The following is a 57671-nucleotide window of genomic DNA, read 5'->3' on the forward strand; positions in this document are numbered from 1 at the left end:
GCTGGAAATGGTAAACTCGAAAGGAATCTTGAGGCATGTCTTCCAGTTATAGCTCCTCATATTGATGAGTTCCTCATTCTACAAACGAAGGAAAAAGGCGATGCATCTCGATTTTGCTCGGAATATGGTGAAGACATGGATGTAGTTTTCGTATTAGGAGGAGATGGAACTGTACATGAGTGTGTAAACGGCCTTTCACCGCTGGAGAAGCGGCCATTATTTGGGATTTTACCTGGAGGGACTTGCAATGACTTCTCCAGAACATTGAATATTCCTCAAAATGTTCGTCAAGCCGCAGAAGCAATAGTAAATGGCAAGGTTCGTTCAATTGATATCGGGCAGGCCAATAACGATTATTTTTCTAATTTTTGGGGAGTTGGACTTATTTCTGAAGCTTCAAGCAATATTGATGAGCAGGAAAAAAACAGATTCGGAAAGATAGGGTATTTATTAAGTGCGGTAAGGACGATTGGTGATAGTGCCCCCTTTCCCTATAAACTTGAACATGATGGGCATTTAATTGAAGGGAAAGCAATTATGATTTTGGTCTTGAATGGATGTTTTATCGGTACTAATTTATTGCCGTTTCCCATGGTTAGTCCAGACGATGGGCTCTTTGGCGTTGCCATCTTGGAAAACGCAAACCTTGGTGCATTGTTGGAAATAATAGCGATGAAACGTTCATGGACAGAAAATCTGAGCTCGGAAGCTGGAGTGACATATGTGCAGGCCAGTACCCTGACTATTGAATCCAAGAGGCCACTTGATGTGGATATGGATGGAGAGAACTATAGCCAAACACCTACTCGAATTAAAGTCCTTGACCATCATTTATCGGTATTAATTCCCAATTAGAGGGAGATTAATTATAAAGGGTAAGGATTATGTGTTTTTTTTGTTTCAATCACTCCTTATTTCTGCATTTGTTTCCAAAATAAGATAATATATAGAATGATATATCATTTTTTGCAGGAGGAACACATATGGTGTACCAGGTCAGATTGTTAAAGGGCATTTTAGAGCCTAATCGGAGTCGTTATCAGCTGCAAAATGCAGAGGCAGTCACACGACTTGGTTGGAAATTACTATTTTTATATCTTCTTAGTCTTTTAGTATTTGCTATTGAGGGGTATTTTGGCATTGGATCAGAATCATTTTCCAAAGAAATCACGAAGATGGGTGTTAATGAATTTGAAGCAGGAAAGTTGCTGATATTGAGCGGCAATATAATAGCAGGCATAATCCACCCTTCCATATACATATTTTTATCAGCTCTATTCTTTTGGATCGTTACGGATATTCCGTACATAAAAATAGTCATCGTTCAAATGATCATTTTTGGTTTGCAATTGGTGGAAAAAATATTATTGATTCCTCTATTCGTATTAATGGATATAGGCAACGATGCCAATCCTTTTTCTTTAGGAATCATCAGTCAGTATTTTCTCAGAAGTGATTACTTTATTCACTTTTTCAGCGAAATCACCATTTTTCAATTTCTTATTATTGCCCTGCAATATTTTTATTTAAAGGAATTTTCAGAACGAAATAATTATTTGATCTTTTTAATGATTGTTCTATTCTATCTGGCCACTTGGTTTGTTAAAGCCTTTTTAGCATATATCCAAGTGGGCGTATTTGTATAAGGCGGGGTGAAAAGAATGAGCGGGAAATGGAAAATAGCAGCGGTCTCTATTGCGTCGACTGTTTTGATAACCGTTAACTTATACCTTATTGAAAAAAAGGAAAGCAAAGTGGAACGAACTGTTTTCGTGGAAAACTGGACAATGGTAAAAAAAGATACAATTACGGATACCATTCAAACGAATGGTGTAATTAAACCTTTGGAAGAGTATGATATCTATTTCGATACCAAGAAGAATGATTTTAAGAAATTCCTTGTAAAAGAAGGCGATGCGGTAACGGCTGGCTCCTCGTTGTTTGAGTATACGGCAACCGAACTTGATGCGCTTAAAGCGAATGTAGAATCGGAGAAAGCTGCCGCTGAGGGAGAAATTGTAGGGATTGACCAATACTTAGGGAAGTTGAGGTCTTATCAAGGGACATTGACCCGTGATCCCGATAAAGCGGTCATTGATGAATCGGTGGAAAGAAACTTGAATATCGATATAACAACAAGCTCTTCAGACCTTATTAAAAGTAACATTGAGCAAGAAATGTACAAGCAGGAACTCGAAAAAAACAGTTTGAATGAAAAAGTTAAAATGCTTGATGCTAAATTAAGGTCTATTGAGGAGCAGTCCAGCGCGATTGTAACGACCAGTGAAGCTTATGGTGTAGTTAAGAATATCAATAAAAACCTGAATAATCCCATTATATCCATTATTTCGACAAATATGGCAATTGAAGGTGATTTCTCCGAAGAGGAGATGAAAAAGGCTGAAGTGGGCATGACTATAAAAGCAAGTTCTTCTGACTCAAAAAAGACTTTGAAAGGGAAGATTGGCCGTATCCATTCCTATCCAGCAGAAGAGCCGTCCATAAAAAAAGATAACAGATTTCCATTTCAGGCTTTAATCGAACCTGAAGGTGAAGAAACCGAACCTTTGTTGGTGGGATCCAAAGTCAATCTTACTGTAATAACCAATGAGAAAGCGGGTGTACCCTCCATTCCTATAGAGGCAGTCCATTACAAAGAACAGCCGCATGTCTACAAGTTGACTAAAAAAGGCTTTGTGGATAAACATTACATCACAAAAGGACTTAAAGCAGAAGGAAAGCAAGAACTCATAAAGGGACCATCCGTAGGTGACGTCATCCTATTAGAACCGAATAGGGTAGTGAAGAACCATTCTTATTTTATTACTCCAATTCAATTTGAAAAAGTGAAAACTAATACTTATAAGAAATTCAGCTCTAGGGAAAAAGTAAGATATCTGTTACTTGGCATTTTGGAAAAATAACCGCTTCTTTCATCAGGAGAGAGGATGTCAAATTAGTTGCTATTTCTATATCCATATAACTTATATGTATAAAAATTAGGCAATGAAATTATAGGTACAATATTCATTAATACAGAATATTCAGACATATTTTGAGGTTTATTTCAAGAATGATTGCGAATAAATATTTACAGATTAACGTTTTTAGTATAATATTTTATTATAAGTTAACTCGCTTAATCTTATTCCAAGAACGGGGGACCCATTTTTGTGGATTTTATCCGCTAGGGGTGAATTCAGAAATGAAAGGGCTTTGTGTTTCCAATTCCTAACCCGACAGCTAACCTCGTCAGCGTCTTTAAGGGAACATGTGTGAATATTCACGCCAATAAGAAATCGACACATGAAGTGTCTTTTTTTTCGGCGTAAAGACAGAGTTTTTCAAAAAAAGAAAAATTACTTTCTTTTATTAGTATCTTGTTTCCCTTACCGAGACAAAAATGTTTTTGCATCAAAGACTTTATGGAAGGTGAGGAAAGTAAATGAAGAAATTCAAATTAAGTTTAGCTAGCCAAATTTTCATTGGTTTAATTTTAGGGATTATCGTTGGTGCCATTTTTTATGGTAATGAGACGGCCCAAAACTTTTTACAGCCATTCGGAGACATTTTCCTACGAATGATTAAAATGATTGTAGTGCCGATCATCGTTTCAAGCCTTATCGTTGCTGTTGCAGGTGTAGGCGATTTAAAATCAGTAGGTAAACTTGGCGCTAAATCAATATCATACTTTGTTGTGGTAACTATGATTGCGATTGCTGTTGGTTTAATTTCAGCGAATATCATCCAGCCTGGTGTTGGTGTAAATATGGACAAGCTAGAACAAACTGATATTTCTACCTATGTCGATACAGCCGAAACTAAGCAACATGAATCGTTCGTAGATACAATCGTTCACATTGTGCCATCCAATCCGGTTAAAGCTATGGTAGAAGGCGATATGCTAGCGATCATTTTCTTCTCCGTGTTGTTTGGACTTAGTATTGCGGCTATCGGTGAAAAAGGTAAACCAGTATTCCGTTTCTTCCAAGGTACAGCTGAAGGAATGTTTTACCTAACGAATATGGTCATGAAATTCGCTCCAATCGGGGTATTTGCACTAATCGGTGTGACCATCTCCAAGTTCGGTCTGGAATCTTTAATTCCGTTAGGAAAGTTAGCGCTTTCTGTATATGGAACAATGATTTTCTTTGTAGTTGTCATTCTGGGTCTTATTGCGAAATTTGTAGGATTCAATATCTTTAAATTGATTAAACTTCTAAAAGAAGAATTGATTCTTGCGTTCTCTACAGCAAGTTCAGAAGCTGTTCTTCCGAAAATCATGGAAAAAATGGAGAAAGCGGGATGTCCGAAACATATTGCTACATTTGTTATTCCGACTGGATACTCTTTTAACCTTGATGGCTCTACATTATACCAAGCGTTAGCAGCTATCTTCATCGCTCAAATGTACGGAATTGATTTAAGTATGTATGAGCAAATTACGCTGATGCTAGTGTTAATGATCACCTCTAAGGGGATTGCGGGCGTACCAGGTGTATCTTTCGTAGTTCTTTTAGCGACTTTAGGAACAGTTGGTATTCCTATTGAAGGTCTAGCATTTATTGCTGGTATCGACCGTATTCTTGATATGGGACGTACAGTAGTAAACGTTATTGGTAATTCACTTGCAGCAATCGTCATCTCTAAATGGGAAGGTCAATTCAACCCGCCTTCCGATAAAGAACTAGAGCAAGTTTCTTAATACAAAAAATCCAGAGTGATATGTCACTCTGGATTTTTTTTGAATTTTAAAAAATGTACCTTATTTTTGAACGATCCAGAAGCGGCAATCAGAAGAGAAAACGTTTACATCATCACTTTCATGGAATAATTCACTTCTGTAAAAGGTCTCGATGACTGTAAACCCTGCTTCTTCAAGACCATCAAGTACTTCAAGTTGTGTTGGAATATGGAGGTAAGTATCTTTTTGAGGTGTCTTTCCGAATGTGAAAATATCCCCAAACTCATAAAGCCTCTCATCTTGTTTACCTTCACACCAAATAATTTCCTCTTGTTCCCAGAAATTCATATAATATTCGTTTTTATCACGGTCGTGTGTTGTGAAAATGAAAATGCCTTCTGGTTTTAAAATACGATTTATTTCATTTAAAGCTAATGTACGATTTTTTCGCTGGGGAATTTTCATTAAACCATTAAAAGCGAAGATTGCTTTATCGAATGATGAATTGTTGAAAGGGAGTTTCGTTGCATCGCCAAGGATAAAGGGTATATCCAGGTTATATTCGTACGATATTTTTTCGGCTTCATGAAGCATGGCAGGTGTTATATCGATTCCCGTTATACTTTGAAATCCTTTTTTATACAGTGCAAATGTGGTTCTTCCAGTTCCGTAGCCAATATCAAGGATTGTATCATCCTGATATAAATATTTTTCGAATGCATATTTTTCTGATTGCCAAAGATCAAAATTTTTTGTTGCATCAGCATAAAGTGAAGCGGCCTCAAGTAAAGAATTAATGATAAAACGTTTTTCAATTTTATCCATCGTCAATTCCTCCAAATTTTAATTTATTTCTATAATATAGATATTTGATATTGTCGAACTCGTTCCTTGACCTTATAGGTGAATATAGAGACGGGTTTCACATTATTTAGACGATGCTGATGATGATTAATATTCTCGGTTATATAACTTACGTGAAACCCCAAAAGTTTGATAAAATAACATTATTGATTGAGAGCTCGGAGGGGATCAGGTTATGAAGAGTGATAACAATGATATCTTATATATGCATATGCAGGCTTCTGAACGGTTTGTCCTTTTTAATGGACTCAATTTCCGCGAATTTGTTTATTCGCTGCCATATACCATGGATTCCATCTTATTATTGAAACATCAATTCGATGGAGGGGAATACAATTTGAATGTCCTGCTTGAGAGCGCTTCATCTGAGGATATTGCGAAGCTCGTTAAAGAAAATGTCCGGGCATATGGAGATTTCTGTTGGATTGATTTTGAAGAAGCCGAAGGGCTGGATGAATTGGATGGCAGGGAAATAGCGGAACTTTTATATTTAGGGCATGCAAAAACTCATCTGCAACCTCCATTTTTCCGTAAATTGAATAATCAATTTGTGTACCTTGCCCAGGATGATGGCTGGTTCAATAAAATTTATTTTCGTTCTCTTTCGACATATTATATGATGTTAGGAAGCCTGATTCCGTTAAAGCTGGAGCCATTAAAAGTGGAGAGGTCGTGGCTTGGAATCAGAAAGAAAAGAGAACTGACGGCCATCCCTCCAGAAATGATTTCTTCTTTGGCTCATATTCTGGCAGAGGGGCTCATTTTTTCCTTTCGGCATGTTAAGTACTCAAGAACGAAGATTGAGATACCGGCATGGGTCGTAGGGGATTATTTAAATATGGATGAGATGCATGATGACTTTTCGGATAGAAATATTAAGGAGCCGGATGTCTTTATTACATTCAATCGAAAAGAAAAAGTATGGGAAAGCATTATAAAAAATAAATAATTATCCTGATTATCCTAACTTCCGGATTCGTGGATTGGATTATTAAAATCCTGGAATATTTTAGGTTTAAGACTTACTATCTCATGCATAAAAGATTAGAGAGGACGACGCACCGAAGTGGTTGGCCTATAATCATTGGAAAAGCACCAATGATGGAAGTTTCGCTTTACCCCGCATTAACAGGCTGTAAGGGAACGGATGGCAAATGTAATGAAAAAGAAATGTGGTGGGCCAACAGCCTGTAAATGCCCGATTGCGACGCACAGGATGTGCTAGCACAGGTGTTGCCACAGGACGTGGCGAATTTAACCTGTGTTCCGCTTGTGGTAATAATTGGAAAATCATCAATGATGGAAGTTTCGCTTTACCCCGCATTAACAGGCTGTAAGGGAACGGATGGCAAATGTAATGAAAAAGAAATGTGGTGGGCCAACAGCCTGTAAATGCCCGATTGGCTCAACTAACCATCATTGGAAAAGCATCAATGATGGAAGTTTCGCTTTATCCGTTTTAGTGTAAAATGATACAATGAACATGGTTAAAAGAATATTGGAGGGTAATACTCATGAAAACTAAACTTGGTTTGCTTTATGGTGGAAAATCTGCGGAGCATGAAGTTTCTATGCAGACGGCTTTAGCAGTCATTAAAGCTCTCGATTTAGCAAAGTTTGATATATATCCGATTTACATAACAAAAGAGGGTTCATGGATTAATGGACCGAAGTTGACAGGACCTGCTGAGAGTGTGGAGGCTTTGACTTTTTCACCGGAAAAATCGAGCTCGCCTCTTGCCTTACAAGCGCATTCAACTGATGAAAATAGTGAATCAACAGGGTATGACGTAATTTTCCCATTGCTTCACGGACCAAATGGAGAAGATGGAACCGTGCAAGGGATGCTGGAACTATTGAATCTTCCTTATGTGGGTAATGGCGTTTTAGCCTCATCAGCTGGAATGGATAAGGTTATCATGAAAAATATTTTTGCCCAGGCGGGACTACCTCAAGTTAAATATACTTGGTTCATTCGTTCTGAATGGGAGAAAAATACTGAAAGCGCCATTAAAAAGGTAGCGGATGAATTAGGGTACCCATGCTTTGTCAAACCCGCTAACTTAGGCTCGAGTGTCGGTATCAGCAAATGTAATGATGCTGATGAATTGGAAAAGGCGGTAGTGGAAGCTTTTCAATTCGATAGGAAGATCATCATTGAAGAAGGGGTAATAGCTCGTGAACTCGAGTTTGGCATCCTTGGTAATGATGACCCGTCTTGTTCAGTGGCAGGGGAAATCATCCCTAAGAAAGATTTTGCCTTCTATGATTATTCAGCAAAATACGTTGACGGTAATTCCGCGATGGTCATCCCAGCGGAGATAAAGGAAAGCGAGTATGCAGCTTTATCCGAAATGGCCATTACAGCCTTTAAGTCATTGGATTGCTCTGGATTGGTTCGAGCTGATTTCTTCTTGACGGAAGAGGGCCAAATCTATATTAATGAAGTGAATACAATGCCTGGGTTCACTCCATTCAGCATGTTTCCGTTATTGTGGAAACACACAGGTGTCGACTATCCAACATTAATTGAAAAACTCGTGAAACTTGCCTTGGAACGTCATCAAGAAAAACAACAAATTAAATATACAGTTTGACCATGCAGGTAATGTATCAGTAAACTTCACAATCCTTCAAAAATTGATTTGATGGATCCAATCAGCAGGAGCCGGTGCGATTTACACTGGTTTCTGCTTCGTTTGGTTAATGGAAGAAGAGAGCGGTTACCGGTTCGATGAATGTAGGAGGAGCAAAATGATAAAGAGAACGTTAAAACAAGTACATGAAATGGCAAATGGATTGAATGATATCACTCCATTCCAGACCATAGGGATCAATGGGGTTACCATCGATTCAAGAACGGTTAAGGAAGGTTGTTTGTTCATTCCTCTTAAGGGTGGGCAGGTTGACGGCCATCAGTATGTCAAGCAAGCTTTAGCGCAAGGAGCCTCGGCTTCTTTTTGGCAAAGGGATGTTCCGAATCCTCCTAATGATTTACCGATAGTCATTGTTGAAAATACCGAAAAAGCACTTCAGCAATTAGCGCGTGCTTACCGTGAGCAATTGAATATAAAAGTCATTGGGATAACAGGCAGTAACGGTAAGACGACTACGAAAGATATGACGGCTGCATTGCTGGCAACTACCTATAAAGTTCATAAAACCAATGGTAACTTCAATAATCATCTAGGTTTACCACTAACGGTGCTTTCTATGGAAGAGGATACTGAAGCCGCTGTTTTGGAAATGGGAATGAGCAGCCGCGGTGAAATCGAGTTCTTATCCAAAATGGCAAAGCCAGATGTAGCGATCATTACCAATATCGGTGAATCACATTTATTGGATTTAGGATCACGCGAGGAAATAGCGAATGCGAAGCTGGAAATTGTTGAAGGTTTGGCGGAAGATGGGACGCTCATATATCATGGTGATGAACCATTGCTTCGCAGTCGAATCAAAAAGGATTTTCCTGATTTAAACGTAATATCTTTTGGACGTACAGAACAAAATGATTTATTTCCGCAGACCATTAACCAAGGATCAGACAGTACGACGTTTACAATCGCATCTGATGAAAAGGAAATCGACTATGAGATACCTGTTTTAGGCCAACATAATGTTCTTAATGCATTGGCAGCCATCTTGGTGGCTAAAGAATTCCATGTAGATGATTCGGCGATCCGTAAAGGTCTGTCAACCATTCAGTTAACTAATATGAGGATGGAATTGGTCGAGGGTGCAAAAGGGCAGAAAATCATCAATGATGCGTATAATGCCAGTCCAACTTCAGTTAAGGCCGCTATAGAGCTGATTGAGGGATTATCTGGTTTTGAGAAAAAGATACTTGTACTGGGAGATATGTTGGAGTTAGGACCACAGGAAAAAGACTTTCATTTGAAAATAGGTGAATTGATTTCAAGTGAGCGGATTGATAAGATCTTCACGTATGGTCCTTTGGCCGAGTTTATTGCCAAGGGAGCGAGCAAGGCTTTTTCATCAGAGAAAGTTCGTCCTTTTCAAGATAAGCAGAAGCTTATTGAGGAACTTAAATCGTCAACACAGGTAAATGATATCATTCTCGTTAAAGCTTCTAGGGGCATGAAGCTGGAGGAAGTCGTTCAAGCCTTGCAAAAATAAAAAAGAGTAGAAAAGCCGTTTCTTTTTTAAACGGCTTCAGTAGAAAAGGGGTTCGGAATTAAATTCAGAACCCCTTTTGGAATTCCCTTTGAAATTCTGGCCCGAGGTTAAGGAATTTGGGCTCTACAACTACTATGCATTTTTGGACCTTGTCATGTCCAATTGGCCATCTTCTTGCACCAGTTGGTTTAAAGTAATCATTTCAAGCTAATCTCGCTGAATGGAATTATCCGAGACTCCTACGGGATAAGCGTGCCCAAGGGAGCCCCTGCAGGAGTAAAGGCGCCGAGGGTGCCCCCTGAACCGCCCGCGGAATGCGAGTGCCTGGAGAACGGTCAAAATTTAAAACCTAAAAAGGAATGCAGACAAACTCAATTATTGTCGAGTCAGTCTATAGTCTGAGGCCGTTTCTTTGAAACGGCCTTTTTTATCGTATTTAAAAAAGTGTCCCGGCAATAATGCAGATATCATCGTTAATAACTGAATGCCTCATCCTTGAAACCAAAAGTTCCTTAAGAAGGTCATGTGTATCGAGATGGACATTTTCGATGAAGTCCCTCTCAATATTGTCAGATCTGTCAATGGCAGAAGGTACCGGCGTTTTAGAGAGTCCATCTGTATAGATGATGAAACGGCTTCCTGGTTCATAATGAAATACTATTTTTTTAATGGGCATTTCAGGAATTAGTCCTATTGGGTTAGACCCTTCATTTAAATTGAGGAGTTGATTGGTGCATGGGGAATACAAAAAGGCTGAAGGAAGCCCGCAGTTCACATATTCGATGAGTCTATCCTTTGTATTCACGTATGCAATGAAGGCTGTATAACAAACATGGTTTTTATTTTCCCTTTTAACTCCTTGAAATAGATCCTGCATATGTTTGTTCAGTTCCTCCGTTATAAAAATGGGGTCTTTTACACGTTTAATAAGCTCAGGCATCAAAGTGCGTATGGACATGTTAATAAGTGCTGTATGAATGCCCTTTCCCCATACATCGATCATTATGAAGCCGTATGTCCTGTCATCAACTTCCGTCCAGTAAAATAAATCCCCCGACAGCTCACTGGAAGGCTGGGAAAGACCTTTGACCTCTATATCTTCTTTATTGATCGATAAAGGTAAACCTGAAAGTTGAAAGTCCTTTGCAATTCGCAGGCTCCTTGCTGATTTCTGGTTAATCTTTTCAAGCTCATGCCCCTTCATTTTCGCTGAAAACAGTTGCATGCTGATGTTTTGGAGTGATTTTAATTTAATCCTGACTTCTACTGAATCGGCAGGGACTGCCATGGTTTCATAAAAGGTCCTTTTTGGCAACGTCGGAGGGGGCCTCATTCCTATAGTACGTTTGTAAATAAATAAGATAGGGATATCATGAGATTCAGCTAAGGCGAACAACGAGGTTTGCTGCCAAGAATCTTTTGATATGTGTAAAGGTAAAATAAATAATGATTGCATTAAGTCCGTTGAATCCTGGAACAGATGACTTTGATTGAGTGGATCCTCCAAAAAGGTGACTTTCTTGTTCAGTGACTCTAACATCAGACCAAAATCTTTACATAAAGGAACATCTATTGTGTATATATTCATATAACCCCCATTAATTTATTGATAGGTCAATCATACTGCATTTAGACTAATTTACTATAATTTTCGGGTGAATTAATGGAAATTTCGAACTTTAGATGATCTTATATACCTGGAAATGTAAAGGGGATTGGTAGTAAGCCCTATCTTTTTCAATGGGAGTAAACGTGGAAGGTACCCAATTTTTTTGAATAAAACCTCCTACAATAGGATTGTTGAAACTATTTCATTAAAACACATATCATGTATATAAATGGATGTTCGTTTTGTAAAATCATTTAATATTTCCGCTCCAATTTTAAGAATCCATTTACTTATAAATGGATATAGTAACTACGGTAATCCTAGAATCAGACGATGTAGCATCTCTAAAGGAAAAATAAAAATCAATCGGAACATTTTAACCCTTTATTAAATGGCACATTGAATGAACATGCTATATTCTTTCTCAAACGTATCAAGGCAGCCATTTCCATGTAGGAATATACCAATTTTCCTATTTTTAAAACGATCTAAAGTTTTTAGTAACCATGAATGGGGCGATATCCTTTATTGCAATAACAGTTTGAAAATGGTAATATGATGTATGAGTTTAAATGTCTTATCATTGATGATTATTTAAATTAATCAGGTTGAGGCAACAAAATTGTATGTTCTTACATGTTTCATGAGTTCATTCTTGAGATTATTTTAGATTAAATAGGCCGCGCGTCTGGTCATATATAAAAGCTGCATCTCTTGGCGGCTTTAGTAGCTATTAGGGAATCAAGCCGCATATTAGCGCTTTTCCACTTCTGCAAATCCTCAACGCACCGGGCCTGTTTTGTATAAGAATCTTGGCTCTCGTCAAGTTTTGTTCATACAGTCTTTTTAAGTCTGATGAATAATAGGTGCAGCAGCCCTCACCTGAATAAAACGGTGAAACACCCGTTTATGCTACTTTTAATTTTCCATATTGAATTTAATTTTGGTTACATGTACTTTTAAAAAGATGAGCGTATGTTAATGATAAGTTTACACGTGCGCGAAGTTAAAAATGCCAGTGAATGTTCGTGCTGGTATATTTCCTTTTTAAAAAATCATATTGAGTTCATTTGAACTAAAAGGCAGACATACTTTTAGGTGATAATGATAAACTTTTTCATAAGAGATAAAGTAGAACATCCGTCATGATGATGAGGATTTGAACAAAAACATCTGTGCATGATTCATGAATGCACGTGTAAATTTACGAAATAAAAAGGAGTACGAAAACATTGACATTGTTTAGCGAATTAGGATTAGATAGAACGTCTATGAAATCAATAGAAAAAATGGGTTTTGAAGAAGCGAGCCCGATTCAATCCCAAACGATACCACTAGCACTTGAAGGTAAAGATATCATTGGTCAAGCGCAAACAGGAACAGGTAAAACGGCAGCATTCGGTATCCCATTGATGGAAAACATCGATATTAATAACGAAAACGTGCAAGGGATTGTTATTGCACCTACACGTGAGCTTGCCATTCAAGTTTCTGAAGAACTTTTCAAACTTGGTTACGGAAAACGCGCTCGTGTATTAGCGGTTTATGGTGGACAAGATATTGACCGTCAAATCCGTGCTTTAAAGAAAAAACCACATATTATCGTTGGTACACCTGGTCGTCTTTTAGATCATATCAAACGTAAAAATATTAAATTAGGCGGAGTTCACACTGTAGTTCTTGATGAAGCAGATGAAATGCTTAACATGGGATTCATTGAGGATATCGAATTGATCCTTTCAACGGTTCCTGACGAAAGGCAAACATTGCTTTTCTCAGCTACAATGCCTGATCCAATCCGTAAAATTGCTGAAAGATTCATGCGTGAACCCGTTCTTGTGCGTGTAAAAGCGAAAGAAATGACTGTGGATCGCATCGAACAATATTACTTGGAGTTAAAAGAAAGTGAAAAGTTCGATACACTGGCACGTCTTTTCGATATTCAAACACCGGATCTTGCCATCGTCTTCGGACGTACGAAACGCCGTGTGGATGAATTGGCTTCTGCATTGAATATCCGCGGTTATATGGCTGAAGGCATTCATGGTGACCTTAGCCAGGCAAAACGTCTATCCGTTTTGAAAAAATTCAAAGAAGGAAGCATCGATGTACTTGTCGCTACTGATGTGGCTGCACGTGGACTTGATATTTCCGGCGTAACTCACGTATACAACTTTGATATCCCTCAAGATCCGGAAAGCTACGTTCACCGTATTGGACGTACAGGACGTGCGGGTAAACACGGTATTGCCATTACGTTTGTAACACCAAGGGAAAGAGGCCAACTGCATGCGGTTGAACATACAACGAAAAAACGTATGGAGAAACTTAAGACTCCAACGTTGACTGAAGCGTTGGAAGGTCAACAAAAAGCAGTAACGGAAAAAATCCTTAATACAATCGAGAATGATGATTTATCATTATACCTTGGTCAAGCGGAAGAATTACTACAAAAACATAGCGCGGCGGATTTAGTGGCAGCTATGCTTAAATCAATGACAAAAGAACCGGATCAAACGCCAATCAAGTTAACGGAAGAATCTCCATCTCCAATGCGTCGTAATCGCGGAGGAAGCAGTTCTTCTAGTAACAGACAGCGCAATGGCCGCAGTTCTTCAGGCAGAAAAGATTACGGTAGCGGGGCAAGTAAACGCCCAAGCACGAACCGTAAATCGAATGGTTACGGAAACCGTAGCACGAGCCAAAAAAGAGAAAAATCAAATAAGATTTAATTGAATTGGAAATGCCGCTCAATTGAGCGGCATTTTTTTATGTGCATCTCCATATTCCGTGGTATCCAAATGAGTTGCGGTTTTTGGATGAACTGTTCAAAGACTTGTTTGAAAAGTGGTTAAATCCCAGCATTTAATTATAGTATAATGGATGAAAGTGAAGGATGGATGATGAAGATTCATTCAAAAATACCTTGACGGAAGAGGAGAAACCATGGAACCCGAAAATCGCATATCGAATAGGGCCTTGACCGTATGGAAAATCAGTGGTCTTATAAGCTGTTCAATAACTTGGATTATATGCATCGCCGTACTCGTGCTTACAATCATTTTTGATTGGACATATTGGATATTTGGAGCATTGATCATAATTTCGATAATCCAATCCTATCTGTCCATTTTTCTCATTCCTTCGGTGAAATGGAAGAGATGGCGTTACGAAGTAAAGGATACGGAAATTGATATCCAAAGTGGTATTTTTGTCATTAAAAGAACACTCATACCGATGATTAGGGTTCAGCATGTTGAAACGAAGCAAGGACCATTATTAAGAAAATATGATTTAGCCTCCATTGAAATTTCCACTGCCGCGACCCTTCACGTCATACCTGCCCTGAACCTTGAAGAGGCAGATGAACTGCGGCACTATATTTCCAGAATGGCGAGTGTGGAGGAAGAAGATGTCTGAACCTAAAAGGCTTCACCCCATAGCTGTATTGCTTAACATTATTAAATCAATCAAGGAGTTAGTTATCCCTTTTTTATTAGTAATCGTTATTCCTGGGAAGAATGAAGGGATTCCTGGCTGGATTCAGCCGCTAGTCATTTCCGTTATTATACTTTTTCTGATAGTTATTGCATTCCTACAATGGTTTCGTTTTACATATCGCATAGAAGAGGGCGAATTCAGAATTGAATCCGGAGTATTCGTAAGGAAGAAACGGTATATAAAGTTTGATCGAATCCATAGCATTGATATATCAGAGGGTATCATCCAGAGGATATTCAGGCTAGTGAAGGTGAATATTGAAACTGCAGGCGGATCTCAGGCTGATGCTGTATTATCAGCCATAAGAAAAAGTGATGCCCAGCGAATCAATTCTTTTATAAGCGAGGAAAAAAACAAAAATACGAATAACCCTCTTGATGAGGATGAAGATGAAGTGGCTGGTTATGAAGATGCAGCAAAATCGGCTTCCGTTTTTAAACAGACACTGCCGCAATTATTCGTTATGGCTGCCACTTCGGGGGCGGTTGGTGTCTTTTTATCTGGAGGAATCGCTTTTATTTCACAGTTTGATGAAATGATTCCTTTTGAGCGGATATTTAAGGATTATGAAGATTTCATTGGAATGGGAACCATTATTCTGTCCGCGCTTGCCCTTGTGGCCTTGTTGGTGGTTTATGTACTGGCTACATTAAGTATGGTAATTAAATATGCTTCTTTTACTGTGATAAAAACGGATGATGAAATCGTTATTTCCAGAGGACTTCTCGAGAAAAGACAGCTGACAATCCCTATCCATAAAATACAAGGTATCCGGATCATGGAGAATTTCGTTCGAAAGCCATTGGGATTGGCGACGGTTTATCTTGAATATGCAGGAGGTAGCATGGAAGATAAAGAAAGTCTATCCATCATGTTATTCCCTTTGATCAAGAAGGGGCATTTACCTGAAAAAATCCTGGAGATTTTACCTGTTTATCAAACAACCACTGAGATGAAGCCACTCCCTAAGTATGCGCTTTCCCGGTATGTGTTTCGCAAGGTTCTATACATCATCCCGATAATCGGAGCTATGGTATGGTTTGTCAGACCTTGGGGTTTACTTTCCTTTTTGATTGTACCGTTGGCGATCTTTTGGGGTTACATGCAATATAGAGATGCAGGGTGGAGTATCGAAGGGAATTTGTTGCTATTGAGCAGCCGCTTTTTCTCAAAGCAAACATTGATCATGCAGAGAAGCAGAATTCAATCAATCACGTATAAAAAAAGTTGGTTTCAGAATCGAAAAGAATTAGCTACGATTTCAGCATCGATTAAATCTGGAGTTACTTCCAGGGTCGGTATGGTTGTGGATGTAGAAGAAAAGGATTGCCTAATAATTAAATCATGGTATTTGCCAAAAAAAGCAGTCGACTCCAATGATTGAAAGTAAAGAGTCGGCTGTTTGTCCTACCATTTTTTTCTCAAGTATAATGGAGCTGTTAAAACGCCGGTTGCAAGACCGGCCAAATGACCGACAACGTTAATCTGTGGTTGGATGAATGTCATGATAATGGCAATTCCGGTCAGTGTATATACTGTATTTCTTTCGTTATTTGTAAAATTTGTTTTATTAAACAGTACAAGGTAAAGGAAGAAACCGAGTAAACCAAAAATTGCACCGCTGGCACCTACGTGGTTATATGTCAGTGGTTTAATCAGGAAGGTTGCGATGTTAGCAAGGATACCGGTTGATAAAAAGAAGATTGAAAATTTTATGGATCCAAGGAATTTCTCCAGGAATGGACCAAAGATGGCAAGTGAGAACCCATTGAACAGTAAATGTGTAAACGTGCTATGTAGAAAGATGGGGGTGATCAAACGCCACCATTGTCCATCGGCGATGTATAAGTTTACACCTGTGCCGTAATAAAAGAGTACATTGCCGGGAAATATGGGGAAAAGGATGAGAACGAAAACAATCATCATAATGAGTATGAGCACAGTCACAGCTCGATATGAATTTGCGTATTCGCGGAAGCCTTCTGTTCTTGTAAACATAAATTCCTCCTTATTATTTTTATAATTAGATACAATATTATCATTTTCAGGTAAAAGAGTCCTCCTAATGATATGCAACTTATTACTTTAATAGAAGAGGTGTCAAGGTGATTAAAGGTATAGGCGTGGACATTACTGAGTTGGATAGAATGGAAACACTGATTAATCGGCAACCCCGTTTAAAGGAACGTATATTGACAGAAAAGGAAATCTCGATTTTCGAAAAGTTAAATGGAAGAAGGAAAGTCGAGTATTTTGCTGGACGTTTTGCAGCAAAGGAAGCTTTTTCCAAAGCGTATGGTACAGGGATCGGTAAGCACCTATCCTTTTTGGATATCGAAATCACATCGGATGAAAAAGGAAAGCCAGTGATTTCAAAGCCGTTTTCTGAAGGGGTCCATCTTTCGATTAGCCACAGCAGGGATTTTGCTGTGGCTCAGGTCGTAATTGAAAGGGTGAATTGAGTTTTGTCCAATCGGGTCATAAACCTTAAGGTTGTCTCATATACATTTAGTGCTATAGGGAGACAAGGCCCGGTAAAAGGTACATGGCAGAGTAGGTGCTCTCGAAAAGTTTTTAGCCCGGATCGAACTGGTCCGTGGCTGAAATACCGAGGAAACTAAGACATCAGTCGAGCCAATGTCCGGATCCTGCCTTTTCCTCTCCCTTTTACGTTCAAATGACAAAAAGGGGTTGAAAAGATGAAGAAGATGTTAATGCTTTTTGCAGGGATCATGCTCTTGCTTGCTCTTTCTGCTTGCGGCCAAAAATCACAGGGTGACGTAGTGAGTGAATTGAATGAGAAGCTTGGCGAAATGAAAGGATATAAAGCTAACGCGAAGATGACATTAAAGATGGGGACGGAACCTCAAGTGTATAATGTGGAGATTTGGCATAAGGACCCTTCTTTTTACCGCGTAAATCTTAAAAATGAAGAGAAGGATCAAAGCCAGATGATTTTAAAAAATGATGATGGTGTGTATGTTTTGACGCCTGCTTTGAATAAAAGCTTTAAATTTCAAAGTGAGTGGCCGGAGAACAGCAGTCAGGCTTATTTGTTCGAGTCGTTGGTGAAAGACATTACGGAAGATAAAAGTGCGACATTTAAAGAAACGGATAAACATTATGTCTTTGAAACGAAAACGCGCTACCAAAACAATAAAATGTTGCCATTTCAAGAGATTACTATAAACAAAAAGAATTTATCTCCAGTCAGTGTAAAAGTCATGGACCCCGATAAGACCGCATTAGTCCTTGTTGAATTTTCAAAAGTGAAATTCGATACGACTTTTGATAAAGATTCATTCGATATGAAGAAAAATATGACAAGTGCACAACTTGAAGCACCTGTTATGGCAGAAGTCCAAAATGAAGGGTTTGCGGTGAAATACCCAGAAAATATCGGTGATATGAACTTAACGGAAGAAAAAGAAATTGCAACGGAAAAGGGAGAACGTGTCGTTTTGACCTATGAGGGTACAAAAAGTTTTACATTGGTTCAGGAAAAAGCTGAGGTAGTCCAAACTTCCGTTTCGACGAATGTAAATGGAGAGCCGGTTGATTTGGGTTATACAGTCGGCGCCATGACAGGAAATACGATTGCATGGACTTTTGAAGGTGTGGATTATATGCTTGCATCAAAGGACTTGGAACAGGAAGAGATGATAGAAGTCGCCCGTTCCGTTGGGGGAGATCCAGTCAAATAGGATTACATAACAAGCTGATTTTTCCCGTCTCCTCATGAAGGCTTCTTCTGGGAAGGATAGGCGGGGAAGCAGCTTGTTGACATTTTAGATCCTTCCATTTGGTATGGGTTGGCAAGCTGGAAAATTAGATTCAAGGTGAAAAAGCACTTTATCTTTCTATCAGTTGGTTATAGAATGGTCCTATAATGAAACGAAAACTTCGCTACTGGGAAGAATCTTACTGTGAGTGCAGGAAAGAAGGAAATGGGCTTGGAAACGAAAATATTTCATCGAGATACGTGGGCAGAAGTAAATTTGGATAATATTTTTGAAAATATCTCTTCATTGAAAAAAAGACTGGGAAATGGCGTTAGTCTTTTCGCTGTCGTTAAAGCGAATGCTTATGGCCACGGGGACTATGAAGTGGCTAAAACGGCACTTGAAGCGGGGGCTGATTTTTTAAGTGTCGCTTTTTTGGATGAGGCACTTGCTTTACGGAAAAAGGGAATATTGGCTCCAATTCTTGTACTTGGGGCATCGAGGCCTGAAAGTGCAGCGCTTGCTGCCGAGTATGGGATTTCCGTGACGGTTTTCGATGTAGCGTGGTTAGAGAAGGCAAAGGATTTATTGAAACCGGGACAAGTTCTGCAAGTTCATGTGAAAGTGGATAGCGGCATGGGGAGAATTGGCATTCGTGATGAAGGTCAACTCCTGAAAGTGGAAAGTTTGCTTAAGCAGGAGGCGTGTTTCAACTTCCAAGGGATATTCACACATTTCGCGACGGCAGATGAATTGAAGACCGACTTTTATGAAAAGCAGCTTGCTTCATTTAAAGGGATGCTTTCCGCATTGGTTAGAAAGCCAGAATATATTCATGCAGCCAATAGTGCAGCTTCTTTAAGGTTCACCGATCCGGAATGGAATGCAATAAGAATGGGGATTTCCATGTATGGTTTGAGCCCTTCCATGGAAATGCAGCCGATATTGCCATTTCCCTTAAGACAGGCTATATCTTTAAGAACGAAGATGGTCGCGGTTAAACAGCTTGCTAAGGGTGAAAGCGTTAGTTATGGGGCAACTTATACGGCTGAAGGTGATGAATGGATTGGGACTTTGCCAATCGGTTATGCTGACGGCTGGATCCGTAAACTGCAAGGTCAGGAAGTTCTTGTGGATGGAAGCAGAGTGCCGATTGTCGGCAGGATTTGCATGGATCAATGCATGATCAAGCTACCTGGACCATTCCCTGTAGGAACAGAGGTCACACTCATCGGGAATGATGGTGATGAATCGATTACTGTTGATGAGATAGCGGCAAAGCTGGAAACGATCAATTATGAGGTAACATGTATGATAGGTGCAAGAGTGCCCCGCATATATATAAAAGATAATCAGTTGAAACATGTACGTAACTTCATCTTGGAATGACAGGATTGTAAATAAATCCTAAGATTGTGAATAAGATTTCCTTTATTATGCTGATAATAGGATTGAGAATAGAATATACTCTTTGCAGATAGGCATTTTAATGGTAATATTGAAAAGGATATATAATAAAGGTGTGTAGTGATGGTGGAGGTGTATGTTTGTGTCTGAATCCAGCGCAACAAGAGAGATATTAATTCGATTACCTCAAAATTTTTTAACAGAGTTAGATGGGTATGCGAGTGAAGAAAATGTAAATCGCAGTGAATTTATTTATCGTGCCACAAAAATGTATCTTCGCGAACGTAAAAAGAAAGAGTTTCGTGAATCGATGAAACGCGGTTATATTGAAATGGCGGCCATTAATTTAACGATTGCTTCTGAAGCCTTCCAGGCTGAATTCGAGGCTGGTCATTGCGTTGAACGATTAGTTAGCGGAGGCTGAGCCATTGATTGTTGTTAAGCGTGGTGACGTATACTTCGCAGACCTTTCCCCGGTAGTCGGTTCAGAGCAGGGTGGAACCCGTCCGGTACTAATTTTACAAAACGATATTGGTAATCGCTTTAGTCCGACTGTGATCGTGGCAGCCATTACAGCTCAAATTCAAAAAGCGAAATTGCCTACGCATGTTGAGATTAATGCAAAAAAGTACGGATTCGAGCGGGATTCCGTCATTTTATTAGAACAGATCCGGACAATTGATAAGCAGCGATTAACTGATAAAATTACGCATCTTGACGAACCAATGATGCAAAAGGTCAATGAAGCTTTGCAAATTAGTTTAGGCCTCATTGAGTTTTAGAGAAAAATTTTCCCGTTAAACCGGGCGTTATTATAATACAAATCATTCTTGATGTTTTTAGATGGCACGATTCCTGCAACGGTGGGAATCGTGTTTTTTTTGTCGAAATAACATGCCCGAAATTAAGTAATACAGAGGATGACTCTTCTTGCATATTATTATGAATGTACTTAATCTTACAGCAGGATATATAAAAAATTTGACGAATAAAATCAGTATATAATTAGAAATTGGATAGAATCCTCCTAACTTTTCTTTGAAATGATGTTTTCCTTACCTGAATTTTGGGTATGTAGTTATGTTGTAAATACTTAAATAAAAGCAAAAGTGTAAGGGAAAACCCAATGGAAAACTAGATGGGAAAAACATTACAGTTAGTTAACATCCTTGTGACGAGGACAGGGGAACATAGCAATTGTGTTAGAATGGGAGGATATTATGAATCAATTGGTTTACGATTTTATTAAGCAAAATCAAGATTACATCCTGACTGAGTGGATGGGCATCATGAAGGAAAGTACAGACGAAAGATTAATTAAAGTCGTCTCCGATCGAATGTTCACGCAAACGAGCAGTGAATTTATAGATATGATCATCACGAATGTTGATAGTAAAAACAAGGAATTCACATTGAAGCTTTCAGATTTTGCCGAGAAAGTCGTCCAATTGGGATGGCCTCTCACTTTCGTCAATGAAGGTCTTCATAAATTCACGTTAATTGTCATTAATGGTATGGTGGCCAAGGGTCTGGTGACCCCTGATAATCAAGTCAATCTTGTTAACCATTTGGATAAATGGGCAACTCCAATAAATAATGAAATAGTCAATATTTATACCCAAACTTGGGAAAGAACTGTTACTATGCAAAAAATAGCCTTGCAAGAACTTTCGGCTCCGCTCATTCCTGTATTGGAAGGCATTACGGTTATGCCACTGATTGGTACAATTGATACAGAACGTGCCAAACAGATAATGGAGAACCTGTTGACTGGCGTTGTTAAGCATAGATCTGAAGTTGTCCTTATCGATATAACGGGTGTGCCTGTCGTGGATACCATGGTTGCTCATCATATCATTCAGGCAGCGGAAGCAGTCCGATTAGTGGGTGCAAAATGTATACTCTGCGGCATTCGCCCTGAAATAGCTCAAACCATCGTTAACCTAGGCATTAATTTAAATGAAGTGATTACAAAAAATACATTGAAAAAAGGGATAGAAGTTGCGTTGGAATTAACGAGCCGTAAGATCGTAAAGGTGGAGGGATAAGTATGAGGATTCCGATATTAAAGCTTTATGACTGCTTGTTAGTCTCTATACAGTGGGAGTTGGATGATGTGACTGCCCTTCAATTTCAAGAGGATTTATTGCATAAGATTCATGAAACAAGCGCGAATGGCGTAGTTATAGATATTACCTCAATAGATTTTATAGATTCCTTTATCGCAAAGGTATTAGGCGATGTCTTTAGCATGTCTAAGCTTATGGGGGCCAAGGTTGTAATTACGGGGATCCAGCCTGCTGTTGCAATAACATTAATTGAACTGGGAATTAGTCTCGATGATGTTCTGACAGCATTAGATCTAGAGAAAGGCCTGGAGAAATTACAACAGGAATTGGGGGATTAAAGAATGGAGTTCCAATCCTGCGTAAAAATCATAAATGAATGGGACATCGTAGCTGCAAGGCAGCTCGGAAGAAATGTCGCTAAAGAGTTGGGGTTCGGCACTGTAGACCAGGCGAGAATCACAACGGCTATAAGCGAATTGGCCCGAAATATATACCTATATGCTGGACAAGGCAGTGTTAGCATAGAGAAGCCAAATAAAAATGGGAAGTCAGGATTGAAAATCATTGCAGAGGACAAAGGGCCGGGAATTGAGGATATCCGGAGAGTCATGGAAGATGGATATACCACCTCAGGGGGACTGGGGGCAGGCCTTCCGGGAGTCAAACGTTTAATGGATGACTTCGATATTGAATCGATACCAGGTGAAGGGACTAAGATTGTCGCTACGAAATGGCTCCGTTAGGGGGGGACTATGGATATTAGGGAGAACATGGAGAAAAAGTATCATGAGGCGCTTTCTACTTATCTTAAAGACCAAAATGAGCAAGCACTCTACCAAGGGCAAAAGATTAGCCGCCTACATATTAAATACAATATATCTCCTGAAGAAATAATCAGTATGCATAAAAATAACTTAATGGAACTTTACCCGGAATTACCGGGAAAAGTATTGGATTCTTTCGATTTTCTGCTGGAAGTCATGATGGGCTATGGCATAGCATACCGTGAACATCAAAGCCTTAGACATCAACAGCAGGAACTGAAAACGGAAATTGAGATTGCGGCAAACGTTCAACATACTCTTTTGGAAACGGAAATTCCTGATATCAAAGCTCTTGAAATTGGGGCGATCAGTGTTCCGGCCAGACAGATGAATGGAGATTATTATCATTTTGTCCAAGATGAAAATGAGCGAATCGGGGTAGGGATAGCTGATGTCATAGGAAAAGGCATTCCGGCTGCATTGTGCATGTCGATGATTAAATATGCGATGGATAGTCTTCCGGAGCATCGACATGAACCGAAAAGCGTGCTTGAGAGTTTGAACCGTGTTGTGGAGCATAATGTGGATCCAAGCATGTTCATAACCATGTTCTATGGTTTATATGATCCGCATGACAGGCAATTTTCCTATGCTTCAGCTGGACATGAACCTGGATTTTACTATGATGCCGCTACAGGTACATTTAGCGATTTGGATGCAAAAGGTTTGTTGCTTGGAGTTGATAAAAAAACAAGGTATCGCCAATATGAAAAAACGGTGAATGGCGGAGACATGATCATTTTATTATCTGATGGAGTAACGGAGTGCCGGACGAATGATGGGTTCATAGAAAGGGAAACGCTTATTGGTTTCATTAAAAAGAATATGCACTTACAAGCCCAGGAAATGGTGAATAATATATATAAGCAATTGGAGAAAATGCAGAACTTCCAACTGCGGGATGATTTCACATTAATAATTTTAAAATCAAATGTTTAGTATTATTTCCGCGGGGTATAGATATAAGAATGATGAGCATTTAAAGAGGTGGGTCAAGGATGAATATAACTGTAGATGTTAATGAATTAAATACTGAATTTATTGTAAAACTAAAAGGTGAAATCGATGCCTATACTGCACCAAAACTAAGGGAATCACTATTTCCGATTTCAGAGCAGGACAATGTTTCGATTACTATTGATTTAACCGAAGTTTCCTATATGGATAGTACGGGACTTGGGGTATTTGTCGGTGCTTTTAAAAGCGTAAGGGCAAATAATGGCGAATTCACTTTAGTTGGGTTATCAGAAAGGTTACGACGTTTATTTGATATTACTGGTCTTGCAGATATCATTGATATAAAAAGTGGTACAGAGGGTGGGTTAGAATGAGTCAAGTATATGATTACATCGAAATGAAAATACCTGCAAAACCGGAATTCATCGGTGTCATTCGTTTAACGCTTTCTGGAATAGGTAGCCGGATGGGGTTTGCGTATGATGAAATTGAGGATTTGAAAATAGCTACCAGTGAGGCTTGTACAAATGCAGTACAGCATGCATATAAGGATTCCGAAAAAGGTGAAGTGAAAGTGAGTTTCGGGCTTTATCCTGACCGTTTGGAGGTCATGGTTTCTGATAGCGGTAAGAGCTGTAATTTCGAAGAGGTTCGCCAAGGGCTCGGTCCATACGAAAATGGACAAAAAGTTGAACTCTTGAGAGAAGGAGGCTTGGGTCTTTACCTCATTGAAACTCTGATGGATGATGTGAAAATTCATCAGCATGACGGGGTTACAGTATTTATGACTAAGTTTATAGAAGGAGAGCAGGTGGAGATGGATGCAAAAACAGTCTCAACCTAATCAGGCACAAAGAGAACAGGTAAATGAATGGATTAGAGCTTATCAGCAAGACCAAGATGATGAAGCACAGAGCAATCTAGTCATCCATTATAAAAGTTTGGTTGAAACAATCTCCCGTAAGTACGCGAAAGGAAAATCGTTTCAGGAGGATATCTCCCAGGTCGGCATGATTGGTTTATTAGGTGCCATCCGACGATATGATGAATCCTTTGGTAAGAGCTTTGAGGCATTTGCCGTCCCTACTATAATTGGGGAAATCAAAAGGTTCTTGCGTGACAAAACATGGAGTGTCCATGTGCCAAGAAGAATAAAGGAACTTGGTCCAAAAATCAGGGTGACTGTCGAGGAATTAACAACGACACTTCATCGTTCACCAAGAATAGATGAAATAGCCGATTGTATAGGAGTGACTGAAGAAGAAGTTTTAGAAGCGATGGAAATGGGAAAAAGCTATCAAGCTTTATCTGTTGATCATTCTATTGAGGCGGACTCTGATGGAGGTACTGTCACATTACTTGATATATTCGGTAATGTCGATGAAGGTTTTGAAAAGGTCAATCAGCGCCTCGTGCTCGAAAAGGTGCTGCATGTGTTAAGTGACCGTGAAAAGATGATCATTCAACATACTTATTTAGAAAATTTAAGTCAAAAAGAAGCTGGCGATAAACTTGGAATTTCTCAAATGCATGTGTCGAGACTCCAGCGACGCGCGATCAAGAAACTTCAAGAAGCGATTAATGCTGAAAACTCGGAGTTAATTCAGTGATTAAAGATATTCTGAGGGGAGAAAGAATTGAAGTCGTTGTCTCTCAATCCTCTAAAAACGGGATGGTTTATTGTGGTGATGATTACTTCTTTCTTCATACGAAAGAATACTTTGTGTGTGTACTGGCTGATGGGCTAGGTAGCGGGAAAAACGCTTACGAATCTTCCCATGCCGTCATCGAGGAAGTAAAACGTAATCATGAGTTGGATGTAGAATCACTAATGGCAGTGTGTAATCAAGTTTTAATCGATAAGCGGGGGGCCGCCGTTTCCATTTTGAAGATATTTTATGACAAGAATGAATTTGTATACAGTTCAGTGGGTAACATCCGCTTTTTCCTGTATAATCCAAGCGACGACAAACTAGTTTACCCTTTACCTGTTACAGGGTATTTATCCGGCAGGAAACAAAAATACCGGACGCAAAGCTACAAATTTGAACCAAATGCAAAATTCATTCTTCATTCCGATGGTTTAGAACTTAAGGGAGCTAAATCTTTTTTAAAAAGGCTGGTCCCTATCGATAAGAACGCCAAATGCATTTTAGAAAGCAGTCCAACAACTGCAGATGATACAACTTTCATTTTAGGAAGCTTACTTTCGTCGTAATTCGAAGTGAGCTTTTTTGTGTTGAATTCGCAACTTCATCTCTCATTTGCTAGACTATATATATAAGATCAAAAGGTTGGGGGTAAACATAATGATCGTTGTAGAAGATACATTAAAAGAATTGATTAAACAAATATCCAATGAGCTAACTTTGAAAAATCATCAAGTTCAAAACGTCATACAGATGCTGCAAGAGGGGAATACTGTTCCCTTTATTGCCCGATATAGAAAAGAAATGACAGGTTCACTTGATGAAGTGCAGATTCGATCCATCATGGAAAGGTGGAACTACCTGGAAAACTTAGGCCAGAGGAAAGCGGAAGTTACGCGTTCGATTGGTGAACAGGGGAAATTGACGGAAGAATTAACAAGACAAATCGAGAAGGCAACAAAACTGCAGGAAGTCGAGGATTTATACAGGCCATTCAAACAAAAAAGGAGAACGAAAGCGACAGTTGCTAAAGAAAAGGGTCTTGAACCACTGGCTACTTGGCTTCTTGAATGTCAAATCCATGCTCGAGTTAGCGAAAAAGCCGCAGAATTCATATCGGCAGAAAAAGAAGTTCCTTCTATTGAAGAGGCAATTGCAGGAGCACAGGATATCATAGCAGAACATATTTCCGATGATGCAGAATTAAGGAAGTGGATAAGGGCTGAAATTTTCAAAGCTGGAAAAATAATTTCGACTGTGAAAAACGAAGAGAAGGACGAGAAAAGAATCTTCGAGATGTACTATGAATATGAGGAGCCGGTTCAAAGGATCGTACCCCATCGGGTTTTGGCACTTAATAGAGGTGAAAAGGAAGAGGTTTTACGAATATCCATTCAGCCTCGTACGGAAATCATCATTGGTCATCTGGAACGGAAAATCATTAAAAATAACAAATCTGAAGCCCAGGTTGTTCTTAAATCGGCAATTGAAGATGGACTTAAGCGTTTGATCATGCCTTCTGTAGAACGGGAAATCAGAAAAGAGCTGACGGAAAAAGCTGAGGATCAAGCTATCCATATTTTCTCTGAAAACCTCCGGAACCTGCTCTTGCAGCCCCCGCTTAAAGGGAAAGTGGTCCTAGCCTTAGATCCGGCATATCGGACTGGCTGTAAGTTGGCTGTCATTGATGAAACCGGAAAGGTACTCGATATCAATGTAATCTATCCGCATCCTCCTGTTGCGAAGCTTAATGCTGCCCGTGAAAAAACGATCGAAATACTTCAGCGGTTCTCGGTTGAGATCGTGGCAATCGGCAATGGTACCGCATCACGTGAATCAGAGCAATTCATCGCAGATATTCTAAAAGAAGTGAACGGGAATATTTCATATATTATTGTTAATGAAGCGGGAGCCAGTGTGTATTCAGCCTCGGATATTGCCCGTGAAGAGTTTCCGGATCTTCAAGTGGAGCAGAGAAGCGCCGTATCAATTGGCAGAAGGCTTCAAGATCCCCTTGCCGAACTTGTTAAAATCGATCCTCAATCCGTGGGGGTAGGACAGTATCAACATGACGTGTCCCAGAAAAAGTTAACGGAATCCCTCACCTTTGTAGTAGAAACAGCTGTTAACCAGGTGGGCGTGAACGTCAATACCGCTTCATCGTCACTATTACAATATGTAGCTGGTTTATCAAAATCGGTTGCTCAAAATATTGTGAAGAAAAGGGAAGTGGAAGGGAAGTTTTCAAGCAGGAAGGAATTAAAGAAGATTCCCCGCCTTGGTGCCAAAACATATGAACAATGCATAGGGTTCCTGCGTATCATTAATGGAGATGAGCCTTTGGATCAAACTGCGATACATCCTGAGAACTACAGTGCCGTGAATAAATTGTTGAAGAAAATGGGATTCACATCTGTGGATTTAGGCAGTGATGCACTTAATGAAGAGTTAAGTAAACTAAAACCGGCCGAGTTAGTCAATGAATTGGAAATTGGGGAAATTACGATTCAAGATATCATTGATGATTTGATGAAACCGGGAAGAGATCCTCGGGATGAATTATCAAAACCACTGCTTAAGCAAGATGTACTGAAAATGGAGGATCTACAAACTGGGATGGAATTACAAGGCACAGTGAGGAATGTTGTGGATTTCGGTGCGTTTGTGGACATTGGTGTCAAACAGGATGGACTGGTGCATATTTCCAAACTAAGCAACCGCTTTGTAAAACACCCATTGGATATAGTTGCCGTTGGGGATGTTGTGACGGTTTGGGTAGAGCTGGTCGACTCTCAAAAGCAAAGGGTATCTTTAACTATGCTCGAGCCGAAGAATCAAATCTAGCCTATGGAAAGCTCCTTCTATATTAGAAGGGGTTTTTTTAGCGAAGCGAATGTATGTCATATTTCGAACACAGTTGAATCTATAACCGGAGACTTTCTTTTTTTTGATAAAAAAACCAACATTGATTCAACATCTTCACTTGATAATAATCCTTTTCATAAAAGGCTTTACGTATTTGATTCTGGAACCAATTAGGCATAGCTTTTCCTCCCTTAGTTTCCTATTGTATTATTAGTCTATGTTATAATGGGTTGTCATGTTACCAAGGAAAGGGAGGGGGAAATGGATAATCTGCAATTGCAAAAACTAGTCGAAGAAATTTCGTTGAAAGACTTTAAAAAGACCTTTAACCACGTAGCCACTTTTAATCCGCGTCTCCGAACTACAGGAGGACGATACTTGCTGCGTTCACACAATATAGAAATCAATAAGAAGTATCTTGATGAACGCGGTGTGGAAGAAATGATTGGCATCATAAAACATGAATTGTGCCATTATCATCTGCACATCGAGAAGAAAGGGTATCAGCATCGTGATGCGGACTTTAAGCAATTACTCAAAAAAGTCGGGGCACCGAGATTTTGTGAGCCACTCCCATCAAACCAAGTAAAGAGAAAGATGAATACTATTCAATATAAATGTGAAGACTGTCAGCAGGTGTATATAAGAAAAAAACGAATCGACACTATCCGTTTCGTTTGTGGTAAATGTCGTGGAACGTTGATTTACCAAGGGTTCAAGGAAGAAAAAACAAAAATATAAAAAAACACAAAAGAACCCTTGACTTTAGGTTGCAACCTCTTTATAATCATAAGAGTCGACAAGATAACAACTTGTTCTTCACGACAAACACTAAGGTCCTTGAGCGTGAAAAAGGAACCCAATTTTCATTATTCCGCAGTAGCTCAGTGGTAGAGCATTCGGCTGTTAACCGAACGGTCGTAGGTTCGAGTCCTACCTGCGGAGCCATTTTTTTGGGGAAGTACTCAAGAGGCTGAAGAGGCGCCCCTGCTAAGGGTGTAGGTCGCGTAAGCGGCGCGAGGGTTCAAATCCCTCCTTCTCCGCCAGTTACACATATTATCAAGGCCCATTGGTCAAGCGGTTAAGACACCGCCCTTTCACGGCGGTAACACGGGTTCGAATCCCGTATGGGTCACTTTCTAATAATGCTGGTCCCGTGGTGTAGCGGTTAACATGCCTGCCTGTCACGCAGGAGATCGCGGGTTCGATTCCCGTCGGGACCGCCATATTTTTTTAAAAAATACTTGCTAAAATAATATTATCGTGATATAATATTAACCTGGCTGTTAATTAGTATTTGATTAATGGGCTATAGCCAAGCGGTAAGGCAACGGATTTTGATTCCGTCATGCGAAGGTTCGATCCCTTCTAGCCCAGCCATTTTCATTTGGAGCCATTAGCTCAGTTGGTAGAGCATCTGACTTTTAATCAGAGGGTCGAAGGTTCGAATCCTTCATGGCTCACCATTTATTTTCGCGGGTGTGGCGGAATTGGCAGACGCACCAGACTTAGGATCTGGCGCCGCAAGGCGTGGGGGTTCAAGTCCCTTCACCCGCACTGATAATTTTCTTCTTGACACCAAGTTGAAAAGGTGTTAAACTTACAAAGTCGCTTTCGCGGTCGTGGCGGAATGGCAGACGCGCTAGGTTGAGGGCCTAGTGGGGGAAACCCCGTGGAGGTTCGACTCCTCTCGGCCGCACCAATAACATCATAGAAATTAGCGCCCGTAGCTCAATTGGATAGAGCATCTGACTACGAATCAGAAGGTTGTAGGTTCGACTCCCGCCGGGCGCACCATATTTTACGGGAAGTAGCTCAGCTTGGTAGAGCACTTGGTTTGGGACCAAGGGGTCGCAGGTTCGAATCCTGTCTTCCCGACCATTCTTTCTGAAAATATCTTAAAAATTAAATGCGGGTGTAGTTTAGTGGTAAAACCTCAGCCTTCCAAGCTGATGATGAGAGTTCGATTCTCTTCACCCGCTCCATTATTATTATTGCTCTTTGAAAACTGAACAAAACAAAGCGCCAACGTTAAATTTTAAGTGAGCACACACTATCAAAAAAGCAAAATGAGCAAGTCAAACATTTCTTCGGAGAGTTTGATCCTGGCTCAGGACGAACGCTGGCGGCGTGCCTAATACATGCAAGTCGAGCGAATCGATGGGAGCTTGCTCCCTGAGATTAGCGGCGGACGGGTGAGTAACACGTGGGCAACCTGCCTATAAGACTGGGATAACTTCGGGAAACCGGAGCTAATACCGGATACGTTCTTTTCTCGCATGAGAGAAGATGGAAAGACGGTTTCGGCTGTCACTTATAGATGGGCCCGCGGCGCATTAGCTAGTTGGTGAGGTAATGGCTCACCAAGGCGACGATGCGTAGCCGACCTGAGAGGGTGATCGGCCACACTGGGACTGAGACACGGCCCAGACTCCTACGGGAGGCAGCAGTAGGGAATCTTCCGCAATGGACGAAAGTCTGACGGAGCAACGCCGCGTGAACGAAGAAGGCCTTCGGGTCGTAAAGTTCTGTTGTTAGGGAAGAACAAGTACCAGAGTAACTGCTGGTACCTTGACGGTACCTAACCAGAAAGCCACGGCTAACTACGTGCCAGCAGCCGCGGTAATACGTAGGTGGCAAGCGTTGTCCGGAATTATTGGGCGTAAAGCGCGCGCAGGTGGTTCCTTAAGTCTGATGTGAAAGCCCACGGCTCAACCGTGGAGGGTCATTGGAAACTGGGGAACTTGAGTGCAGAAGAGGAAAGTGGAATTCCAAGTGTAGCGGTGAAATGCGTAGAGATTTGGAGGAACACCAGTGGCGAAGGCGACTTTCTGGTCTGTAACTGACACTGAGGCGCGAAAGCGTGGGGAGCAAACAGGATTAGATACCCTGGTAGTCCACGCCGTAAACGATGAGTGCTAAGTGTTAGAGGGTTTCCGCCCTTTAGTGCTGCAGCTAACGCATTAAGCACTCCGCCTGGGGAGTACGGCCGCAAGGCTGAAACTCAAAGGAATTGACGGGGGCCCGCACAAGCGGTGGAGCATGTGGTTTAATTCGAAGCAACGCGAAGAACCTTACCAGGTCTTGACATCCTCTGACAACCCTAGAGATAGGGCTTTCCCCTTCGGGGGACAGAGTGACAGGTGGTGCATGGTTGTCGTCAGCTCGTGTCGTGAGATGTTGGGTTAAGTCCCGCAACGAGCGCAACCCTTGATCTTAGTTGCCAGCATTCAGTTGGGCACTCTAAGGTGACTGCCGGTGACAAACCGGAGGAAGGTGGGGATGACGTCAAATCATCATGCCCCTTATGACCTGGGCTACACACGTGCTACAATGGATGGTACAAAGGGCTGCAAACCTGCGAAGGTAAGCGAATCCCATAAAGCCATTCTCAGTTCGGATTGTAGGCTGCAACTCGCCTACATGAAGCCGGAATCGCTAGTAATCGCGGATCAGCATGCCGCGGTGAATACGTTCCCGGGCCTTGTACACACCGCCCGTCACACCACGAGAGTTTGTAACACCCGAAGTCGGTGAGGTAACCTTTATGGAGCCAGCCGCCTAAGGTGGGACAGATGATTGGGGTGAAGTCGTAACAAGGTAGCCGTATCGGAAGGTGCGGCTGGATCACCTCCTTTCTAAGGATAATTACGAGAGCGCTTTTGTTTTGTTCAGTTTTGAATGAGTAATTCATTCAGATAGGGAAGAAAAACATCACGATGTGATGGATTCTTTCTGCTTTGTTCCTTGAAAACTAGATAATAGATAGAAGGCAATTAATTTTTTTCAAAGCATCTGTAAGATCTTTTTAACGGTTAAGTTAGAAAGGGCGCACGGTGGATGCCTTGGCACTAGGAGCCGATGAAGGACGGGACTAACACCGATATGCTTCGGGGAGCTGTAAGTAAGCTTTGATCCGGAGATTTCCGAATGGGGAAACCCACTGTTCGTAATGGAACAGTATCTTTACCTGAATACATAGGGTACTGAAGGCAGACCCGGGGAACTGAAACATCTAAGTACCCGGAGGAAGAGAAAGCAAATGCGATTTCCTGAGTAGCGGCGAGCGAAACGGAATTAGCCCAAACCAAGAGGCTTGCCTCTTGGGGTTGTAGGACACTCAACATGGAGTTACAAAGGAACGGGGTAAATGAAGTGATCTGGAAAGGTCCGTCAAAGAAGGTAAAAACCCTGTAGTTGAAACTTCGTTCCCTCCTGAGTGGATCCTGAGTACGGCGGGACACGAGAAATCCCGTCGGAAGCAGGGAGGACCATCTCCCAAGGCTAAATACTCCCTAGTGACCGATAGTGAACCAGTACCGTGAGGGAAAGGTGAAAAGCACCCCGGAAGGGGAGTGAAATAGATCCTGAAACCGTGTGCCTACAAGTAGTCAAAGCCCGTTAATGGGTAATGGCGTGCCTTTTGTAGAATGAACCGGCGAGTTACGATTTCATGCGAGGTTAAGTTGATAAGACGGAGCCGCAGCGAAAGCGAGTCTGAATAGGGCGAATGAGTATGAGGTCGTAGACCCGAAACCAGGTGATCTACCCATGTCCAGGGTGAAGTTCAGGTAACACTGAATGGAGGCCCGAACCCACGCACGTTGAAAAGTGCGGGGATGAGGTGTGGGTAGCGGAGAAATTCCAATCGAACCTGGAGATAGCTGGTTCTCTCCGAAATAGCTTTAGGGCTAGCCTCAAGATGAGAGTATTGGAGGTAGAGCACTGATTGGACTAGGGGCCCCCAACGGGTTACCGAATTCAGTCAAACTCCGAATGCCAAATACTTATTCTTGGGAGTCAGACTGCGAGTGATAAGATCCGTAGTCGAAAGGGAAACAGCCCAGACCACCAGCTAAGGTCCCAAAGTATACGTTAAGTGGAAAAGGATGTGGAGTTGCTTAGACAACCAGGATGTTGGCTCAGAAGCAGCCACCATTTAAAGAGTGCGTAATAGCTCACTGGTCGAGTGACTCCGCGCCGAAAATGTACCGGGGCTAAACGTATCACCGAAGCTGTGGATTGACACCATTAGGTGTCGATGGTAGGAGAGCGTTCTAAGGGCGTTGAAGTCAGACCGGAAGGACTGGTGGAGCGCTTAGAAGTGAGAATGCCGGTATGAGTAGCGAAAGAAGGGTGAGAATCCCTTCCACCGAATGCCTAAGGTTTCCTGAGGAAGGCTCGTCCGCTCAGGGTTAGTCGGGACCTAAGCCGAGGCCGAAAGGCGTAGGCGATGGACAACAGGTTGATATTCCTGTACCACCTATACATCGTTTGAACGATGGGGGGACGCAGAAGGATAGGGTAAGCGCGCTGTTGGATATGCGCGTCCAAGCAGTTAGGCCGGAAACGAGGCAAATCCCGTTTCCATTAAGGCGGAGCTGTGATGGCGAGGGAAATATAGTACCGAAGTTCCTGATTCCACGCTGCCAAGAAAAGCCTCTAGTGAGATGTAAGGTGCCCGTACCGCAAACCGACACAGGTAGGCGAGGAGAGAATCCTAAGGTGTGCGAGAGAACTCTCGTTAAGGAACTCGGCAAAATGACCCCGTAACTTCGGGAGAAGGGGTGCTTTTTAGGGTGAATAGCCCGGAAAAGCCGCAGTGAATAGGCCCAGGCGACTGTTTAGCAAAAACACAGGTCTCTGCGAAGCCGCAAGGCGAAGTATAGGGGCTGACACCTGCCCGGTGCTGGAAGGTTAAGGGGAGAGGTTAGCGCAAGCGAAGCTTTGAACCGAAGCCCCAGTAAACGGCGGCCGTAACTATAACGGTCCTAAGGTAGCGAAATTCCTTGTCGGGTAAGTTCCGACCCGCACGAAAGGTGTAACGATCTGGGCACTGTCTCAACGAGAGACTCGGTGAAATTATAGTACCTGTGAAGATGCAGGTTACCCGCGACAGGACGGAAAGACCCCGTGGAGCTTTACTGCAGCCTGATATTGAATTTTGGTACAGCTTGTACAGGATAGGTAGGAGCCTGAGAAGCCGGAGCGCTAGCTTCGGTGGAGGCGTTGGTGGGATACTACCCTGGCTGTATTGAAATTCTAACCCGCGCCCCTTATCGGGGTGGGAGACAGTGTCAGGTGGGCAGTTTGACTGGGGCGGTCGCCTCCTAAAGAGTAACGGAGGCGCCCAAAGGTTCCCTCAGAATGGTTGGAAATCATTCGTAGAGTGTAAAGGCACAAGGGAGCTTGACTGCGAGACCTACAAGTCGAGCAGGGACGAAAGTCGGGCTTAGTGATCCGGTGGTTCCGCATGGAAGGGCCATCGCTCAACGGATAAAAGCTACCCCGGGGATAACAGGCTTATCTCCCCCAAGAGTCCACATCGACGGGGAGGTTTGGCACCTCGATGTCGGCTCATCGCATCCTGGGGCTGTAGTCGGTCCCAAGGGTTGGGCTGTTCGCCCATTAAAGCGGTACGCGAGCTGGGTTCAGAACGTCGTGAGACAGTTCGGTCCCTATCCGTCGCGGGCGCAGGAAATTTGAGAGGAGCTGTCCTTAGTACGAGAGGACCGGGATGGACGCACCGCTGGTGTACCAGTTGTCTTGCCAAAGGCATAGCTGGGTAGCTACGTGCGGACGGGATAAGTGCTGAAAGCATCTAAGCATGAAGCCCCCCTCAAGATGAGATTTCCCATGGCGCAAGCTAGTAAGATCCCTGAAAGATGATCAGGTTGATAGGTCAGAGGTGGAAGCGTGGCGACATGTGGAGCTGACTGATACTAATAGATCGAGGACTTAACCAACGCTTTAAAAAAATGAAATACCTTCCTATTACCTAGTTTTGAAGGAATGAAAATTTCTTCTTGCATTTTGATCTCATACATGATATGATAATAAATGTACTGAAAAAAGATTAAATGTTTGGTGGCGATAGCGAAGAGGTCACACCCGTTCCCATTCCGAACACGGCAGTTAAGCTCTTCAGCGCCAATGGTAGTTGGGGGTTTCCCCCTGTGAGAGTAGGACGCCGCCAAGCTATAATCTTCTTATCCTTTTTGAGAAAATGGGAATACTAAATTTATAAAAGTAGCATTTATACCGTCGCGGGGTGGAGCAGTCCGGTAGCTCGTCGGGCTCATAACCCGAAGGTCGCAGGTTCAAATCCTGTCCCCGCAATCATGAAAAAAACGAAACTTAGGTTTCGTTTTTTTGTTTTATCCGAAATTCGAATAATTATGTCCCTAACTTATTTGTTTCTTCTTTTGAAACAAGGTAAACTACATATAGAATGGTTATTGTTCGATAATACTGCGTTTATGGTTCTCTTGATATGAACTATAGGACGTTTTCCTAATAACGATAAAGGTGATTGATATATGCAACATTTTGAATGGATTTCTCAGGGTGAAGAAGAAACGGCGCAATTTGCGCATGAATTGGCACAAAAACTTTCGAGTGGTGATGTACTTGCTTTAGAAGGTGACCTGGGTGCAGGAAAAACGGCATTCACAAAAGGGCTCGCTAAAGGATTAGGTGTAACTAGAGTAGTAAATAGCCCTACCTTTACGATAATAAAGGAATACATGGGGCGACTGCCTTTATATCATATGGATGTATATCGGGTAAGTGAATCAGAAGAAGATTTAGGCTTTGATGAATATTTTGAAGGTGATGGTGTGACTGTCGTTGAATGGGCCCATTTAATAAAGGATCATCTCCCGGATGAAATCTTGACCATATATATTTATCGTCTTAGTGATACAAGCAGGCGTATTGTCTTAGAGGCCAAAGGCGAACGATATGTAACGTTATGTAAGGAGATTATTTGATGAAGGTTTTAGCTATAGATACATCGAATTTTACATTAGGGATTGCACTGGTAAACGGGAGTCAAGTAATTGGTGAGTATACGACGAACCTAAAGAAAAATCATTCGGTTCGGGTAATGCCAGCAATTGAAACGCTGCTAAGTGATTGTGATACTAATCCTAAGGAATTGACAAAGATAGTGGTCGCTCAAGGTCCAGGCTCCTATACAGGCGTCAGGATTGGTGTGACGATTGCGAAAACCTTGGCATGGACGCTTCAGATTCCGTTATCAGGTGTATCCAGTTTGGAAGTTTTAGCAGCCAATGGACGTTATTTTAACGGGTTGATATCTCCCTTGTTCGATGCAAGAAGAGGGCAGATTTATACTGGATTATATGAAATGGAAAACGATTTGTTAAAAACAGTCATGGAAGATTGTAATATTCTATCCTCTGAGTGGGCGATTCGATTGAAGGAATTAAATCGTCCCGTTTTATTTGTTGGTCAAGATGTGGATATCCATCGGGATGCTATTACGGATGCATTGGGCAATTTAGCAGTATTTGCTCCGGTACAGTCCTTTAACTCAAGACCAAGCGAACTTGCTTTCATTGGTCTTGAGAAGGACGAAGTGGATGTTCACCAGTTTGTACCGAATTATATTCGTATGGCTGAAGCAGAAGCTAAGTGGCTTGAACAGCAGGGGAAATAAAAAAGGAAAGCGACCGATTATTATGAGTAAAACATTGACGTTCCGAAAGATGAAAACGGAAGATATCGACCAAGTGCTTAACGTGGAAAAGCAGTCCTTTACATTGCCTTGGAGCCGGGAAGCCTTTTTTAATGAATTGAATCATAATCAATATGCTGTGTACATGGTGATAGAGGATGAGGGGAAAATTGCCGGTTATTGCGGTGCGTGGATCGTCATTGATGAATCGCACATTACCAATATTGCTATTTTACCTGAATACCGAGGGCAAAAGCTTGGAGAAGCCTTGCTCAGGAAGATGATTGAAATCTCCATTGCGATGGGTGTGGTGAGGATGACGCTTGAGGTTCGTGTCAGTAATGCAGTCGCCATCTCACTTTACGAAAAACTAGGTTTCCAAATGGGTGGAATCCGGAAAAATTATTATACAGATAATCAAGAAGATGCTTATGTTATGTGGGTGAATTTTTCATGAAAACAGATCAACTTATATTAGGAATTGAAACCAGCTGCGACGAAACTGCTGCAGCTGTCATAAAAAATGGAACAGAAATACTGAGCAATGTCGTGGCTTCACAAATAGAAAGCCATAAACGTTTTGGCGGTGTCGTGCCCGAAATAGCTTCCCGTCACCATGTAGAGCAAATTACGATTGTTCTTGAAGAGGCACTGCTCCAGGCAGGTGTGACATATGAAGATTTGGATGCCATTGCCGTTACAGAAGGCCCCGGACTTGTAGGGGCACTATTAATAGGCGTGAATGCAGCTAAGGCTGTAGCTTTCGCACATGGAATCCCGATTGTTGGTACGCATCATATTGCGGGCCATATCTATGCAAATAGACTTATTCAGGAAATCCAATATCCTGCCCTTTCTTTAGTCGTTTCGGGAGGTCATACGGAATTGGTGCTTTTAGAAGAACCGGGTTCTTTCAAGGTGATAGGGGAGACGCGGGATGATGCAGCAGGAGAGGCGTATGATAAAGTGGCTCGAACTTTGGGGCTCCCTTATCCTGGTGGACCGCATATAGATAGGCTTGCGCAAGAAGGCTCACCAACTTTGAAACTGCCCCGGGCATGGTTGGATGGCAGCTATGACTTTTCTTTCAGTGGGTTGAAATCAGCAGTAATCAACACTTTGCATAATGCAGAACAGCGCGGGGAAGAAATTGAACCTAAAGATCTAGCGGCAAGTTTCCAAGCAAGCGTTATAGAAGTGCTTGTAATGAAAGCTGTAAAGGCTGCAAAGGAATATAATGTGAAGCAGGTACTGCTTGCGGGAGGAGTTGCCGCAAATAAAGGCCTGAGGGAAGCGTTAACGGAAGCTTTTAAGGATTTACCTATGGATATATCGATTCCGCCCCTCTACCTTTGTACGGACAATGCGGCCATGATCGGTGCTGCTGGCAGTGTCATGTTTGAAAAAGGAAAGCGCTCTGGATTGGATTTGAACGGAAATCCTGGATTGGATATAGAAGCATTTTGATTGACGAGAAGGCAGGATTCCGAACTTCGGCATCCTGCCTTTTTATCGTCTTTAATAAAAAAATAGAATATTCTGTGGATAAAGTTTTTTTGACAATCATACTGGATGTGTATAAATGGGTGGTTTTGTGGATAAGTGGATATGTTTCTGTGGATAATGTGCATAACTCAAATTAATCCCTAGTAAACGGTAAGTGATTTGTTAACAAGTTTGTGGATAACTTTCCGAAACATTTTACCTGAAAAAGAAAAGACCGAGTCATTTGACTCGGTCAATTGTCATTCTTCCAGCTCAGCCCATTCTTCGAGAAGCCGGTCTAATTTTTCCTGTGCTTTATCAAGCTTTGTTTGGACTTCCATTACTTTCTCATGATCTTGGAAAACATTTGGGTCACAAAGTAGTTCATTATACTCGTTTATTTCGGTTTCAAGAAGCTCCATGGCAGCCTCGATATCCTCAATGCGCCGTTTTCGCTGACGTTCAGCTTTTTTTGCTTCTTTATCGATTTTATAATTTGTTTTTTCTACGAATACATCTAAGGTTTTCGCTTGATTTTCCTCTTCAAGTGCTTTGATTTCCGCTTGCTCCTGTTTCTTCTCCACATAGTAATCATAATCACCGAGGAATTCTTCGTTGCCGTCTTTGGAGAGCTCGATCACTTTCGTTGCTATCCGATTAATGAAATAACGGTCATGTGAAACGAAAAGAATAGTTCCCGGATAATCGATCAATGCGTTTTCAAGCACCAATTTACTATCGAGGTCTAAATGGTTCGTTGGTTCATCAAGAATTAAAAAGTTCCCTTTTTCCATCATCATTTTGGCTAGAGCAAGCCGGGCCTTTTCGCCGCCGCTTAGTGTGGAAACGGTTTTTAAAACATCGTCCCCGCTAAAAAGGAAATTACCGAGTACGGTGCGTATGTCCTTTTCCGGTTTAAGGGGATAGTCATCCCATAATTCATTGAGTACGCGTTTATTGGAAACAAGGTTAGCCTGTTCCTGATCGTAGTAACTGACTTCGACGTTCGTTCCGAAACGGAAATCCCCGGAAAGTACAGGCAGTCTAGAGATGATCGTTTTCAATAACGTTGATTTTCCAACGCCATTTGGGCCAACAAGAGCTATGCTCTCTCCTTTTGTCATCCGGGAATTTATATTTTTTGATACCATTTCCCCTTCGTAGCCGATAGCCAAGTCCTGAAGGTGAAGCACTTCATTTCCGCTTTGCTTTTCAATCTGGAATGAAAAATTTGCGGATTTTTCATCACCTTGCGGCTTGTCCAAAACATCCATCTTTTCGAGCTGTTTGCGTCTGCTTTGTGCTCTTTTCGTGGTGGAAGCCCTTGTGATATTGCGTTGGACAAAGTCGCGAAGCTTTTCGATTTCCCCTTGTTGTTTCTCGAAAAGCTTCATGTCCCGCTCATAATCTTCCGCTTTGCCTTCTAGGTAAGAACTATAATTACCATAGTATTTTTTCATGTTGTTCCGGGAAATTTCATATACCTGGTTTACGACTTTATCTAGAAAATAGCGGTCATGGGAAACAATAAGAACAGCTCCTTGGTAGCCTTGTAAATATTGCTCAAGCCAAGAGAGGGTTTCGATATCCAAATGGTTCGTTGGCTCATCCAGAATCAATATATCCGGTTTCCTTAAAAGCAGTTTCCCTAAAGCGAGTCTAGTTTTTTGCCCACCGCTTAAAGTGGAAATTGGGGTAGAATAGTCAAAGTCAGCAAACTGAAGTCCATGCAATACGGAACGGATATCCGCTTCATATTGATAACCGCCCTTCTCTTTGAATGCTACCATCAAAGTGTCATATTCATTCAACACTTTTTGGTAAATTACTTCGTTTTCAAAGATGTCAGGTCTGGCTATATCGGCCTCAAGGCGACGCAGTTCTTTTTCTTGCTCTATAAGGTCCTTGAATACTGTCAGCATCTCATCCCAAATGGTAAGTTCGGATTCCAGTCCCGTATCCTGGGCCATATAGCCGATGGTGACGCCTTTTGGTTTGATTATTTCACCGCCATCATGGGAAATTTGCCCGGCTATGATTTTTAGCAGAGTGGATTTCCCGGCGCCATTACGGCCAACAAGTGCAATTCGATCTTTATTTTGAACTTCGAGCTTCATATTTGATAAAATAAGTTCAGCTCCATAATATTTCGATAGTTGATTGATTTGTAATAAAATCATAGATTTCACCTCAATTGATTATTGTTAGTGTAACTTATTTTAGTTATTATCGGCAACAGCTTGGTTCCAAGCTAAAACAAGCTGTTACATAAAGTGGAATAATAGTGTATGATTTAGGAGGGGTTACTTAAATGGGAGACTTAACGCATTTTAATGAGCAAGGCAGGGCCAAAATGGTTGATGTGAGTGCTAAGCCTGAAACAACCCGGACGGCTATAGCTCAATCGAGCATTTTATTGAACGATGAAATATATGAATTGGTCACGAACCAGAAAATGAAAAAGGGTGATGTACTGGCTGTTGCACAAGTTGCAGGAATAATGGCCAGCAAGAATACATCCAATATAATTCCGATGTGCCACCCCATTGCTCTGCAAGGGGTCAATATAGCCTTTGATTGGGAAAAGGAAGATCAAGGATATAGGCTTAGGATTGAAACGGAAGCTAAGACAAAAGGGAGTACAGGTGTGGAAATGGAAGCGTTAACAGCTGCATCCGTGACTGCCTTGACTATTTATGACATGTGTAAGGCCATTGATAAGGGAATGGTAATCGGGCCTACATTCTTAGTGGAGAAAACAGGCGGAGTTTCTAGCAACGATTATAAAAGACAAGTAAAACAAACAGATAGAGATTAAGTTGAAAAGCATGTGTGAAGGCGGGGAAGAATGATGAACCATGACCCAAAGATACCGCAGGCAACAGCCAAAAGGTTGCCATTGTATTATCGATTTTTAAAAAACTTACATTCCTCAGGCAAACAAAGAGTTTCCTCGGCAGAGCTAAGCGAAGCCGTAAAAGTGGATTCTGCTACCATTCGCCGTGATTTTTCCTACTTTGGCGCGCTTGGGAAAAAAGGCTACGGCTACAATGTCAATTATTTATTATCCTTCTTTAGAAAAACACTAGATCAGGATGAATTGACAAAAGTCGCTTTAATCGGGGTAGGAAATTTAGGGACCGCTTTTTTAAATTACAATTTCATGAAAAATAATAATACGAAGATTGAAATGGCATTCGAAGTCTCTGAAGATAAGGTCGGCAAGCAAATAGCTGATGTGCCAATCTACCATATGGATCAAATCGATACACTATTGCAGGAAAATAATATTACTGCGGCTATTTTGACAGTGCCTGCCCAGGTAGCCCAGACGATAACCGATCGTCTAGTCAAAGCCGATATAAAAGGAATATTGAATTTCACACCTGCACGGCTGACAGTACCTCCATCCATAAGGGTTCATCATATTGACCTGGCTGTGGAGCTTCAGTCGCTCATCTATTTTCTGAAACATTATCCTGTAATGGAAGAAGCTGCATTGGAGGAATGAAAAAAACGCTGCGTTATAGCAGCGTTTTTTATTTTTTCTTATTTTTTTGGGCGGCTTTAATCTTAAAGTGAAGCATGATCATGCGTAATCCCGATCCAAAGTCCAGGGTCGCGATCAGTACAAGTATGTAGGCAAAGATTCCCCATCCTGTAGAACTGACGGTTTGAATCGCGATAGCGGTAAAAAGAGCTCCTAAGCCTGCATAGATGATGCCCATGAATAATGGTGATTGACGTTTCATAATAAACCTCCGATGAATGCCTGTGCAGTATCTATCATCTTCTCAATATCTTTCCGATATACCACTTGAAGGATGATAACAAGCGTATTCATCGCAACATGAGCGCTAATGGACACGAGGATGCGGCCCGTTTTCGCATAAAGGAAAGCAAAGGTGAAGCCCATTGCCGAATATAAAAGAAGATGTTCCAATTCACCATGCGCCAAGCCGAAAATAACTGAACTGAGTAAAGCTGAAATAAAGAAGTTAAAGCGTTTATGAAGTGATCCGAAAATGATTTTCCGGAAAATGATTTCTTCCAATATAGGTCCAATTACTGAAGTGACGAAAATGACCATGGGGACTTGGTAAATGAGTGAAATGAGCTGCTGCGTATTTTCAGATTCAGGCTCCACTCCAAGCATCTGTTCAATGCTCCCGGCAATGCTTTGCGCAAAAAGAGCCATGAACACTCCTGCTATTGCCCATAATATGGACATGGGAATAGAATCTTGATTCCTTGTGTCCACCTTTTCCCTCATATCTTTTCTTATTAAAAAAAGAATCAAGGATAGAGCAACGAGAAAGCTGAATACGATCCAGTATGCTGCAGACTTCACTTGGAGTTCATCAGCAGGCATTCCAATTGAAGACCCGATCAACATGAAAATGGGTACCCCAACGATACTGGATAATTGCATGGCAATGTAAGTGATGATGACGAACCAATATTCTTTTTTCAAAAATGAAAACTCCTTTTATTTTGTCACCCATTTCGCTTAGAACGTTCCAAATATGGGGACAATCAATAAACGCATACTCCAAAATGGTATCAAATATTGAAGCATAACACCACTTAAAGGTACCCCTAATCAAACATTTCAGTCACTTTGTTAAAAGAATCATTATGCTAAAGTAGTATACCCGTAATTTATCAGAAATTAATAAAAAATTTTCGATAAGATACTTGCAAAAAAGGCTCGGTTTATTTAATATTATAAATGTGTTAGCACTCGATGATGAAGAGTGCTAATAATCATGAAACAAATTATCAAGAGAATATGAGGAGGTTGTTTCACTTGTTAAAACCATTAGGTGATCGCGTTATTATTGAACTAGTTCAATCTGAAGAAAAAACTGCAAGCGGTATTGTTCTTCCTGATACTGCAAAAGAAAAGCCACAAGAAGGTAAGGTAGTAGCTGTTGGTACTGGCCGTGTCCTTGAAAATGGCGAACGTGTTGCTTTAGAGGTTGCCCAAGGCGATCTAATTATCTTCTCAAAATATGCAGGTACTGAAGTTAAATACGAAGATACTGAATACTTAATTTTACGTGAAAGCGACATTCTAGCTGTAATCGGCTAATTATACATCATACTTAACTGAACGAAAATTTTCTTAAATTTTAGGGAGGTACTTATAAATGGCTAAAGAAATTAAATTTAGTGAAGAAGCACGCCGCTCCATGCTTCGTGGTGTGGACGCACTTGCAGATGCAGTTAAAGTAACGCTTGGACCAAAAGGTCGTAACGTGGTTCTTGAGAAAAAATTCGGTTCACCGCTTATCACTAATGACGGTGTGACGATCGCTAAAGAAATCGAACTCGAAGATGCATTCGAAAACATGGGTGCGAAATTGGTTGCTGAAGTAGCAAGCAAAACAAACGACGTAGCTGGTGACGGTACAACTACTGCAACGGTTCTTGCACAAGCCATGATCCGTGAAGGTCTTAAAAACGTAACAGCTGGTGCTAACCCAATGGGTATCCGTAAAGGAATCGAGAAAGCGGTCAATACTGCAATTGCAGAATTGAAAGCCATTTCCCAACCTGTTGAAAACAAAGAATCGATTGCACAAGTTGCTGCCATCTCTTCAGCTGATGAAGAAGTGGGCCAACTGATTGCTGAAGCAATGGAGCGCGTTGGTAACGACGGCGTCATCACAATCGAAGAGTCAAAAGGTTTCACTACTGAATTGGACGTTGTAGAAGGTATGCAGTTCGATCGTGGATATGCATCTCCATACATGGTTACTGATTCAGATAAAATGGAAGCTGTCCTAGAAAATCCATACATCTTGATCACAGATAAAAAAATCACGAATATCCAAGAAATCCTTCCTGTACTTGAGCAAGTTGTTCAACAAGGGAAACCGCTATTATTGATTGCTGAAGATGTAGAAGGCGAAGCGCTTGCAACTCTTGTTGTGAATAAACTTCGTGGAACATTCAACGCAGTTGCGGTTAAAGCTCCTGGATTCGGTGACCGTCGTAAAGCAATGCTTGAAGACATCGCAGCTCTTACAGGCGGCGAAGTAATCACTGAAGAAATCGGTCTTGACCTTAAATCTGCAACAATCGATTCATTAGGCCGTGCGTCTAAAGTGGTTGTTACAAAAGAAAATACAACGATCGTTGAAGGTGCTGGAAATACAGCTCAAATTCAAGCTCGTGTAAACCAAATCCGTGTTCAGTTAGAAGAAACAACTTCTGAATTCGACCGTGAAAAATTACAAGAACGCCTTGCTAAATTAGCTGGTGGTGTAGCGGTAATCAAAGTCGGTGCAGCTACTGAAACAGAATTAAAAGAACGTAAACTTCGTATTGAAGATGCATTGAACTCCACTCGTGCCGCTGTTGAAGAAGGTATCGTAGCCGGTGGTGGTACAGCACTTCTTAACGTATACAATAAAATCGCTGAAATTCAAGCGGAAGGCGACGTAGCAACAGGCGTGAAAATCGTTCTTCGTGCCATCGAAGAGCCTGTACGTCAAATCGCACACAACGCTGGACTTGAAGGCTCTGTAATCGTAGAGCGCCTTAAAGGCGAAGCAGTAGGTACTGGCTTCAACGCAGCTACTGGCGAATGGGTCAACATGATTGCATCCGGTATAGTCGATCCTACTAAAGTAACTCGTTCAGCTCTACAAAACGCTGGTTCTGTAGCAGCTATGTTCTTAACGACAGAAGCTGTTGTTGCTGACAAACCAGAACCTGCTGGCGCTGGCGGCATGGGCATGCCTGATATGGGCGGAATGGGCGGAATGGGCGGCATGATGTAATCATCGCCTTGAACCCTTGATATATAGGGGTTTGTAGGGTGGAGATTAGTGAAATGCTAACCTTTTGCTAACTTTCAATTTTTGAAACAACTTTACTTCACCAATTAGAGGAGACCTTTCGTAAGTTCACTGAACTTATGGGAGGTCTTTTCTTCGATATTTTTAGTCATATGAGCGTATATGTTCATCGTCGTGTTTATATCTGAATGCCCTATTCTTTCTTGAATCTCTTTTACGCCTGCCCCAGCTTCAATGAGAAGGGATGTATGAGTATGTCTAAAGCTGTGGGGGGTAATATGCTTGTCTACATCCAAATGCTTTATTAAACGCTGTAAACGCAATACCACTTGCTTCATAACCCTTGGATGCCCGATGTTTTCAGCAAAAATGAAATCTTGATCCTTATATACTAACCGTTGTTTCATTTTCAATTCCATCTGCTCACGCTTGTGTGCTTTGAATAAGGCGACAAGTCCATCGTCAATCATGATTGTGCGGATTGACTTTTTTGTTTTTGGGGTTAGGAGTTGAAAACCTGTACTTTTGTTATTTGGATTATAGTATGTTTTGGTGATTCTTATAGTTTTCTTAGTAAGGTCCAAGTCTGTCCATTTTAATGCTAACATTTCGCCTAAGCGCATACCGGTATATGCCAAAGTAACAAAACATAGATAGTCTAGATATAATCCTTGTTCTTTTGTGATACGTAGAAAGGTTTTCAGTTCATTTAACTCAAGAAACTTTTCCTTAACCTCATCTTCCTCGATATCCTCAACAGTCACATGCTTTTTTGGCATGACAAAACCATAGGTTGGATTTGTCTTTATCAAGTCTTGCCTGATAGCATGCTTGAAGATCATGTTTCCCGTCGTATGGATACTGTCAATATAGTTATGGCTAAATTGTTTGCTTAATTCATCTATGCGAGTTTGGTACATATGCCTTGTAATCTTTTTCAAAGGAGTATTTTGCCACGAAGATATAAGGTGTTTCATCGCTATCTTGCGCGCTCGAACGCTACTAATTTTTACTTGGTTTCCATAATAGCTTAACCATTTAGTAGCAAATTCTTCAAAGGTTATGTTGCTTTCCTGAAACACTCCACCGTTTGCTATAGCATCTTCTACCTTGTTAGCAGCTGACAAATGGGCTTACATGGTTAACGTCGCAAAAGATCCAGTGACCGGCAAAAGGAGACAAATTACTAAATCCGGCTTTAAAACAAAAAAAGAGGCTAAACAGCGAAATATATACATAGTTTTAACACTGTATAAAGAAAGACTGTGTAAGACTGAAGAAAATAAACCTTTTTAAACTGGCTTGGGCGACGTTCAACCTCTTTCGTATTATTTTAAGGAAGGGGTTTTTTGTTGCGGAAAAATGACTTCTCTCTTATACAAACACTTAAACAGTTCGGTCTTCAAATCGTTCGCTGTTATTTCTTTACAGATATATTGATCCTGTACTTGCGCGAGGAAATTTACTATTCAATGGCTTTTAATATTAGGGTCACCCGGTTAGGGATAACCGTGTCTAAGTTACTGACGTTTATGAACATAGAAAGAAAAATTTAGGGGAATTATGTTAGGGGGTAGATTAATTTATATTCAACTCAAAAGGAAAGGCTTATCCGTTTCTTTGTAAGGAAGGGGGATAGAGGAAAAGAAATTTAAACAAACATCAAGTTGAAATAAATATAACTTCCATGTATTTTCTTGCATCTTTTGTAGTAGAAACATGGCTTCATGGATAGAAAAAGGGAGGAAAATAAATGAATTTACAGAGTGATTTATCAATGCAAAATGAGGATTTAAATTATAGAACAATGGTAGAAAAAGATTTAAATGAGAAATTAAAGATTCTAAGGGAGAATCAAGAGAGAATTGCTCGAAATGAAAGAGAATATTTTGACGAAGAGAAAAATCAGCAAGATATTAATCAATATTATCAAGGTATTAAATTTCACAATTCAAACGGTAAAGAATTATTTAAATCGCTTCACAATTTATTTAAAACAACACATCATAAACAATTCAGTTATAACCAAAGTGGTCATCACTTGGAAACATGGGTAGACCTTCATCCAGATGGTAAGTATAAAAGCCTCTACTCAGGGAAGCAAGCAGACCCTGAGATGGTGATTCAAAGTGAACTGGAAAATCCCGCTATTTCTAATATAGTCCCTGGTGAAAATGGAGAATTATTAAACATTGAACATGTAGTCCCTCAATCATGGTTCTCTAAGAAAGAGCCAATGCGTGGGGACATGCATCATCTATTTTATTGTGAAAAGGATTGTAATTCTTTTAGAGGAAATAAACAATATCGTGATTTTCCTGAATATAATCCAGAAGCAATTAGAGTGAACAAAGAGATAGAAGAGTGTGGCATGGGCAAGAGCAATTCAAATGAGTTTGAACCTGAATATGGAAAAGGGATGGTTGCAAGGGCTAGTCTTTACTTTCTATTACGTTATCCTGATAAAATCTCTATTGAACATGAAAGGGAAACTGACATACCGTTACTTCTGAAATGGCATACTGAATTCCCACCTGATTCTAAATATGAAAAGCATCGTAACCAAGCCATTTTTGAACTACAAGGAAATAGAAATCCTTTTATTGATTTTCCTGAGTTTGGGTCTGAAATAGACTTTAGTGTCATTTATCTAACTCATTAATTAGAAGTGGGTGATATTTGAGATTATAAAGGAAAAGATGCAATCAAATAAAAGCAAAAGAAAAGTATATTAAGATTTTATGTGGACAAATTAATCTCGGGTAAGAAAGTTAATAAAATTTTAGAGGTGAAAATAATGAGTAATAGCAATGTAAAAACGAATGAAGTAAATTTAATTCCATTTGAAGTTGTATCAGTTGTTGATCAAGTAAAAGAGATACCAGCAGGTGTGAATCTTATTAATGCTCCAGCTGCATGGGAGAAAGGTGAAAAGGGTGAGGACATTGTGGTCGCTGTACTAGATACAGGCTGCCAAGCCGATCATCCTGAATTACAAGACCGTATTATTGAAGGAAGAAATTTTACTACAGATGATAATAGCGACCCAAATAATTTCACTGATTATTCCGGGCATGGAACTCATGTAGCAGGTACAATTGCAGCAACTGAAAATCAGAAAGGTGTTCTAGGTGTTGCTCCAAAAGCAAAATTACTGATCGTTAAAGTTTTGGCTGGAAAACAAGGTTCCGGAGCGTATGAGTGGATAATAAATGGGATTAATTATGCGGCAAACTGGCAAGGTCCAAATGGTGAGAAAGTACGAGTGATCTCTATGTCTTTAGGGGGACGTCAAGATGTACCAGAACTTCATAAGACTGTAAAAAATGCAGTAAATAAAGAAATATTAGTTGTTTGCGCCGCTGGAAATGGTGGAGATAATGATCCTGGTTCAATTGAGCTATCGTATCCAGGATCATATCAAGAAGTTGTAGAAGTCGGTGCAGTAGATTTAAATAAAAAAGCATCGAGGTTTAGTGAATCGAATAAGAATGTTGACTTGGTTGCACCTGGAGAAGGAATTTTATCAACTTATATAAATGGAGAATATGCAACATTGAGTGGGACTTCAATGGCAACTCCACATGTTTCAGGAGCAGCTGCATTGATTATTAAACACAGTGAAAAAGAATTTGAAAGAACATTATCTGAGGATGAAATTTATGCTCAATTAATTAAAAGAACAGTTGCTCTTGAGTATCCTAAACGAGCTGTAGGTAATGGCATATTAGATTTAGCGCAAGAATAAAAAGAGTTTTACATTTGATTTGTCCATTTATCGCAGGTTAAGGGGTAATTTTAGGTGAGGGATTAACTGCCCCTAAAAGCCCGATTCGTTCAACTAACAATCAGTGGGGGAAGTGCGAAAACCCCCACTGATTGAAGTTTCACTTTATTAGGTTAATTGCTTATGTCTCGATACTTCCTAAAGAAAATTTGTCGAAGTTGCTGAAACAAACAAATTATCGACCGGATTTGATAGCTCAAAAGTTGGAAGATACGAAAAACACCACTCCCTCCGTTTAACACTCTCCAAAAATGGAGCGTACAACTTTTTCGGACACTTCTTACGTATCAGGGCTATGAGATGGAAGAACATCACTGTGACCTATTTTTACACGTATCTCGGTCGTATCCCTGTAAGTGGCGAATTGTTTTTTATTCCGTAATTCCATGATTTTAAGGATGATATAGGAATCAACATAAATATTTTGATATCTGTTAAATTTCGTTTTCCTCTGCCCCTCTTGCATTACCTCATGCCAATCATTTGAAGTTACTTAGTATATTGTTCCTGTTCTTTTTTAAGTTCAGCTATCATATACATTCATCATTCCGGTAATAAAGTCAATGCTCGTAGTGCCAATAGCGTTTTATTGACTTCAATACTGTTCTAACCGGTATATTTGGTACAAGTGATACTCGTCCTAATACATTAGGGGAGTTCTTCTAATGCTGTGTACATTGGTTGTACGTAATAGAAGATACAAATTATATTCGAGATATTCAGAAGCTGAGGTTACTTTATGAACATGCTAATTAGTTACCGTTAATGCGAAATGTGTTTTAATGAAACTACGAAGGGGTTTAACTGAATCTATCCCAGAAATAATTAGGGGATTAGTTAAGGGTTAAAAAGAGCTTTAGCCTATAGTTAGAAAGGAGAATTGAGATATCTATGCCAAATTGGGAATATGGAAAGTTGTTTAATAATTCAGATGAGTTTATTAAGTGGCTTAAAAATATAAGAATCACATCAAAAATCACCAATGTACATGTTCATCATACTCTCAGTCCCACTCATGAGGACTTTGAAAATAAAAACCGTAATCATCGTAAATTACAAGATGGAATGAAATATTATCATAAGAACGATTTAGGATGGGGTGATATTGCTCAACATATTACCATTTTTCCGGATGGTAAAATGATGACAGGACGTGACATTAATAGCCCTCCAGTATCTGCAAGAGGGGGTTATAACGGAAACAATCGTAAACACCCATTTATGTTTGAGATGGTAGGAAATTTCGATATCGGTTCTTCAAATCAGTTGAAGGGCGAACAGCTAAAAAGTGCGATTACCGTTACGAGATATTTTCATGAAAAAGGTGCAGAAATTGTCTTTCATCGAGAGTGCTTGTTCAATGGAAGACCACCTAAATCTTGTCCGGGAACTGGAATAGAAAAGAACTGGTTTGTTAATTTGGTTAAAAATTCAAGAAATGTATAAGCAAAATTCACTCCTAGAGTAGTACATTAAAATTGAAAACCTCCCTATAATTCTTTTGCTTTTTCCTACCATGTTACCCTCTGCTATAACTAATTCGAGTCCACTAAAAATCATATGTTTTTCAGTGGACTCAAATTTAAAAAAACTTTATTAAAGCACGGAGAAGATAAAATGGATTATCTATAATCTAATATAGAATAGTAAAGAATAGATATTTTATACCAAGTTTGAAAATTTACATTCCCGTCTTGAGGTATGAAAAATATATCTTGAAAGGTTTTAACGGCTTTTGTTGTTGTATTTTCGAATTTACCATTCTCCTCAATTCCAGGAATTTTACTATAATATTTAGAAATCTCGTTTAACATAACTTGAATTTTACGTACATCAGAACCTGACGTTCCTTCTTTTAACATTCTTTCTGGAGGAGGAGTGGGACGACCTTGGAAAACCACACCTGCAGCTGATGTTATTTCTATAGGCCCGTAACATAAATCAAAAAAATAGTTTAGAATATCTAGATGTTTATATCCTTGATTAGCAAGTTCTTGACTTTTAAATTGGCCAAGTTTACAAGGTTTTTTTCTTGTATAATGAGCAAGAAATTCTGCTAATAAGGGTTGCCTCTTCTCAGGATCTGGATGTTTAATATATTGATAAAATATCGTATCTACTATTTCTATAATTTCTTTATAAGTTGTTTGAACATGATTGTATTTTAGGTCGAATTGTCTTAAACAGGTAACATCAAACCCTGTGTATGCTTGGGTGAATATTTTATTTAAGGTATAAGAAATCATACAAAGAATATTAGCTTTTAAGGCTTCTGGATGCCAATTGGCAAAAGATTCGCCACAAGCTACTTTTGTAAGATAATCTGTAAATCTTACTTTATATCTAGGTGCCGTTTCTTTGGGTGCCCCACAGTGTACGATAATAAATTCAGGTATTAACAGTCCTATAGGAGGACTCTCAACAGGACGAGGTTGTAAATGTGGTTGCGGATCAGGAATAGCTAGTGGATCGATAACAGGTTTTATAGCTTCCGGCTGAGTTAATTTATGTTGAGGGATTTTGTATTCTTCAGTAGGGCGATATTGATCACTCAGGATATTAGGAGTCATTTGAATTTCTTGTATAGCCGTAGCATTTGGGATAATTTGAACACTATCAAAATTTATTAAATGGTACCCATCTGCTGAAACTGAGACGGAATACTCAAAGTATGGCTCCACAGCTGGTAAATCTACTGTACTTGTTTGGCCTGATTCATTTGTTTGAAGAATTATATTTTGATTGTGTCCCGTTATGGTTACGGTAGCTCCAATAATGGGCTTGACTTTATCTCCCTCAAATACAAATACCAATAGTTTTCCAGTAGATTGTCTAATATTTAACTGATGGTAATTCATTTATTTTCACCTTCCTTACATTAAATGTATATCTTAGGATAATATTTAACTTTTATTTATATATTTCCAGTGTGTTTGTCTATGAATAGGCAAAAAATTCATATATTCAGATACAAAAAAAAGGCCGAAGCCTTCTTTTACCAACATTATAGTAAAAAAGGATTTCAATATAGAACCCAGATCTTTGATTACTCATGGTGGTTAGGAGCAAACGGCTCCTGGAATTCCAGATTGTTTAATTCGAATTATATTTCTTGTATTCGTATAAGATGTGTAAGGTTGGCCACCACTGTATATCGTGTAAGTGACATCTCCATAAATGGCCTGTGTTTCATCCGGTTCGGGAGAAACATAATCAAGTTTAGCATTACAAATTTTTTGACCGTTATCTAATTCTATATCAACATAAAAACCTACTAAATTTATAATTTTATCAGGGTCAACAAGTCTGTGAGGGATTGCCCTATTATAGTAAGGAATATAATGATGATAATGACTGTAATAATAGGGATTAAAATGATAATGTCTATAATAAATAGGGTTGATGTAATACATTAGACACTCTAGCTCCTTTAAGGTTTAAAATAAGCACTGTTTTATATTAGTGATTACATTATGGTTAGGATCCATTTATTTTTTTATATTCTAATATAGAATAATAAAGATTAGCCATTTTATACCAAGTTCGGATGTCTACAACCCCAGATTCCGGTATAATAAATATTCTTTGAAACACTTTAACTGCATTTGTCGTTGCGGGTCCAAATTGACCATCTGCTTGTAATTCAGGTATTTGAGTATATTGTTTATTAATTTCATTTAGATAGACTTGAATTTCACGTACATCTTTACCGGATGACCCTTCTTTTAACGTTTGATCTAGAGGGGAGACAGGACGACCTTGGAAAATGACACCAGCTGTATTTGCTGTTTTTATTGAACTATAACAGCTTTGTTTTTCATAGAAATATTTAAGAATATCCTGATGTTTATATCCTTGTTTTGCGAGTTCTTGACTTTTATATTGAGCCAACCTGCAAGGTTTTACATCACGATGATATTCGGCTAAAAATGGTTGCATTTTATTAGGATCAGGATGTTTAATATATTGATTAAATATAGTATCAACGACTTCGATTACTTCTTTAAAGTTTGTTTGTCGAGGATTAAAAGTATGATCGAATTGACTGAGACATGTAAGATCAAAACCTTCATAGAATTGGGTAAATATTTTGTTCAAGGTATAAGAGATAATACAAAGAATATTTGCCTTTAAAGCTTCAGGATGCCAAGAGGAAAAAATTTCAGCACAAGCTACTTTTGTAATATAATCTGTAAATTTTACTCTATAGTTAGGTGCAGAGTGATCTTTGGGCGCTCCACAGTGTACAATAACGTATTCAGGTATTAAAAGGCCTATAGGACCGTTATCTGGACGACTAGGAGAAGTTTGTTGTGGATCTAGTTTTGGATCAGGAATAGCTAGTGGATCTATAGGCTGTTTTTCTGGTTCTGGATTAGTTAAAGCATGTGGAGGAATTGTGTACTGTTGTCTACTATAATGCCCTCTCTGGATAGTCATTTGAATTTCTTGTATACCTGAAGTATTTGGGAAAACTTGCACTCCATCTATCGTTATATGACCATATCCGTTAGATATAACATCGACAGTATATACAGAGTAAGGCTCTTGTGCCGGCAATTCGACTGACTCTGTTTGGCCAGCTGCATTTGTTTGTAATGTTATATTTTGATTATTTCCGGTTATCGTTACGGTTGCACCACTAATTGGTTTGGCTTTGTTACCTTCAAATACAAATACCATTAATTTTCCAGTTCTTTGTCTGGGATATAGATTATAGTCTTCCATTGGTATTCACTTCCTAATAAATTTTATCCCTTGGAATATAACTTTTTAAAGTTGATTTCCTAGTATATCTTTAATTGATTCATTTACCGTTGTCCCGTCTTTTACTACAGGAGCTACGATTGTAACTAGCTCTTCACCTGTAGAGGTAATGACAACATTATGAATAAAAACTCTTGTATTAGCTGGAATTGTATAACCTGCACGGGTAGTGAAAGGTTTTGTAGTCGTAAAGTATTGGCCGATGATATCTGCAAATTTTACTCTAATGTAAAAATCTTGAATAGAATGATTTTGATACAAAGGATATGGATCTCGATTAGGAATGTGGTAAGGATTTTGATATACATTTGGATAACCGTTAGGATAATTGTAAGGATTTTGATATATATTTGAATAACCAATTGGATGGTTGTAAAAGCTTCTATACATTAAAATTTCTCCTTTTTTAGTAAATTTTTCTCGATCTTAATACATTTAATTATATATTCACTAAAGCCTGTGTGTGTGTATGGGGTTTTTTGTAAATTTAAAAAGTGTTAAAACTGTTATGATACATAAGTATGTCTATAGAATTCACTGTTTTTGTGTTTGTTGTCATACAATTGAAAAGAAATCTTGTTTTACTTATTTTTTCCTTTTAAATTTTTTGAAAATATGCACTTAATAAATATAGGTTAAGCAGAAAATTGCAGCAAAAAAGACCAATCTCCTAAAATAAAACGCATTGCTGTCCACTCCAAATCATCAGAAAGGACACACCATGCTTTTTTTATTAGTTAAGATTTTAAAAAGTAAATCACCACAAGGGCTAGTAGTAATCAATTGTGATCAGCCACCATCAATAGTTAATCCACTCCACCAAGGGATACGTCATCAAATACATAAAGACTCCAGTTTGTTCAATATTGTTTTTCAAATAGGAAAACTTTCGTTATTGGAAAGCAACCATTACATACCACCATATAGCTACCGGGGTAGGAAACCACTTGATATTTGGGAAAACAGCGTCCCTGACATTCCCAAGTCTACACTTTGGGAAAGAAACCTTGCATGGGACGGTATGAGTTAGCGTTAGCACCAAATTTTTGATCACAATTTGACCGCGAAACATATAGGATCGTAAAAACTCAATTTTCTTAAATACCTAGAAGAGCCCTTTAAATAGGGCGATTCTAGGAAATGTTTTTAATCGTTTTTCTTTCTGTTTTATTGACTAAATAAAAGAACGTAAAAAAATACGGTCTTAAAGCCATGTGTCATGCATGGAAAACTATAGAAATAGTAAGGGATGAAAGTGCAAGATGAACCATTATATGAGGGGTATTTGAGTAACATAGGGGTAACATAATCCCATAAAAAGCCGTTATTTTACGTTAAGGATGTTACAACATAAATTCCTAAAAACGTTGATACACCGCTATTTCGTAAACTATGGTGAAAGATGTTACAGTATAGGGGATAATGGGCGGCATGATGTAATCATCTCTTAAATCCCTTAATATCGGGGATTAACGAGGATTCAGAATGAATGATCTCCTAACATGTGAATATCTTTAAAGTTGAAGGCCTCCCACAGTAAACTGTGGGAGGCCTTTTCTTTATATTTGAATTCTGTATGTCCTAATCGTTGTTGGACTTTATTAATTCCTACTACAGCTTCAATCAATAGTGAAGTGTAGGTATGCCTAAATAAATGTTGAGTAATAATCTTTTCCATTCCTGCTTTTTTCGGAAGCCGTTTAAGCTGGGTATCAACTATTCGGTGCTTCTATGACATGTTAACAGCATTTCATCAATCTTAATCGTACGTAAAGAACCCTTTGTTTTTGATGTTAAGTTGCCCATTTTAAGAGAGATGATCACCGATTCTTGAACCGGTATAGGGAATACACGATTTCTACTAGGGAAGTATCGCTGAAAAATAAGGGAATTATGAAATGTAAATTATATCGTTTCATTTTTGGAACGAGAGGATTTACTAAATATATTAGTATAAAGTTAGAAGTGCGGAAACACTTTCCCTAACCCCATTGTTAAAAGGCGTTTGACCAAAATGAAAATTATTAGAGTTAGAGAAATTGGTGTTAAGAGAATTATAGTCCCAGCTGTTGTAAGTGCTTTTCTATTTTCAGCTTTTGCTCCATTTTCAAAAGCTTCTGCTTCTGAACTAAATGAATCAATAATTCAAACAAATACTGAAATTGGTTCTATAATAGTAACCGAGCAAACCCAAATCAGCCTAGAAGAAATAGAAAGTGTCATTGCTAACCAATCGACTCCAACAAGTGTGTTAATGCAACAGGCCAACCCCGTCAATCCTTATGATGGTACTCAAATGTCATCTGAAATTATTCAATAATTAGAAATTGAGTCCAGAAAAAGGGGATTTAAAAAGACAGTTGTAGTGTATGCACTAAAGTATGGTGGTACAGCAATGAGCAAAATTGTTGGTAGTTTATCACCTGCCAATGGTAAGCTTTTGAAAAAACATGCTTTTGAAATTGGTGATGCATTAGACAGAATGTCTAATAAAATTGAAGCAAGATTAGTTGATTTCATGATACATGAATTAGGCTTTGCACAAAGTGCTGCTAGAGCTATTGCTTGGGCAATTGCACTTTGGGTATTATAATAGTAGGAGTTGAATTTAATGGATGAGTTAATAGATGAATTTAAAAAGATGAAATATCATCAAAAGTTATTACTTACAATTGCTTTGGATAAAAATCCTGAACAATATACTTTTTTTCATTTCATTTTGAATAATGATCTGAGTGAAAAGGATTCAAAGGTAATTTTTGATATACTTCATGCTTTAGAAAATAAAAAGGAAGGTACTTACCAAAAGGGTAAATATGAAGGAGTCATTGCATCATTATTAGGAGATAATCCTTCAGTGTCCATGGATACCTTTGAAAAGTCATTGTTACATGTAAATATTGATGTGAACCCTATTTATCTAATTAGATCCTTGAGAAATCAATATTTTCAAGTTGATTTATGTAATTACCTCTTGGAACAATAAAATATGATAATCTCAACAAGCATCAGGATATAATATTATTTCGGCAAACTAAACTAACTAAATATGCAAAAGCGAGAAAACCCCTTTTTCTATAGTTGCACTGACCTAAAAATGAGAAAAGTAAAAACACCATTCGTTGAAAAGTAGGTATTGAATATCAACCAATCAATGTGGAGGTGTTTTTTCTATGGAAAAAAATGCAGTGTAGTTAAATAATTCTAGAAGGATTTGACGTTATAATAATAAATTTTTTGTCTATAGTGTAGCTTTTTCTCCATAGAGGGTGGTTCATCCACGTACCCATTTTTTTATAATTTTCATAATTATGATGAATTGCGTATAATGAGATTATGCAAGGGTATACATAATTTTAAATAAATACGAAATGAAAGAATGGTTATCATTCTATTCTATAAGCAATTAATCTATTAAAGGTGAAATGATTATGATAGCTAGTCTTATGAAGTCTTGGACAATATGGATGAAAATTGGAGTGATTTTATTCGGGGTATTCTTACTGTCGTGGTTGGGTCCTGACGAAATTGGTCTTACTGATTTGCTTATTTCATTAAGAGAAGGTGAAGAAACAGGAAATAAGCTAATGCTTGCCGTTTTTTTGTTAATTTCTTTAAATACAGTTTTAGCTTTGTTTCATTATATTGGTGCACTGCTGTTGGGAGACGAAATCGGTGCTCGTTTAAATCGTCCATGGTTAAAAATCGTCATTCCTCTTATTGTTATTCCTCTCGATTATATCGTGATAAATGCTTATTATTCTTTAACATACTCATTTAGCGCATATGCGTTGTTATTGTTGTTAGCCATCTTATTATTGCAAGCCTTTGAAAAGGATAGGCTAAAGCCGATTATTAAAACGATTATTTGTTCTCAATTAATCTTTGGGATTGAATGGCTGAATGAGATTCCTTCTTTATCTAAATATGGATTTGGCCAAGGATCGATTTCAAAGGAATTAAAAGATATAGCGGTTCAAATTGGATTTGAGCAATCTTTAACATTGTACAGTTTAACTTTGTGTTTAATTTTTGTTATTAATGCTGTTATTT

At 39.7% G+C, this 57671-nt stretch carries 54 protein-coding genes, 12 tRNA genes, 3 rRNA genes and 1 riboswitch (2 of these 70 only partly in view); of the genes, 56 read left to right on the forward strand and 13 right to left on the reverse strand.

The genetic code is table 11. The features are described from left to right. The 4 genes from QUF94_RS26925 to QUF94_RS26940 form a co-directional block, all read left to right on the forward strand. Nucleotides 1-855, forward strand: partial view of a diacylglycerol/lipid kinase family protein gene (locus tag QUF94_RS26925; RefSeq protein ID WP_289318741.1) — the 3' portion only. The gene continues 39 nt to the left of window position 1, outside the view; 855 of the gene's 894 nt are visible here — the last part of the coding sequence; its start codon lies off the left edge, out of view; the stop codon is at nucleotides 853-855. Nucleotides 856-983: 128 nt separating this feature from the next. Beyond that, nucleotides 984-1646, forward strand: coding sequence for a hypothetical protein (locus QUF94_RS26930; RefSeq protein WP_289318742.1), 663 nt, complete (start codon nucleotides 984-986; stop codon nucleotides 1644-1646). A 15-nt stretch (nucleotides 1647-1661) separates the two neighbouring features. Next, nucleotides 1662-2924 (forward strand): efflux RND transporter periplasmic adaptor subunit, encoded by a 1263-nt coding sequence (locus QUF94_RS26935; protein WP_289318743.1) that lies wholly within the window; start codon nucleotides 1662-1664, stop codon nucleotides 2922-2924. 202 nt (nucleotides 2925-3126) lie between these two features. Then, a riboswitch (cyclic di-AMP (ydaO/yuaA leader) is annotated at nucleotides 3127-3273 on the forward strand. A 172-nt stretch (nucleotides 3274-3445) separates the two neighbouring features. Continuing rightward, complete coding sequence (locus QUF94_RS26940; RefSeq protein ID WP_289318744.1) at nucleotides 3446-4705, forward strand: cation:dicarboxylate symporter family transporter; 1260 nt, start codon at nucleotides 3446-3448, stop codon at nucleotides 4703-4705. 60 nt (nucleotides 4706-4765) lie between these two features. Here QUF94_RS26940 and QUF94_RS26945 read toward each other — a convergent pair whose 3' ends face one another. Next, nucleotides 4766-5509, reverse strand: coding sequence for a class I SAM-dependent methyltransferase (locus tag QUF94_RS26945; RefSeq protein WP_289318745.1), 744 nt, complete (start codon nucleotides 5507-5509; stop codon nucleotides 4766-4768). Nucleotides 5510-5723: 214 nt separating this feature from the next. Here QUF94_RS26945 and QUF94_RS26950 point away from each other — a divergent pair, with 214 nt between their 5' ends. From QUF94_RS26950 to QUF94_RS26960, 3 genes are all read left to right on the forward strand, one after another. Beyond that, entirely contained in the window at nucleotides 5724-6497 is a 774-nt protein-coding gene (locus tag QUF94_RS26950; protein WP_289318746.1) for a hypothetical protein, read from the forward strand. 565 nt (nucleotides 6498-7062) lie between these two features. Then, a complete protein-coding gene (locus tag QUF94_RS26955; RefSeq protein WP_289318747.1) occupies nucleotides 7063-8145 on the forward strand; it encodes a D-alanine--D-alanine ligase in 1083 nt (360 codons plus the stop codon). A gap of 157 nt (nucleotides 8146-8302) precedes the next feature. Then, on the forward strand, nucleotides 8303-9685 hold the full coding sequence (locus QUF94_RS26960; protein WP_289318748.1) for a UDP-N-acetylmuramoyl-tripeptide--D-alanyl-D-alanine ligase: 1383 nt from the start codon (nucleotides 8303-8305) through the stop codon (nucleotides 9683-9685). 436 nt (nucleotides 9686-10121) lie between these two features. Here the strand turns inward: QUF94_RS26960 and QUF94_RS26965 are convergent, their stop codons facing one another. After that, a complete protein-coding gene (locus QUF94_RS26965) occupies nucleotides 10122-11273 on the reverse strand; it encodes a PP2C family protein-serine/threonine phosphatase (protein WP_289318749.1) in 1152 nt (383 codons plus the stop codon). A 1253-nt stretch (nucleotides 11274-12526) separates the two neighbouring features. Between QUF94_RS26965 and cshA the strand changes: the two genes are divergently transcribed. From cshA to QUF94_RS26980, 3 genes are all read left to right on the forward strand, one after another. Beyond that, entirely contained in the window at nucleotides 12527-14026 is a 1500-nt protein-coding gene (cshA, locus tag QUF94_RS26970) for a degradosome RNA helicase CshA (RefSeq protein ID WP_289318750.1), read from the forward strand. 214 nt (nucleotides 14027-14240) lie between these two features. Then, nucleotides 14241-14714, forward strand: coding sequence for a PH domain-containing protein (locus tag QUF94_RS26975; RefSeq protein WP_289318751.1), 474 nt, complete (start codon nucleotides 14241-14243; stop codon nucleotides 14712-14714). Then, nucleotides 14707-16179: a PH domain-containing protein gene (locus QUF94_RS26980; RefSeq protein ID WP_289318752.1), complete on the forward strand. Its 1473-nt coding sequence runs from the start codon at nucleotides 14707-14709 to the stop codon at nucleotides 16177-16179. Before QUF94_RS26975 ends, QUF94_RS26980 begins: the two co-directional genes overlap by 8 nt. Nucleotides 16180-16202: 23 nt before the next feature. Here QUF94_RS26980 and QUF94_RS26985 read toward each other — a convergent pair whose 3' ends face one another. Next, entirely contained in the window at nucleotides 16203-16793 is a 591-nt protein-coding gene (locus tag QUF94_RS26985; protein WP_289318753.1) for a rhomboid family intramembrane serine protease, read from the reverse strand. 107 nt (nucleotides 16794-16900) lie between these two features. Between QUF94_RS26985 and acpS the strand changes: the two genes are divergently transcribed. The 14 genes from acpS (at nucleotide 16901) to QUF94_RS27055 (ending at nucleotide 28267) form a co-directional block, all read left to right on the forward strand. Then, a complete protein-coding gene (acpS, locus tag QUF94_RS26990; protein ID WP_289318754.1) occupies nucleotides 16901-17257 on the forward strand; it encodes a holo-ACP synthase in 357 nt (118 codons plus the stop codon). Nucleotides 17258-17494: 237 nt separating this feature from the next. After that, the gene (locus tag QUF94_RS26995) at nucleotides 17495-18499 is read left to right on the forward strand and encodes a LolA family protein (RefSeq protein WP_289318755.1); all 1005 of its coding nucleotides are present in this window, start codon (nucleotides 17495-17497) and stop codon (nucleotides 18497-18499) included. A gap of 243 nt (nucleotides 18500-18742) precedes the next feature. After that, complete coding sequence (alr, locus tag QUF94_RS27000) at nucleotides 18743-19906, forward strand: alanine racemase (protein ID WP_289318830.1); 1164 nt, start codon at nucleotides 18743-18745, stop codon at nucleotides 19904-19906. A gap of 160 nt (nucleotides 19907-20066) precedes the next feature. Next, on the forward strand, nucleotides 20067-20348 hold the full coding sequence (locus QUF94_RS27005) for a CopG family ribbon-helix-helix protein (RefSeq protein WP_034306380.1): 282 nt from the start codon (nucleotides 20067-20069) through the stop codon (nucleotides 20346-20348). Nucleotides 20349-20355: 7 nt separating this feature from the next. Further along, on the forward strand, nucleotides 20356-20706 hold the full coding sequence (locus QUF94_RS27010) for a type II toxin-antitoxin system PemK/MazF family toxin (RefSeq protein WP_034306610.1): 351 nt from the start codon (nucleotides 20356-20358) through the stop codon (nucleotides 20704-20706). Nucleotides 20707-21144: 438 nt separating this feature from the next. Further along, complete coding sequence (locus tag QUF94_RS27015; RefSeq protein ID WP_289318756.1) at nucleotides 21145-21972, forward strand: RsbT co-antagonist protein RsbRA; 828 nt, start codon at nucleotides 21145-21147, stop codon at nucleotides 21970-21972. Nucleotides 21973-21974: 2 nt separating this feature from the next. Further along, nucleotides 21975-22331, forward strand: coding sequence for an STAS domain-containing protein (locus QUF94_RS27020; RefSeq protein ID WP_048682053.1), 357 nt, complete (start codon nucleotides 21975-21977; stop codon nucleotides 22329-22331). 3 nt (nucleotides 22332-22334) lie between these two features. Next, nucleotides 22335-22736 (forward strand): anti-sigma regulatory factor, encoded by a 402-nt coding sequence (locus tag QUF94_RS27025; protein WP_289318757.1) that lies wholly within the window; start codon nucleotides 22335-22337, stop codon nucleotides 22734-22736. A 9-nt stretch (nucleotides 22737-22745) separates the two neighbouring features. Beyond that, nucleotides 22746-23756, forward strand: coding sequence for a PP2C family protein-serine/threonine phosphatase (locus tag QUF94_RS27030; protein WP_289318758.1), 1011 nt, complete (start codon nucleotides 22746-22748; stop codon nucleotides 23754-23756). 59 nt (nucleotides 23757-23815) lie between these two features. After that, nucleotides 23816-24148, forward strand: a complete 333-nt coding sequence (locus QUF94_RS27035) for an anti-sigma factor antagonist (protein WP_289318759.1) — start codon at nucleotides 23816-23818, stop codon at nucleotides 24146-24148. Then, the gene (rsbW, locus tag QUF94_RS27040) at nucleotides 24145-24618 is read left to right on the forward strand and encodes an anti-sigma B factor RsbW (protein WP_289318760.1); all 474 of its coding nucleotides are present in this window, start codon (nucleotides 24145-24147) and stop codon (nucleotides 24616-24618) included. Before QUF94_RS27035 ends, rsbW begins: the two co-directional genes overlap by 4 nt. Further along, the gene (gene sigB, locus QUF94_RS27045) at nucleotides 24596-25384 is read left to right on the forward strand and encodes an RNA polymerase sigma factor SigB (RefSeq protein ID WP_289318761.1); all 789 of its coding nucleotides are present in this window, start codon (nucleotides 24596-24598) and stop codon (nucleotides 25382-25384) included. Before rsbW ends, sigB begins: the two co-directional genes overlap by 23 nt. After that, complete coding sequence (locus tag QUF94_RS27050; protein WP_289318762.1) at nucleotides 25381-25992, forward strand: PP2C family serine/threonine-protein phosphatase; 612 nt, start codon at nucleotides 25381-25383, stop codon at nucleotides 25990-25992. The genes sigB and QUF94_RS27050 overlap by 4 nt, the downstream gene beginning before the upstream one ends. A gap of 91 nt (nucleotides 25993-26083) precedes the next feature. Next, complete coding sequence (locus QUF94_RS27055) at nucleotides 26084-28267, forward strand: Tex family protein (protein ID WP_289318763.1); 2184 nt, start codon at nucleotides 26084-26086, stop codon at nucleotides 28265-28267. A gap of 79 nt (nucleotides 28268-28346) precedes the next feature. On the opposite strand, the gene cmpA is transcribed toward QUF94_RS27055, so the two are convergent. After that, nucleotides 28347-28466 carry a cortex morphogenetic protein CmpA gene (cmpA, locus tag QUF94_RS27060; RefSeq protein ID WP_089364909.1) on the reverse strand — a complete coding sequence of 40 codons (120 nt, stop codon included), beginning with the start codon at nucleotides 28464-28466 and terminating at the stop codon, nucleotides 28347-28349. An 83-nt stretch (nucleotides 28467-28549) separates the two neighbouring features. Here cmpA and QUF94_RS27065 point away from each other — a divergent pair, with 83 nt between their 5' ends. From QUF94_RS27065 to tsaD, 20 genes are all read left to right on the forward strand, one after another. After that, the gene (locus QUF94_RS27065; protein WP_289318764.1) at nucleotides 28550-29029 is read left to right on the forward strand and encodes a SprT family protein; all 480 of its coding nucleotides are present in this window, start codon (nucleotides 28550-28552) and stop codon (nucleotides 29027-29029) included. 132 nt (nucleotides 29030-29161) lie between these two features. Continuing rightward, nucleotides 29162-29236 (forward strand) — tRNA-Asn (locus tag QUF94_RS27070). A gap of 7 nt (nucleotides 29237-29243) precedes the next feature. Then, a tRNA-Ser gene (locus QUF94_RS27075) sits at nucleotides 29244-29334 on the forward strand. 17 nt (nucleotides 29335-29351) lie between these two features. After that, nucleotides 29352-29423: transfer RNA gene (locus tag QUF94_RS27080), tRNA-Glu, on the forward strand. Nucleotides 29424-29438: 15 nt separating this feature from the next. After that, a tRNA-Asp gene (locus QUF94_RS27085) sits at nucleotides 29439-29514 on the forward strand. Nucleotides 29515-29593: 79 nt separating this feature from the next. After that, nucleotides 29594-29668, forward strand: a tRNA-Gln gene (locus tag QUF94_RS27090). 10 nt (nucleotides 29669-29678) lie between these two features. After that, nucleotides 29679-29754 (forward strand) — tRNA-Lys (locus QUF94_RS27095). 9 nt (nucleotides 29755-29763) lie between these two features. Continuing rightward, nucleotides 29764-29845, forward strand: a tRNA-Leu gene (locus QUF94_RS27100). 59 nt (nucleotides 29846-29904) lie between these two features. Then, nucleotides 29905-29990: transfer RNA gene (locus QUF94_RS27105), tRNA-Leu, on the forward strand. Between the two features lie 18 nt (nucleotides 29991-30008). Further along, nucleotides 30009-30085: transfer RNA gene (locus QUF94_RS27110), tRNA-Arg, on the forward strand. A gap of 7 nt (nucleotides 30086-30092) precedes the next feature. Then, nucleotides 30093-30169 (forward strand) — tRNA-Pro (locus QUF94_RS27115). A gap of 30 nt (nucleotides 30170-30199) precedes the next feature. Beyond that, nucleotides 30200-30273: transfer RNA gene (locus QUF94_RS27120), tRNA-Gly, on the forward strand. 102 nt (nucleotides 30274-30375) lie between these two features. Beyond that, a 16S ribosomal RNA gene (locus tag QUF94_RS27125) occupies nucleotides 30376-31926 on the forward strand. Nucleotides 31927-32101: 175 nt separating this feature from the next. Further along, nucleotides 32102-35034, forward strand: a 23S ribosomal RNA gene (locus QUF94_RS27130). A gap of 117 nt (nucleotides 35035-35151) precedes the next feature. Further along, nucleotides 35152-35267: ribosomal RNA gene (rrf, locus tag QUF94_RS27135) — 5S ribosomal RNA — on the forward strand. Together the 16S, 23S and 5S rRNA genes with 12 tRNA genes alongside form the textbook arrangement of a ribosomal RNA operon. 66 nt (nucleotides 35268-35333) lie before the next feature. Then, a tRNA-Met gene (locus tag QUF94_RS27140) sits at nucleotides 35334-35407 on the forward strand. Between the two features lie 200 nt (nucleotides 35408-35607). Further along, a complete protein-coding gene (gene tsaE, locus QUF94_RS27145) occupies nucleotides 35608-36060 on the forward strand; it encodes a tRNA (adenosine(37)-N6)-threonylcarbamoyltransferase complex ATPase subunit type 1 TsaE (protein ID WP_289318765.1) in 453 nt (150 codons plus the stop codon). Further along, on the forward strand, nucleotides 36060-36752 hold the full coding sequence (gene tsaB, locus QUF94_RS27150) for a tRNA (adenosine(37)-N6)-threonylcarbamoyltransferase complex dimerization subunit type 1 TsaB (protein ID WP_289318766.1): 693 nt from the start codon (nucleotides 36060-36062) through the stop codon (nucleotides 36750-36752). The genes tsaE and tsaB overlap by 1 nt, the downstream gene beginning before the upstream one ends. Before the next feature lie 22 nt (nucleotides 36753-36774). Beyond that, complete coding sequence (gene rimI, locus QUF94_RS27155; RefSeq protein WP_289318767.1) at nucleotides 36775-37227, forward strand: ribosomal protein S18-alanine N-acetyltransferase; 453 nt, start codon at nucleotides 36775-36777, stop codon at nucleotides 37225-37227. Then, nucleotides 37224-38237: a tRNA (adenosine(37)-N6)-threonylcarbamoyltransferase complex transferase subunit TsaD gene (gene tsaD / locus QUF94_RS27160; protein WP_289318768.1), complete on the forward strand. Its 1014-nt coding sequence runs from the start codon at nucleotides 37224-37226 to the stop codon at nucleotides 38235-38237. Before rimI ends, tsaD begins: the two co-directional genes overlap by 4 nt. Nucleotides 38238-38515: 278 nt before the next feature. On the opposite strand, the gene QUF94_RS27165 is transcribed toward tsaD, so the two are convergent. Further along, on the reverse strand, nucleotides 38516-40435 hold the full coding sequence (locus tag QUF94_RS27165) for an ABC transporter ATP-binding protein (protein WP_289318769.1): 1920 nt from the start codon (nucleotides 40433-40435) through the stop codon (nucleotides 38516-38518). 131 nt (nucleotides 40436-40566) lie between these two features. Here QUF94_RS27165 and moaC point away from each other — a divergent pair, with 131 nt between their 5' ends. Continuing rightward, on the forward strand, nucleotides 40567-41073 hold the full coding sequence (gene moaC / locus QUF94_RS27170) for a cyclic pyranopterin monophosphate synthase MoaC (RefSeq protein ID WP_289318770.1): 507 nt from the start codon (nucleotides 40567-40569) through the stop codon (nucleotides 41071-41073). Between the two features lie 30 nt (nucleotides 41074-41103). Further along, nucleotides 41104-41766: a redox-sensing transcriptional repressor Rex gene (locus QUF94_RS27175; protein ID WP_289318771.1), complete on the forward strand. Its 663-nt coding sequence runs from the start codon at nucleotides 41104-41106 to the stop codon at nucleotides 41764-41766. A gap of 28 nt (nucleotides 41767-41794) precedes the next feature. Here QUF94_RS27175 and QUF94_RS27180 read toward each other — a convergent pair whose 3' ends face one another. Further along, entirely contained in the window at nucleotides 41795-42007 is a 213-nt protein-coding gene (locus tag QUF94_RS27180) for a YdiK family protein (RefSeq protein ID WP_289318772.1), read from the reverse strand. After that, the gene (locus QUF94_RS27185; RefSeq protein WP_289318773.1) at nucleotides 42004-42729 is read right to left on the reverse strand and encodes a CPBP family intramembrane glutamic endopeptidase; all 726 of its coding nucleotides are present in this window, start codon (nucleotides 42727-42729) and stop codon (nucleotides 42004-42006) included. The genes QUF94_RS27180 and QUF94_RS27185 overlap by 4 nt, the downstream gene beginning before the upstream one ends. A 336-nt stretch (nucleotides 42730-43065) precedes the next feature. Here QUF94_RS27185 and groES point away from each other — a divergent pair, with 336 nt between their 5' ends. Together groES and groL are read left to right on the forward strand one after the other, a co-directional pair. Beyond that, nucleotides 43066-43350, forward strand: a complete 285-nt coding sequence (gene groES / locus QUF94_RS27190; protein ID WP_053348954.1) for a co-chaperone GroES — start codon at nucleotides 43066-43068, stop codon at nucleotides 43348-43350. Nucleotides 43351-43408: 58 nt separating this feature from the next. Next, nucleotides 43409-45046 (forward strand): chaperonin GroEL, encoded by a 1638-nt coding sequence (gene groL / locus QUF94_RS27195; protein WP_063235581.1) that lies wholly within the window; start codon nucleotides 43409-43411, stop codon nucleotides 45044-45046. A gap of 104 nt (nucleotides 45047-45150) precedes the next feature. Here groL and QUF94_RS27200 read toward each other — a convergent pair whose 3' ends face one another. Continuing rightward, entirely contained in the window at nucleotides 45151-46191 is a 1041-nt protein-coding gene (locus QUF94_RS27200) for a tyrosine-type recombinase/integrase (protein ID WP_289318774.1), read from the reverse strand. Between the two features lie 10 nt (nucleotides 46192-46201). On the opposite strand from QUF94_RS27200, the gene QUF94_RS29170 reads away from it, so the two are divergent. The 4 genes from QUF94_RS29170 to QUF94_RS27220 all read left to right on the forward strand — a co-directional run bounded on the left by QUF94_RS29170 (nucleotide 46202) and on the right by QUF94_RS27220 (nucleotide 50297). Then, the gene (locus QUF94_RS29170) at nucleotides 46202-46360 is read left to right on the forward strand and encodes an Arm DNA-binding domain-containing protein (protein ID WP_289318775.1); all 159 of its coding nucleotides are present in this window, start codon (nucleotides 46202-46204) and stop codon (nucleotides 46358-46360) included. A gap of 457 nt (nucleotides 46361-46817) precedes the next feature. Beyond that, on the forward strand, nucleotides 46818-47726 hold the full coding sequence (locus QUF94_RS27210; RefSeq protein ID WP_289318776.1) for an endonuclease I family protein: 909 nt from the start codon (nucleotides 46818-46820) through the stop codon (nucleotides 47724-47726). Between the two features lie 135 nt (nucleotides 47727-47861). After that, nucleotides 47862-48812: a S8 family peptidase gene (locus QUF94_RS27215; protein WP_289318777.1), complete on the forward strand. Its 951-nt coding sequence runs from the start codon at nucleotides 47862-47864 to the stop codon at nucleotides 48810-48812. A 930-nt stretch (nucleotides 48813-49742) separates the two neighbouring features. Continuing rightward, a complete protein-coding gene (locus QUF94_RS27220) occupies nucleotides 49743-50297 on the forward strand; it encodes a peptidoglycan recognition protein family protein (protein WP_289318778.1) in 555 nt (184 codons plus the stop codon). Nucleotides 50298-50473: 176 nt separating this feature from the next. Here the strand turns inward: QUF94_RS27220 and QUF94_RS27225 are convergent, their stop codons facing one another. The 5 genes from QUF94_RS27225 to QUF94_RS28980 form a co-directional block, all read right to left on the reverse strand. Beyond that, the gene (locus tag QUF94_RS27225; protein ID WP_289318779.1) at nucleotides 50474-51709 is read right to left on the reverse strand and encodes a peptidoglycan-binding protein; all 1236 of its coding nucleotides are present in this window, start codon (nucleotides 51707-51709) and stop codon (nucleotides 50474-50476) included. Between the two features lie 201 nt (nucleotides 51710-51910). After that, entirely contained in the window at nucleotides 51911-52264 is a 354-nt protein-coding gene (locus QUF94_RS27230) for a hypothetical protein (RefSeq protein ID WP_289318780.1), read from the reverse strand. Nucleotides 52265-52328: 64 nt separating this feature from the next. Then, the gene (locus tag QUF94_RS27235) at nucleotides 52329-53579 is read right to left on the reverse strand and encodes a peptidoglycan-binding protein (protein ID WP_289318781.1); all 1251 of its coding nucleotides are present in this window, start codon (nucleotides 53577-53579) and stop codon (nucleotides 52329-52331) included. A gap of 45 nt (nucleotides 53580-53624) precedes the next feature. Continuing rightward, nucleotides 53625-54008, reverse strand: coding sequence for an NADH:ubiquinone oxidoreductase (locus QUF94_RS27240; RefSeq protein ID WP_289318782.1), 384 nt, complete (start codon nucleotides 54006-54008; stop codon nucleotides 53625-53627). Nucleotides 54009-55098: 1090 nt separating this feature from the next. Then, nucleotides 55099-55338, reverse strand: a complete 240-nt coding sequence (locus QUF94_RS28980) for a tyrosine-type recombinase/integrase (RefSeq protein WP_353957821.1) — start codon at nucleotides 55336-55338, stop codon at nucleotides 55099-55101. A gap of 294 nt (nucleotides 55339-55632) precedes the next feature. Here QUF94_RS28980 and QUF94_RS27245 point away from each other — a divergent pair, with 294 nt between their 5' ends. The 4 genes from QUF94_RS27245 to QUF94_RS27260 all read left to right on the forward strand — a co-directional run. Then, nucleotides 55633-55938 carry a hypothetical protein gene (locus tag QUF94_RS27245; RefSeq protein ID WP_289318783.1) on the forward strand — a complete coding sequence of 102 codons (306 nt, stop codon included), beginning with the start codon at nucleotides 55633-55635 and terminating at the stop codon, nucleotides 55936-55938. A 75-nt stretch (nucleotides 55939-56013) separates the two neighbouring features. Further along, nucleotides 56014-56211 carry a hypothetical protein gene (locus QUF94_RS27250; RefSeq protein WP_289318784.1) on the forward strand — a complete coding sequence of 66 codons (198 nt, stop codon included), beginning with the start codon at nucleotides 56014-56016 and terminating at the stop codon, nucleotides 56209-56211. A gap of 18 nt (nucleotides 56212-56229) precedes the next feature. Continuing rightward, nucleotides 56230-56604, forward strand: coding sequence for a DUF1878 family protein (locus QUF94_RS27255; RefSeq protein WP_289318785.1), 375 nt, complete (start codon nucleotides 56230-56232; stop codon nucleotides 56602-56604). Nucleotides 56605-57049: 445 nt separating this feature from the next. Next, nucleotides 57050-57671, forward strand: the 5' end (the start) of a protein-coding gene (locus tag QUF94_RS27260; RefSeq protein WP_289318786.1) for a HAMP domain-containing sensor histidine kinase. Its footprint extends 719 nt past the window's final position; only the first 622 of its 1341 coding nucleotides appear in the window; the start codon lies at nucleotides 57050-57052; the stop codon falls past the right edge of the window.

It is taken from the genome of Peribacillus sp. NJ4 (assembly GCF_030348345.1).
Taxonomy (GTDB): Bacteria; Bacillota; Bacilli; order Bacillales; family DSM-1321; genus Peribacillus.

Coding starts and splice junctions, on each gene's coding strand:
- QUF94_RS29170 (WP_289318775.1), top strand. CDS start 46,202: ATGGTTAACGTCGCAAAAGATCCAGTGACCGGCAAAAGGAGACAAATT.
- QUF94_RS27255 (WP_289318785.1), top strand. CDS start 56,230: ATGGATGAGTTAATAGATGAATTTAAAAAGATGAAATATCATCAAAAG.
- QUF94_RS27025 (WP_289318757.1), top strand. CDS start 22,335: ATGGAGTTCCAATCCTGCGTAAAAATCATAAATGAATGGGACATCGTA.
- QUF94_RS26960 (WP_289318748.1), top strand. CDS start 8,303: ATGATAAAGAGAACGTTAAAACAAGTACATGAAATGGCAAATGGATTG.
- QUF94_RS26940 (WP_289318744.1), top strand. CDS start 3,446: ATGAAGAAATTCAAATTAAGTTTAGCTAGCCAAATTTTCATTGGTTTA.
- tsaB (WP_289318766.1), top strand. CDS start 36,060: ATGAAGGTTTTAGCTATAGATACATCGAATTTTACATTAGGGATTGCA.
- QUF94_RS27210 (WP_289318776.1), top strand. CDS start 46,818: ATGAATTTACAGAGTGATTTATCAATGCAAAATGAGGATTTAAATTAT.
- QUF94_RS27035 (WP_289318759.1), top strand. CDS start 23,816: ATGAATATAACTGTAGATGTTAATGAATTAAATACTGAATTTATTGTA.
- QUF94_RS27215 (WP_289318777.1), top strand. CDS start 47,862: ATGAGTAATAGCAATGTAAAAACGAATGAAGTAAATTTAATTCCATTT.
- QUF94_RS26985 (WP_289318753.1), bottom strand. CDS start 16,793: ATGTTTACAAGAACAGAAGGCTTCCGCGAATACGCAAATTCATATCGA.
- QUF94_RS26975 (WP_289318751.1), top strand. CDS start 14,241: ATGGAACCCGAAAATCGCATATCGAATAGGGCCTTGACCGTATGGAAA.
- QUF94_RS26995 (WP_289318755.1), top strand. CDS start 17,495: ATGAAGAAGATGTTAATGCTTTTTGCAGGGATCATGCTCTTGCTTGCT.
- tsaE (WP_289318765.1), top strand. CDS start 35,608: ATGCAACATTTTGAATGGATTTCTCAGGGTGAAGAAGAAACGGCGCAA.
- rimI (WP_289318767.1), top strand. CDS start 36,775: ATGAGTAAAACATTGACGTTCCGAAAGATGAAAACGGAAGATATCGAC.
- cmpA (WP_089364909.1), bottom strand. CDS start 28,466: ATGCCTAATTGGTTCCAGAATCAAATACGTAAAGCCTTTTATGAAAAG.
- QUF94_RS27245 (WP_289318783.1), top strand. CDS start 55,633: ATGAAAATTATTAGAGTTAGAGAAATTGGTGTTAAGAGAATTATAGTC.
- QUF94_RS27225 (WP_289318779.1), bottom strand. CDS start 51,709: ATGAATTACCATCAGTTAAATATTAGACAATCTACTGGAAAACTATTG.
- sigB (WP_289318761.1), top strand. CDS start 24,596: ATGCAAAAACAGTCTCAACCTAATCAGGCACAAAGAGAACAGGTAAAT.
- QUF94_RS26935 (WP_289318743.1), top strand. CDS start 1,662: ATGAGCGGGAAATGGAAAATAGCAGCGGTCTCTATTGCGTCGACTGTT.
- tsaD (WP_289318768.1), top strand. CDS start 37,224: ATGAAAACAGATCAACTTATATTAGGAATTGAAACCAGCTGCGACGAA.
- QUF94_RS27235 (WP_289318781.1), bottom strand. CDS start 53,579: ATGGAAGACTATAATCTATATCCCAGACAAAGAACTGGAAAATTAATG.
- QUF94_RS27240 (WP_289318782.1), bottom strand. CDS start 54,008: ATGTATAGAAGCTTTTACAACCATCCAATTGGTTATTCAAATATATAT.
- QUF94_RS27165 (WP_289318769.1), bottom strand. CDS start 40,435: ATGATTTTATTACAAATCAATCAACTATCGAAATATTATGGAGCTGAA.
- alr (WP_289318830.1), top strand. CDS start 18,743: ATGGGCTTGGAAACGAAAATATTTCATCGAGATACGTGGGCAGAAGTA.
- QUF94_RS26945 (WP_289318745.1), bottom strand. CDS start 5,509: ATGGATAAAATTGAAAAACGTTTTATCATTAATTCTTTACTTGAGGCC.
- moaC (WP_289318770.1), top strand. CDS start 40,567: ATGGGAGACTTAACGCATTTTAATGAGCAAGGCAGGGCCAAAATGGTT.
- QUF94_RS27180 (WP_289318772.1), bottom strand. CDS start 42,007: ATGAAACGTCAATCACCATTATTCATGGGCATCATCTATGCAGGCTTA.
- QUF94_RS26950 (WP_289318746.1), top strand. CDS start 5,724: ATGAAGAGTGATAACAATGATATCTTATATATGCATATGCAGGCTTCT.
- rsbW (WP_289318760.1), top strand. CDS start 24,145: ATGAGTCAAGTATATGATTACATCGAAATGAAAATACCTGCAAAACCG.
- groL (WP_063235581.1), top strand. CDS start 43,409: ATGGCTAAAGAAATTAAATTTAGTGAAGAAGCACGCCGCTCCATGCTT.
- QUF94_RS27020 (WP_048682053.1), top strand. CDS start 21,975: ATGAGGATTCCGATATTAAAGCTTTATGACTGCTTGTTAGTCTCTATA.
- QUF94_RS26955 (WP_289318747.1), top strand. CDS start 7,063: ATGAAAACTAAACTTGGTTTGCTTTATGGTGGAAAATCTGCGGAGCAT.
- QUF94_RS26965 (WP_289318749.1), bottom strand. CDS start 11,273: ATGAATATATACACAATAGATGTTCCTTTATGTAAAGATTTTGGTCTG.
- QUF94_RS27250 (WP_289318784.1), top strand. CDS start 56,014: ATGAGCAAAATTGTTGGTAGTTTATCACCTGCCAATGGTAAGCTTTTG.
- QUF94_RS27030 (WP_289318758.1), top strand. CDS start 22,746: ATGGATATTAGGGAGAACATGGAGAAAAAGTATCATGAGGCGCTTTCT.
- QUF94_RS27055 (WP_289318763.1), top strand. CDS start 26,084: ATGATCGTTGTAGAAGATACATTAAAAGAATTGATTAAACAAATATCC.
- QUF94_RS26980 (WP_289318752.1), top strand. CDS start 14,707: ATGTCTGAACCTAAAAGGCTTCACCCCATAGCTGTATTGCTTAACATT.
- QUF94_RS27175 (WP_289318771.1), top strand. CDS start 41,104: ATGATGAACCATGACCCAAAGATACCGCAGGCAACAGCCAAAAGGTTG.
- QUF94_RS27230 (WP_289318780.1), bottom strand. CDS start 52,264: ATGTATTACATCAACCCTATTTATTATAGACATTATCATTTTAATCCC.
- QUF94_RS27065 (WP_289318764.1), top strand. CDS start 28,550: ATGGATAATCTGCAATTGCAAAAACTAGTCGAAGAAATTTCGTTGAAA.
- QUF94_RS27220 (WP_289318778.1), top strand. CDS start 49,743: ATGCCAAATTGGGAATATGGAAAGTTGTTTAATAATTCAGATGAGTTT.
- QUF94_RS27015 (WP_289318756.1), top strand. CDS start 21,145: ATGAATCAATTGGTTTACGATTTTATTAAGCAAAATCAAGATTACATC.
- QUF94_RS26930 (WP_289318742.1), top strand. CDS start 984: ATGGTGTACCAGGTCAGATTGTTAAAGGGCATTTTAGAGCCTAATCGG.